The sequence below is a fragment of the Halomonas sp. KAO genome (assembly GCF_015595025.1).
Taxonomy (GTDB): domain Bacteria; phylum Pseudomonadota; class Gammaproteobacteria; order Pseudomonadales; family Halomonadaceae; genus Halomonas.
In genome coordinates this window covers 1-41,037 of the sequence record NZ_JADNRL010000006.1, presented here as the reverse complement: position 1 = coordinate 41,037, position 41,037 = coordinate 1, and the positions used below count along the sequence as shown (strand labels likewise).

39 protein-coding genes are annotated in these 41,037 nt (G+C 66.1%); 27 read left to right on the top strand and 12 right to left on the bottom strand.

The genetic code is table 11. The features are described 5' to 3' along the window. Window positions 1-411 precede the first annotated feature (411 nt). Together IOC61_RS02485 and IOC61_RS02480 are read left to right on the top strand one after the other, a co-directional pair. A complete protein-coding gene (locus tag IOC61_RS02485; protein ID WP_195687310.1) occupies window positions 412-1,587 on the top strand; it encodes an ATP phosphoribosyltransferase regulatory subunit in 1,176 nt (391 codons plus the stop codon). A gap of 61 nt (window positions 1,588-1,648) precedes the next feature. Next, window positions 1,649-2,944, top strand: coding sequence for an adenylosuccinate synthase (locus IOC61_RS02480; protein ID WP_195687309.1), 1,296 nt, complete (start codon window positions 1,649-1,651; stop codon window positions 2,942-2,944). Window positions 2,945-3,010: 66 nt separating this feature from the next. Here IOC61_RS02480 and cobO read toward each other — a convergent pair whose 3' ends face one another. Continuing rightward, window positions 3,011-3,610, bottom strand: coding sequence for a cob(I)yrinic acid a,c-diamide adenosyltransferase (gene cobO / locus IOC61_RS02475; RefSeq protein WP_195687308.1), 600 nt, complete (start codon window positions 3,608-3,610; stop codon window positions 3,011-3,013). A 162-nt stretch (window positions 3,611-3,772) separates the two neighbouring features. Between cobO and IOC61_RS02470 the strand changes: the two genes are divergently transcribed. The 3 genes from IOC61_RS02470 (at window position 3,773) to pepN (ending at window position 7,434) form a co-directional block, all read left to right on the top strand. After that, a complete protein-coding gene (locus tag IOC61_RS02470) occupies window positions 3,773-4,258 on the top strand; it encodes a YajQ family cyclic di-GMP-binding protein (protein ID WP_195687307.1) in 486 nt (161 codons plus the stop codon). 104 nt (window positions 4,259-4,362) lie between these two features. After that, complete coding sequence (locus tag IOC61_RS02465) at window positions 4,363-4,734, top strand: YbaN family protein (protein WP_195687306.1); 372 nt, start codon at window positions 4,363-4,365, stop codon at window positions 4,732-4,734. Between the two features lie 66 nt (window positions 4,735-4,800). Further along, on the top strand, window positions 4,801-7,434 hold the full coding sequence (pepN, locus tag IOC61_RS02460) for an aminopeptidase N (RefSeq protein WP_195687305.1): 2,634 nt from the start codon (window positions 4,801-4,803) through the stop codon (window positions 7,432-7,434). 65 nt (window positions 7,435-7,499) lie between these two features. On the opposite strand, the gene IOC61_RS02455 is transcribed toward pepN, so the two are convergent. After that, on the bottom strand, window positions 7,500-7,787 hold the full coding sequence (locus IOC61_RS02455) for a hypothetical protein (protein ID WP_195687304.1): 288 nt from the start codon (window positions 7,785-7,787) through the stop codon (window positions 7,500-7,502). Window positions 7,788-7,867: 80 nt separating this feature from the next. Next, window positions 7,868-9,466, bottom strand: coding sequence for a cation:proton antiporter family protein (locus IOC61_RS02450; protein WP_195687303.1), 1,599 nt, complete (start codon window positions 9,464-9,466; stop codon window positions 7,868-7,870). A gap of 215 nt (window positions 9,467-9,681) precedes the next feature. Here IOC61_RS02450 and IOC61_RS02445 point away from each other — a divergent pair, with 215 nt between their 5' ends. The 4 genes from IOC61_RS02445 (at window position 9,682) to IOC61_RS02435 (ending at window position 12,910) form a co-directional block, all read left to right on the top strand. Then, complete coding sequence (locus IOC61_RS02445) at window positions 9,682-10,278, top strand: LemA family protein (protein ID WP_195687302.1); 597 nt, start codon at window positions 9,682-9,684, stop codon at window positions 10,276-10,278. Between the two features lie 11 nt (window positions 10,279-10,289). Then, window positions 10,290-10,832, top strand: a complete 543-nt coding sequence (locus IOC61_RS17865; protein WP_324254672.1) for a hypothetical protein — start codon at window positions 10,290-10,292, stop codon at window positions 10,830-10,832. Continuing rightward, window positions 10,726-12,003 carry a M48 family metalloprotease gene (locus tag IOC61_RS02440; protein WP_324254673.1) on the top strand — a complete coding sequence of 426 codons (1,278 nt, stop codon included), beginning with the start codon at window positions 10,726-10,728 and terminating at the stop codon, window positions 12,001-12,003. The genes IOC61_RS17865 and IOC61_RS02440 overlap by 107 nt, the downstream gene beginning before the upstream one ends. A 151-nt stretch (window positions 12,004-12,154) precedes the next feature. Next, window positions 12,155-12,910 (top strand): hypothetical protein, encoded by a 756-nt coding sequence (locus tag IOC61_RS02435; protein ID WP_195687300.1) that lies wholly within the window; start codon window positions 12,155-12,157, stop codon window positions 12,908-12,910. A 114-nt stretch (window positions 12,911-13,024) separates the two neighbouring features. On the opposite strand, the gene IOC61_RS02430 is transcribed toward IOC61_RS02435, so the two are convergent. Beyond that, entirely contained in the window at window positions 13,025-13,231 is a 207-nt protein-coding gene (locus IOC61_RS02430; RefSeq protein ID WP_195687299.1) for a cold-shock protein, read from the bottom strand. A 252-nt stretch (window positions 13,232-13,483) separates the two neighbouring features. Between IOC61_RS02430 and IOC61_RS02425 the strand changes: the two genes are divergently transcribed. Both IOC61_RS02425 and IOC61_RS02420 read left to right on the top strand, forming a co-directional pair. After that, complete coding sequence (locus IOC61_RS02425) at window positions 13,484-13,900, top strand: NINE protein (protein WP_195687298.1); 417 nt, start codon at window positions 13,484-13,486, stop codon at window positions 13,898-13,900. Window positions 13,901-13,910: 10 nt separating this feature from the next. Further along, complete coding sequence (locus IOC61_RS02420) at window positions 13,911-14,555, top strand: LysE family translocator (protein ID WP_195687297.1); 645 nt, start codon at window positions 13,911-13,913, stop codon at window positions 14,553-14,555. 102 nt (window positions 14,556-14,657) lie between these two features. Here the strand turns inward: IOC61_RS02420 and IOC61_RS02415 are convergent, their stop codons facing one another. Next, window positions 14,658-16,604, bottom strand: coding sequence for a transglycosylase SLT domain-containing protein (locus IOC61_RS02415; RefSeq protein ID WP_195687296.1), 1,947 nt, complete (start codon window positions 16,602-16,604; stop codon window positions 14,658-14,660). A 230-nt stretch (window positions 16,605-16,834) separates the two neighbouring features. Between IOC61_RS02415 and IOC61_RS02410 the strand changes: the two genes are divergently transcribed. The 8 genes from IOC61_RS02410 (at window position 16,835) to sixA (ending at window position 25,166) form a co-directional block, all read left to right on the top strand. Further along, window positions 16,835-17,179 (top strand): YkvA family protein, encoded by a 345-nt coding sequence (locus tag IOC61_RS02410; protein ID WP_195687295.1) that lies wholly within the window; start codon window positions 16,835-16,837, stop codon window positions 17,177-17,179. 51 nt (window positions 17,180-17,230) lie between these two features. Then, the gene (locus tag IOC61_RS02405; protein ID WP_195687294.1) at window positions 17,231-17,728 is read left to right on the top strand and encodes a PaaI family thioesterase; all 498 of its coding nucleotides are present in this window, start codon (window positions 17,231-17,233) and stop codon (window positions 17,726-17,728) included. Continuing rightward, window positions 17,721-18,191, top strand: a complete 471-nt coding sequence (locus tag IOC61_RS02400) for a PaaI family thioesterase (RefSeq protein WP_195687293.1) — start codon at window positions 17,721-17,723, stop codon at window positions 18,189-18,191. Before IOC61_RS02405 ends, IOC61_RS02400 begins: the two co-directional genes overlap by 8 nt. A 106-nt stretch (window positions 18,192-18,297) precedes the next feature. Continuing rightward, window positions 18,298-20,205: a molecular chaperone HtpG gene (gene htpG / locus IOC61_RS02395; protein WP_195687292.1), complete on the top strand. Its 1,908-nt coding sequence runs from the start codon at window positions 18,298-18,300 to the stop codon at window positions 20,203-20,205. Window positions 20,206-20,451: 246 nt separating this feature from the next. Then, window positions 20,452-22,023, top strand: coding sequence for a Re/Si-specific NAD(P)(+) transhydrogenase subunit alpha (locus IOC61_RS02390; protein ID WP_195687291.1), 1,572 nt, complete (start codon window positions 20,452-20,454; stop codon window positions 22,021-22,023). 16 nt (window positions 22,024-22,039) lie between these two features. Next, window positions 22,040-23,482: an NAD(P)(+) transhydrogenase (Re/Si-specific) subunit beta gene (locus IOC61_RS02385; RefSeq protein WP_195687290.1), complete on the top strand. Its 1,443-nt coding sequence runs from the start codon at window positions 22,040-22,042 to the stop codon at window positions 23,480-23,482. 117 nt (window positions 23,483-23,599) lie between these two features. Then, the gene (locus IOC61_RS02380; RefSeq protein ID WP_195687289.1) at window positions 23,600-24,697 is read left to right on the top strand and encodes an NAD(P)H-dependent glycerol-3-phosphate dehydrogenase; all 1,098 of its coding nucleotides are present in this window, start codon (window positions 23,600-23,602) and stop codon (window positions 24,695-24,697) included. Then, window positions 24,678-25,166: a phosphohistidine phosphatase SixA gene (gene sixA / locus IOC61_RS02375; protein ID WP_420706322.1), complete on the top strand. Its 489-nt coding sequence runs from the start codon at window positions 24,678-24,680 to the stop codon at window positions 25,164-25,166. The genes IOC61_RS02380 and sixA overlap by 20 nt, the downstream gene beginning before the upstream one ends. A 95-nt stretch (window positions 25,167-25,261) precedes the next feature. Here sixA and IOC61_RS02370 read toward each other — a convergent pair whose 3' ends face one another. Then, a complete protein-coding gene (locus IOC61_RS02370; protein WP_195687311.1) occupies window positions 25,262-26,209 on the bottom strand; it encodes an AEC family transporter in 948 nt (315 codons plus the stop codon). A gap of 200 nt (window positions 26,210-26,409) precedes the next feature. Here IOC61_RS02370 and IOC61_RS02365 point away from each other — a divergent pair, with 200 nt between their 5' ends. Genes IOC61_RS02365 through IOC61_RS02355 form a run of 3 tightly spaced genes read left to right on the top strand, consistent with a single transcriptional unit; the run spans window position 26,410 to window position 29,185 of the window. After that, window positions 26,410-27,219, top strand: a complete 810-nt coding sequence (locus IOC61_RS02365; protein WP_195687288.1) for an alpha/beta fold hydrolase — start codon at window positions 26,410-26,412, stop codon at window positions 27,217-27,219. After that, window positions 27,216-28,085 carry an alpha/beta fold hydrolase gene (locus IOC61_RS02360; RefSeq protein WP_195687287.1) on the top strand — a complete coding sequence of 290 codons (870 nt, stop codon included), beginning with the start codon at window positions 27,216-27,218 and terminating at the stop codon, window positions 28,083-28,085. The genes IOC61_RS02365 and IOC61_RS02360 overlap by 4 nt, the downstream gene beginning before the upstream one ends. Before the next feature lie 23 nt (window positions 28,086-28,108). After that, the gene (locus tag IOC61_RS02355; protein ID WP_195687286.1) at window positions 28,109-29,185 is read left to right on the top strand and encodes a patatin-like phospholipase family protein; all 1,077 of its coding nucleotides are present in this window, start codon (window positions 28,109-28,111) and stop codon (window positions 29,183-29,185) included. Window positions 29,186-29,188: 3 nt separating this feature from the next. Here IOC61_RS02355 and IOC61_RS02350 read toward each other — a convergent pair whose 3' ends face one another. Next, entirely contained in the window at window positions 29,189-29,761 is a 573-nt protein-coding gene (locus IOC61_RS02350; protein ID WP_195687285.1) for a Smr/MutS family protein, read from the bottom strand. A gap of 143 nt (window positions 29,762-29,904) precedes the next feature. On the opposite strand from IOC61_RS02350, the gene prmB reads away from it, so the two are divergent. The 5 genes from prmB to phaC all read left to right on the top strand — a co-directional run bounded on the left by prmB (window position 29,905) and on the right by phaC (window position 35,133). Next, complete coding sequence (prmB, locus tag IOC61_RS02345; protein ID WP_195687284.1) at window positions 29,905-30,858, top strand: 50S ribosomal protein L3 N(5)-glutamine methyltransferase; 954 nt, start codon at window positions 29,905-29,907, stop codon at window positions 30,856-30,858. A gap of 32 nt (window positions 30,859-30,890) precedes the next feature. Beyond that, on the top strand, window positions 30,891-31,976 hold the full coding sequence (gene aroC, locus IOC61_RS02340; RefSeq protein ID WP_195687283.1) for a chorismate synthase: 1,086 nt from the start codon (window positions 30,891-30,893) through the stop codon (window positions 31,974-31,976). An 84-nt stretch (window positions 31,977-32,060) separates the two neighbouring features. Then, window positions 32,061-32,546, top strand: coding sequence for a hypothetical protein (locus IOC61_RS02335; RefSeq protein WP_195687282.1), 486 nt, complete (start codon window positions 32,061-32,063; stop codon window positions 32,544-32,546). Window positions 32,547-32,734: 188 nt separating this feature from the next. After that, entirely contained in the window at window positions 32,735-33,157 is a 423-nt protein-coding gene (locus tag IOC61_RS02330) for a phasin family protein (RefSeq protein WP_195687281.1), read from the top strand. A gap of 137 nt (window positions 33,158-33,294) precedes the next feature. Next, the gene (phaC, locus tag IOC61_RS02325) at window positions 33,295-35,133 is read left to right on the top strand and encodes a class I poly(R)-hydroxyalkanoic acid synthase (RefSeq protein ID WP_195687280.1); all 1,839 of its coding nucleotides are present in this window, start codon (window positions 33,295-33,297) and stop codon (window positions 35,131-35,133) included. 107 nt (window positions 35,134-35,240) lie between these two features. Here phaC and lnt read toward each other — a convergent pair whose 3' ends face one another. The 5 genes from lnt to miaB form a co-directional block, all read right to left on the bottom strand. Continuing rightward, on the bottom strand, window positions 35,241-36,710 hold the full coding sequence (gene lnt, locus IOC61_RS02320) for an apolipoprotein N-acyltransferase (protein ID WP_195687279.1): 1,470 nt from the start codon (window positions 36,708-36,710) through the stop codon (window positions 35,241-35,243). Window positions 36,711-36,733: 23 nt separating this feature from the next. After that, on the bottom strand, window positions 36,734-37,612 hold the full coding sequence (locus tag IOC61_RS02315; RefSeq protein WP_195687278.1) for an HlyC/CorC family transporter: 879 nt from the start codon (window positions 37,610-37,612) through the stop codon (window positions 36,734-36,736). Then, window positions 37,609-38,097: an rRNA maturation RNase YbeY gene (ybeY, locus tag IOC61_RS02310; RefSeq protein WP_195687277.1), complete on the bottom strand. Its 489-nt coding sequence runs from the start codon at window positions 38,095-38,097 to the stop codon at window positions 37,609-37,611. The genes IOC61_RS02315 and ybeY overlap by 4 nt, the downstream gene beginning before the upstream one ends. Further along, entirely contained in the window at window positions 38,094-39,179 is a 1,086-nt protein-coding gene (locus IOC61_RS02305) for a PhoH family protein (protein ID WP_195687276.1), read from the bottom strand. Before IOC61_RS02305 ends, ybeY begins: the two co-directional genes overlap by 4 nt. 92 nt (window positions 39,180-39,271) lie before the next feature. Then, on the bottom strand, window positions 39,272-40,615 hold the full coding sequence (gene miaB, locus IOC61_RS02300) for a tRNA (N6-isopentenyl adenosine(37)-C2)-methylthiotransferase MiaB (RefSeq protein ID WP_195687275.1): 1,344 nt from the start codon (window positions 40,613-40,615) through the stop codon (window positions 39,272-39,274). Between the last annotated feature and the right edge of the window lie 422 nt (window positions 40,616-41,037).

The following is a 41,037-nucleotide window of genomic DNA, read 5'->3' as shown; positions in this document are numbered from 1 at the left end:
ATGAAAGCCTGGGTGACCTATCTCCTCTACAGGCTCGTGGCCATTCGGTCCAAGTCGGGATACACCCAGGCTGTGAGCGGTGGTAGCTAATCACCCCTCACTGGAGAGACACAAGGTCCTACGCCAGGGAAGGCGTCGGTAGCGCCCAGGGAGGGGTTTACAGCGCCTCCTCACAGGCTTGCCGCCAGATCAGCCCCGAGCTGACAAGCTACTGAGATAGCTCTGCTGCGGGCCCGGTCGGGGTTCATCCCGGGCCCAAACGTGATAGACTCCTGTAACCGGGCGTGGCCCGGTTTTTTTGTGGCCGTCTATCGCAAGCCCTGACCGCAAGCCCTGACATCAGTCAGACGCTCGCCGAGCTCTCGGCAGTGTCTCCAACACGGCCATTCATTGCCTTGCAGGATGATTGACATGACCATCGCTGACCGCTGGCTGCTGCCCGACGGCATGGACGAAGTGCTGCCGCCCCAGGCAAGCCGCATGGAAGAGCTGCGCCGAGGGTTGCTCGACCTCTATCACCGCTGGGGCTACGACCAGGTGATGCCGCCTACCGCGGAGTTTCTCGACTCCCTGCTCACCGGTACCGGCTCCGATCTGGCCCTGCAGACCGTCAAGCTGACCGACCAGCTCACCGGCCGCATGATGGGCATCAGCGCCGACGTCACTCCCCAGGTGGCGCGTATGGATGCCCACTCCCTCAAGCGCCAGGGACCGGTGCGACTCTGCTACTGCACCAACGTGCTGCGCGCCACGCCCGACCAGCATCAGTGCGGTCGCAGTCCCGTGCAGGTCGGGGTGGAGCTGTTCGGCCACGCCGGTCGCGAGGCCGACCTGGAGATTCTCAACCTGGCCCTGGCCTCGCTGAGCGCCGCCGGCGCCCGCGAGATTCACCTGGCGCTGGGCCACATCGGCATCTACCGTAGTCTGGTGGAAGCGTCCGATCTCGAGGGGGATGCCGAGCGCGCGATGTTCGCGGCCCTGGAGCGGAAATCACCCGGTGAGCTGGCCGCCCGGGTCGAAGCGAGTGTCGGCGATCCTGGCCTGGCCGAGATGTTCATGGCGCTGGGCCGCCTGCATGGTGGCGTTGAGGTGCTCGATGAGGCCCAGGAGGCCTTCGCCGAGGCGCCTGCCGCCGTCACTGCCGCCCTGGAGCAGCTGCGTGCCCTGTTGAGCGGTGTACAGGCCGCCCACCCCGGGGTTTCGCTCTACCTCGACCTGGGGGAGCTGCGCGGCTATGCCTACCATACCGGCATGCTGTTTGCCGCCTATGTGCCCGGTTACGGGCAACCGCTGGCCAAGGGGGGGCGCTATGATGACACCGGGCGTGCCTTTGGCCGGGCTCGCCCCGCGACCGGCTTCTCCATGGACCTCAAGCAGCTGGCCACGCTGTCGCCCGCAGAACCGCCCCGTGATGGCATCTGGGCGCCGGCCGAGGGAGAGGGACTGGTAGACGCCGTGATGGCGCTGCGCGCGAGAGGCGAGCGTGTGGTGCAGGCGCTGCCGGGACAACGTACCGGGCCCACGGAACACCGCTGCGATCGTCAGCTGGTGCTCGATGATGGCCACTGGCAAGCCGTGACACTGTAGACTGGGTTACCACCTTGGCGCGACGGCCCGCCGCCGCGCGGCAACGAGAGACGAGAGAGCAATGGGCAAGAATGTAGTCGTATTGGGCACCCAGTGGGGTGATGAGGGCAAGGGCAAGGTCGTCGACCTGCTCACCGAGTCCGCTTCCACCGTGGTGCGTTTCCAGGGCGGTCACAACGCCGGCCACACGCTGGTGATCGATGGCGAGAAGACCGTTCTCCACCTGATCCCTTCCGGCATCCTGTGGCCCGGCAAGATGTGTGTCATCGGCAACGGCGTGGTGCTGTCGCCGGAGGCACTGATCACCGAGATCCGCAAGCTGGAAGAGAAGGGCGTGCCGGTACGCGATCGTCTGCGCCTGTCGCCGGCCTGCCCGCTGATCCTGCCCTATCATGTGCGCCTCGATCAGGCCCGCGAGAAGGCCCGTGGCATCGCCAAGATCGGCACCACCGGGCGTGGCATCGGTCCGGCCTATGAGGACAAGGTGGCGCGTCGTGGTCTGCGCCTGGGCGACATGCTCCACCGCGAGCGCTTTGCCGCCAAGCTCGGCGAGGTGCTGGATTACCATAACTTCGTGCTGACCCAGTATCACGGCGAGCCGGCGGTGGACTTCCAGGAAGTGCTCGACAGCGCCATGCAGATGGCCGAAGAGCTGCGTCCGATGGTGACCGATACCGTCAGTCTGGTGCATGGCGTGCGTCGCGAGCGCGAGAACATCCTCTTCGAGGGGGCTCAGGGCTCGCTGCTCGATATCGACCACGGCACCTACCCCTACGTGACCAGCTCCAACACCACCGCAGGGGGAACCGCCACCGGTTCCGGCGTCGGTCCGCTCTACCTGGACTACGTGCTGGGCATCACCAAGGCCTATACCACCCGTGTCGGCTCCGGCCCGTTCCCCACCGAGCTGTTCGACGACCATGGTCGCCATCTGGCCGAGAAGGGCCACGAGTTCGGCGCCACGACCGGACGCGCACGCCGCTGTGGCTGGTTCGACGCCGTGGCCCTGCGCCATGCCGTGCAGGTCAACTCCGTCTCGGGAATCTGTCTGACCAAGCTCGACGTCCTCGACGGCCTGGAGAACATCCGCGTCTGTGTCGGCTACCGCAGCAAGGATGGTGAGCTTTTGGATAACCCGGTGGACTCCGAGGGCTACGAGGCCGTGGAGCCCATCTACGAGGACCTGCCGGGCTGGAGCGAGTCGACCCTGGGCGTCAAGCGCGTGGAGGACCTGCCGGCCAACGCGCGTGCCTATATCAGCTACCTCGAGGAGAAGACCGGCGTCAGCATCGATATCATCTCCACCGGTCCCGACCGCAACGAGACCATCGTGCTGCGTAACCCGTTCGACGACTGAGCGACTCGCCGCGGTGATATGGCGCTATAGAGAAGGCCCCGCACAAGCGGGGCCTTCTGCTTTCCCTCAATAGTCGATGCCGCGGCGCGCCTGTACCCCAGAGTTGAAGGCGTGGCGCACCTCCTGCATCTCGGTGACGGTATCGGCCATGGCCAGCAGGTCGCGGTGGGCATTGCGACCGGTGATGATCACGCTCTGCTCGGCGGGGCGGTTCTCGATGGCACGCCTGACGGTCTCGATGTCCAGGTAGCCGAACTTGAGCATGTAGGTGATCTCGTCGAGCACGACCAGATAGACCTCAGGGTCGGCCAGCATGCGCTCCGCCTCGACCCATACCTCACGGCAGGCGGCGGTGTCCGTCTCGCGGTTCTGGGTCTCCCAGGTGAAGCCGGTGCCCATGATGGCGACCTCGAGGTTGGGGTCCTCGATCAGCCGTTCGCGCTCGCCGCACTCCCACTGGCCCTTGATGAACTGGATCACGCCGACCCGGTAGCCATAGCCCAGGGCACGGGTGACGGTGCCCCAGGCGGCGGTGGTCTTGCCCTTGCCGTTGCCGGTGAAGACCATCATCAGGCCGCGCTGCTCGGTGGCGGCGGCGACCTTGTCGTCGACGTGGCTCTTGAGTTTCTGCATCGACTGCTTGTGGCGGGTATCGCGATCGCTCATCGGGGCTCCAATTCTGTACAAGGCTTGTCAAGGTGCGTCATAGCATACGCGAGCCATGGCGAGGCGTCAGCCTCCTCGTCTGACGAAAGCCGGGAATCGGCGGCGCTGAAAGAAGAGGGCTGATAGAATCCCTGCTTCCATCCCCCCTTGCCAGGAGCCGCCATGCCCTCCTTCGATATCGTCTCCGAGTTTGACAAGCACGAGGCCAGCAATGCCGTCGACCAGGCCAATCGCGAGATTCAGACGCGCTTCGACTTCAAGGGCGTCGATGCCAGCTTCAGCCTCGAGGGTGACAGCGTGAGCCTCGAGGCCGAGGTCGACTTCCAGCTCAAGCAGATGCTCGACGTGCTGCGCAACAAGCTGATCGCCCGCGGCATCGATGCCCGCTGCCTCGACGTTGAGGAGCCGGTGCTTTCCGGGGTGCGTGCTCGCCAGGAGGCGCAGCTCAAGCAGGGCCTCGACCAGAAGGAGGCCAAGGATATCGTCAAGCGCATCAAGGACTCCAAGCTCAAGGTACAGGCTCAGATTCAGGGCGAGAAGGTGCGTGTCACCGGCAAGAAGCGCGATGATCTTCAGGCGGTGATGGCGCTGCTGCGCGGCGAGCAGGGCCCCGATCTGCCGCTGCAGTTCGATAACTTTCGCGACTGACGCCATCCGGCATCTGCTCGTCCAAGGTCACTATAGTCACCTCCGATTGGCGTGCCGGGGCAGGCTGCGCTTCAATACCAGTATCACTGGGAAAGGAGCTCGTGATGTCAGAGTTGAAGCGCCTTGTCTTGATCGCGATTGCCGGCATCAGCCTCGTGCTGGGTATTGTCGGCATGTTCCTCCCGCTGATGCCCACCACCTGCTTTCTGCTGTTGGCGGTATGGGCGGCATCGAGAAGCTCGCCACGCCTGGCCGGCTGGATACGTGAGCATCCCCGCTTCGGACCAGCCGTGGTGGCCTGGGAGGGCGAGCGGGCCATTCCGCGTCACGCCAAGTGGCTGGCCGGCGGCATGCTGGTCCTCTCCATGCTGGTGCTGGCGCTGACCGTCAGCCTGCTATGGCTAAAGCTTGCCCTGATCGCCGGGCTGACGCTGCTCGGCGCCTGGATCGTCACGCGTCCCGAGCCGGCGCTGTGAGGGTGCTTTGAGCTCGGTGGGCGAGGCGCCGTACAATGGTCGCAATTCTCGACAGGAGCATCACGCATGTCCGACCCCCAGGCGACCTACCTGAGCGACTACCGCCCCCCGGCCTACCGCGTCACCCATGCCGAACTCACCTTTGATCTCGACCCCGGCGCCACGCGGGTCAAGGCGCGCCTGCATCTGGAGCGCCACCCGGAGCGTAAGCCCGGCGAGCCGCTGGTGCTCGACGGCGAAGGCCTCGCCCTCAAGGCGATCGCCGTCGATGGCGAGCCGCTGGAGGCTGACGAATATGCGGTGGGCGACAGCAGCCTGACGGTGCACCGAGTGCCCGAGGCCTTTCTCCTGGATACCGAGGTGGAGATCGCCCCCGAGGCCAATACCGCCCTGGAGGGGCTCTATCTCTCCAATGGCATGTACTGCACCCAGTGCGAGGCCGAAGGCTTCCGGCGCATCACCTACTATCCGGATCGCCCGGATGTCATGGCGACCTTCTCCACCACCGTGATCGGTGATGACGAGCGTGAGCCGGTATTGCTCTCCAACGGCAATGCGGTGGAGCGGGGCAGCCTGCCGGGAGGCCGGCATTTCGTCACCTGGCAGGATCCCCATCCCAAGCCCAGCTACCTGTTCGCCCTAGTGGCCGGCGACCTGAAGAAGGTCGAGGATCGCTTCACCACCATGAGTGGCCGCGAGGTGGCCCTGCAGATCTGGGTCGAGGAGGAGAACCTCGACAAGACCGACCATGCCATGGCCTCGCTCAAGCGCGCCATGCGCTGGGACGAACGGGCCTACGGTCGCGAGTATGACCTCGACCTGTTCATGATCGTGGCGGTCAATGACTTCAATATGGGCGCCATGGAGAACAAGGGGCTCAATATCTTCAACTCCGCGGCGGTGCTGACCCATCCCCAGACCGCCACCGATACCGCCTTCCAGCGGGTCGAGAGCATCGTCGCCCACGAGTACTTCCATAACTGGTCGGGCAACCGGGTGACCTGCCGCGACTGGTTCCAGCTCTCCCTCAAGGAGGGTTTCACGGTATTCCGCGACCAGTGCTTCTCGGCCGATACCAACTCCCCGGCGGTCAAGCGCATCGAGGATGTTGCCTTCTTCCGTACCGCCCAGTTCGCCGAGGATGCCGGGCCCACCGCACACCCGGTACGCCCCGATCACTATATCGAGATCGGCAACTTCTACACCCTGACCATCTACGAGAAGGGCGCCGAGGTGGTGCGCATGCTGGCCAACCTGGTGGGCGAGGAGGCCTTCCGCCGGGGCAGTGATCGCTACTTCGAGCGGTTCGATGGCCAGGCGGTGACCATCGAGGACTTCGTGGAGTGCATGGCCGAAGCCTCGGGCCTGGATCTCTCCCAGTTCATGCGCTGGTATTCCCAGGCCGGCACGCCGGAGATCGACGCCTTCGGCGAGTATGACTACGCCAATTGCGAGTATCGGCTGATCCTGCGGCAGCGCACGCCAGCCACCCCCGGCCAGCCCGACAAGCTGCCGCTGCATATCCCGGTCCGTCTGGGGCTGGTGGGTACCAAGAGCGGCCGTGACCTGCCGCTGACACTGGATGGCGAAGCGCTTGGCAGTGACGCCGTCATCCATCTGTGCGAGGCGGAGCAGGAGCTCGTGTTCACCGATGTCTCAGAGGCCCCGGTGCCGTCGCTGCTGCGCGGCTTCTCGGCGCCGGTGAAGCTGCGCTTCCCCTATGGCCGCGAGGATCTGGCCTTTCTGCTGGCCAACGACTCGGACGGTTTCAACCGCTGGGAGGCCGGTCAACGCCTGGCCATGCTGGCCCTGGACGACCTGATCGCCGCCCACCGCAATGGGGTCGAGAAGGTGATGGATTCGCGGGTCGTCGAGGCCTTCCGCGGGCTGCTCGAGGGGGAGCCCGAGGATCGTGCGGTGCTGGCCGAGATGCTTGTCCTGCCCAGCGAGGCCTATATCGCCGAGCAGCAGCCGCTGGTGGATGTCGACGCCATCCATGCGGCACGGGAGTTCATGCGCCAGGGGCTGGCGGCTTCCCTGCGCGACGACTTCCTGCGCGTCTACCGCGAGAACCGGCTCGATGAGCCCTACGCGCCGACACCCGAGCAGATCGCCCGGCGCAGCCTGAAGAACGTGGCGCTTGCCTACCTGATGGCAATCGAGGACGAGGAGGGCGTGGTGCTGGCCCGTGAGCAGTTCGAGGCCGATCACAACATGACCGATGTGCGTCATGCCCTGACCCTGTTGACCCACAGCAGCCGCGATGAGCTCAGCGAGCCGGCCCTCAAGGCCTTCGGTGAGCGCTGGGCCCATGATCCACTGGTGATGGATCAATGGTTCGCCATCCAGGTCGGACGCCCGCAGCCTGACGTGCTCGAGCGCGTCAGGTTCCTGATGGAGCACCCCGCCTTCTCGCTGAAGAACCCCAACAAGGTGCGTGCCCTGATCGGCACCTTCGTCGGCCAGAATCGCATCAACTTCCACCGCCTGGACGGGGAGGGCTATCGCCTGCTGGCCGACACCGTGATCGAGCTCGATCGCCTGAACCCGGAGATCGCGGCTCGCCTGATCATTCCGCTGACACGCTGGGCGCGCTTCGACGAGCAGCGTCAGGCATTGATGAAGGGGGAGCTCGAGCGCATCCGTGCCGAGAAGCTCTCGCCCAACGTCTATGAGGTGGTGGAAAAGGCCCTGGCCTGATTATCCGCCCGCTTCATCAACGGAAAGCGCCGCCCCTTGGGGCGGCGCTTTCACGTTGATGGGAGTCAGTAGATCAGCCAGCTCAACACGGCGAAGCCCAGCAATAGCCAGATCAGGGTGGCGACGATGGCCCGGCGGGTCAGGGCACGGAAGGCCTTCCACAACATCCACAGGCCCACCACCAGGATCAGCAGGCTGACGATCGATGTGGAGATCCCCAGCGAGCCGGCCAGTTCCTGCAGGAAGCTTTTGGCGGAGGCGCCGAGGTTGGCGAAGAAACCGGTCAGCAGGTCGACGACGAAGCGGATGACTTCGCCGAGGGTGCGACCGATCCAGGCGAAGAACTCTTCCATGTTCAGGTTCCCTCGTGGTTCGGTAGGGTGCCAACGGTAGCATGCCGGAGACGGTTGTCATCATCGGCATGCATGGCGTCTCATCCAAGCTGGCTTGAAATCGGCTCGATCCCCGACTCTTCCGCGGCGCTGTCCGCCAGGGCCCGGCCGGCCTTGTCATAAACATGAAAGACGGCGCTGGCGCCCAGCTCACGAATGGGTTCGATCTCCTCGGGGAACTCGACCACGGCGGTGATCCTGCCATCGAACTGGCGTGAGCGCAGCTGCTTGAGGGCGAAGAGGTTACCGGCATGGTGAGGCATCGACAGCACCACCATGCGAACGTCGGGAGACATCAGCAGCTTGTCCCAGAAGTCGGAGTCCAGGGCATCGCCCTCAACGATATTGAACTCACGTTCGGCCAGCATCTTGACGCTGGCCGGGTTGCTGTCGATGCCGAGTACACGCAGCCCGTACTGCTTCTGCAGGCGGCGATAGACGCTGCGCCCGATGCGGCCCATGCCCAGCACTACCGCTTCGGCATCACCGACCTCGATGGGCCGGTCGCTGGGAGAGAGCTCGCTCGGGTCACGCTCGGGCAGGCGCGGCTCCAGCCAGCGATAGATGCCCTCGCTGACGGCGTTGAGCATCGAGGAGAGGCCAAAGCTCAGGGCGACCGCCAGCGAGATGACGACCAGCCAGTTTCCGTCGAGCAGGCCTCCGGCGACGGCAATGGCCCCGACGATCAACCCGAACTCGGAGTAGTTGGAGAGGCTCAGGGTGGCCAGGACCGCGGTGCGGTTACGCATCGGAAAGCGCATGAACACCAGCAGATAGAACAGGCTCTTGAGTGGCAGAAGAGCGACCAGCAGCAGCGCCATCTGGACGTGGCTGGCGTTCGGCATGGCGGTGAGGCCGATGCTCAGGAAGAAGCCGACCAGCAGCAGCTCCTTGATATTGAACATCGAGCGCGAAAGGGTCTGGGCGGCGGGGTGGGGAGCCAGCAGCAGGCCGATAATCAGCGCGCCGAGATCCCCCTTGACGCCGAGCGCCTCGAACAGCGCATAGCCCAGCACCAGGGCCAGCAGCATGCCGAACAGGATCTGCATCTCGCCGTGTCCCAGGCGGTCCAGCAACTGGCGCAGCAACGGGGCCAGCGGTATCAGCAGCACCAGGCCCAGCGCCCAGGGACTCGGCAGCTTGCCGGTTGAGGCGGTGATAAACAGCACGGCGAAGATGTCCTGCATGATCAGCACACCGATGGCCAGTCGGCCATAGGCGGTCTGGGTCTCGCTGCGCTTCTCCAGCACCTTGATCACGAAGACCGTACTCGAGAAGGAGAGGGCAAAGCCCAGCAGCAGCAGCGTTTGCCACTGGCTATCGGCCAGCAGCGTCAGGCCGAGCCCCTTGAGCCCGACCAGCAGCCCGCAGAACAGCAGCGACGAGCCGATCATATGCAGGCTGGTCCCGCCCCAGACCTCACGGCGCAGCAGGGTGCGAACATCGAGCTTCAGGCCAATGGTGAACAGCAGCAGGGTGACGCCAACCTCGGAGACCAGCGCGAGCAAGGGAGTCTCGTCGTAGCCTATGGCGTTGAGCACGAAACCGGCGGCAAGGAAGCCGACCAGCGGTGGCAGACGGATGGCCAGGGCGGCAACGCCGCCCAGGAAGGCGGCGAGAAGAAAGGCCGGTTCGATCATGCACGCTCCGTGTTCGTTCAATCACGCGTTGACGGTAGTCTACGGAAGACGGCCGAGGAATGGCACGATTTCGTGGCGGGGTCGAGTGACGCGACCTGTCCGCCGTCGAGGGGGAGGGCGAGAGAAATCGTCAATGGCCCCGGCAGCGGTTAAGGTAACAGCAGGGCGCCGGTAAGCGGTGTTACCCCACTTCCTGTTCGCCACTCGAGGATGCCATGGACCTCTCGATGATCCTGCCTGTCGTGCTGCTGGCTGCCCTGCTGATCTATGCCGTCAGCATCTACAATCGCCTGGTGGCGCTGAAGAACCGCTTCCAGAATGCCTTCGCCCAGATCGAGGTACAGCTCAAGCGGCGCCACGACCTGATCCCCAGCCTGGTGGAGACGGCCCGGGCCTATATGAGCCACGAGCGCGAGACGCTGGCTGCGGTGACCGAGGCCCGCAATGCCGCAGAGGCCGGCCTGAAGCACGCCGCTGCCGCCCCCGGCAACGCCGCCGCCATGGCCGAGCTGGCCGGAGCCGAGGGAGCGCTGGGAGCCGCCCTTGGCCGTCTCAATGTGGTGATGGAGGCCTATCCCGATCTCAAGGCCTCGGAGAACATGCAGCAGCTCTCCGAGACCCTGACCAGCACCGAGAACCGTGTCGCCTTTGCCCGCCAGGCCTTCAACGATGCCGTCATGCAGTACAACACCTACAAGCAGAGCTTCCCCCCGGTGGTCCTGGCGGCTTCCTTCGGCCACAAGCAGGATGCTGCACTGCTCGAGTTCGAGGACAGCGCCGAGATCCAGATCGCCCCGCGCATCAGCTTCTGAGCGGGGCGCGCATGGACTTCTTTACGGCCCAGGATCGCGCCCGGCGCCTCTCCGGACGACTTGTCCTGCTGCTGCTGCTCGCCGTCGTGGCGCTGGTGGCATTGACCTGTATGCTGGTGTCGCTGGCGGTGGTCATGCTGGATACGACGCGAATGCACACCGGCGACCCGCTGACGGCGGCGCTCGAACCGCGCCTTCTCGCCATGGTGGCCGGTGGGGTGATGACGGTGGTGATTCTCGGCGGCCTGGTGCGTCATCTGCAGCTGCGCGTGGGCGGCTATGCGGTGGCCGAGGCGCTGGGAGGGCGGCCACTGGCACTGGACACCCGCGACGCGGGTGATCGGCCTGGCAGGAAACTTTCTGCTGCGGAGCATGGCCGGGGGACGGCGGCGCGACTCGCGTCGAGGCGGCGGGCATGTGGCGCTACTGGGTTTGGGAGTGGCGCTGATGGTGGTGGGGTATGCCGGCACCCTGTGCGGCAATCTGATCAAGGCCGCGGTGAGTCGCCAGCGCGAGTTTCTGGCCGACGCCAGCGCCGTACAATACACCCGTAATCCGGAGGGCATCGGGGGTGCGCTCCAGGCCCTGGCCGCCTATCGGCTCGGCTCGCGCCTGCTGGCGGCCAATGCCGCCGAGTTCAGCCATCTCTACTTCGGCAGCGGCGTGCGCAGCCTGAGCCGATGGACCTCGACTCACCCGCCGCTTGAGACGCGCATTTGCCGCGTGCTGCCGCGCTGGGACGGTCGCTTGCCCGAACCCTTCGCGCCGACCCCACGGCAGTCCGCCCCGCAACGGAGACCATCTGCGGCGCCGCCCATAAGCGCCGTGAGTGAGGCAGTGAGCGGGGAGGCGAGCAAGGTGGTAAATGAGGAGATCACTACCGGAACCGGCGTTGCCGCCGCCGCCGTGGCCAGTGTCGGCCGTCCCGACGCCGAGGCTCTGGCCAGGGCTCGCCGTCGCCTGGCGGGCATCGACAAGCGGTTGATGAAGTCGGCCCATGAGCCCTTCGGGGCTCGTGCGCTGGTCTACGCCATCCTGATGGGGGTCGACCCGAAGAGTCGTGATGCCCAGCGTGAGGTGCTCCAGCGCCAGGCACTACCCGAGGTGCTGGCGGAGCTTGACGCCCTGGCCGAGCCCTTGACGAGCCTGTCGGCCGGCGATCGACTGCCGTTGATCGAGCTTTCGTTGCCCGCGCTGCGCGCCTTGAGCCCCGCCCAGGGGGCGCGTTTTCGTACCTGTCTGGACGGTCTGATGAGTGCCGAGCAGGCACCGGGGGCACTGCAGTGGGCACTGCACCGGCTGGTAAGGGCGGGTCTGGAGGGGGAGCGACGAGCCCTGCGGGATCGACGCCTTGCCGACCTGGCCGGACCGCTGTCGCGGCTACTGTCGGCGCTGGCCCTGGCTGGCCACCCCGAGCCCGGTGCGGCCCGGGCGGCGCTGGAACGAGTCGCTGCGGTGCTGGGTGTGGCGTTGGACCTGGTCACCGAGCCGGCCAATCCCCGGGAGCTGGACTGGGCGCTGGGCCGCCTGGCGCGACTGCGCAACCAGGAGCGTGGGCCTCTGCTTGCCGCGATGGTCTGCTGCGTGGAGCAGGATGGTCGGGTCGACCCGGAGGAAGCCGAGCTGCTGCGTGCGGTGGCCTGGACGCTTGGGGTTCCATTGCCACTGGGGAGCCTCGGGGATGGGGAGGAGAGGGTGACAGGAAAGGGGGTTGGAAGAGGGTGAAGAGAGCAACAGTCGCCGTTGCCTGGTGCTGGCGTCCCTGGCGCCACCTCGAGCCAACGGGTCAACTATTCGCCACGATTTTGGCTGCAGTTGCCTTGCGAGGAGTGGGGCGCTCTGCTGCAATGTGGCCTTTTCGTGATGGAGACGCTGGATGAACCCCACACTCTGGAAATCGACCCTGCTGGCCACACTGCTGGCGCTGGGCCTGGCCGGTTGCGGTGATGGTAATGAGCAGGCGCCCGATGCCGATGCGTCCCGGCCGGCACAGGATGTCGAGAGCGAAACGGCCCCGGCCGTCGACGAGCCAGCTGGCATGGAAGCCCGGGGAGAGACGGAGGAGACGCCAGGCGCGGATCGGGGGACCGAGGAGGGAGCTGCCGTGGAGGAGCCGGGCGAGGAGTCGGCAGCGCCGGGGGAGCCGGGCACAGCCGAGGTGGCGCCCGACGAGGCCGCGGTTTCCGCCGACGCCGAGACCCTCGCCGAGTCACCCGCCACCCCTCTGGAGGATGATGCCGCCCTGCCCGGAGAGGCGACGCGTGAGGATGTCGATGCCATCATCGAGGAGAACGAGCGGCGCTTTGAGGAGGCCCAGCGGCGCATCGACGAACAGTTCCAGCAAGCCGAGCAGGAAAGGGTGGCACCCGAGCCCATGGCGGATGGCGACATCGAGAGTGGTATCGATATCGACTCCTCCCTCGGTGAGGACCCGCTGACCGGCGAGGAAGCCGCCAGGTCGGACATCGATGCGATCATCGAGGAGCAGGAGCGCCGCTTCGAGGAGGCGCAGCGGGAACTGGAGCAGCAGTTCGAGGAGATAGAGCGGGAAGTGCCCGAGCTCGAGGGCTTCGATGGCGAGCCGGTGGGCAGCGAGGTGTCGGCACCCGCCGAAGAGGCCCGCGAGGAGTAGCGGGCGGTCCATTCGACATGCTGCTGCCCAGAAGGCAGCTTCACCAACAAGAAGGCCCACCGAACGGTGGGCCTTGCTCGTTGGTTCGGCGATGCCGTTCCGTCGAGTCGACGCTTAGTCAGCGGCGCGGATATTGGAGGCCTGAAGGCCCTTCTTGCCCTGAGTCACCTCGAAGGTAACCTTCTGGCCATCCTGCAGGGACTTGAAGCCATCAGCCTGAATCTCGGAGAAGTGCGCGAACAGGTCATCGCCACCGTCGTCCGGGGAGATGAAGCCGTAGCCCTTGGTGTCGTTGAACCACTTGACAGTGCCAGTTGCCATTTATCGATTTCCTTAACATACGGATAGTGTTGCCGGCGCAAGCGCGTGGATCGCCCTTTTGCCGCGGTGCCCGGCGGGAAAGGTCTTGGCGACCGTTCGCCTGCCAGTGCATCGATTGCGGTGCCCCGACAAGGCTTGCGCACGCTGTGTGACGCAGGGAGACTATGTCGAGCCCGCAAGATCACTCTAGTTGGAAACCCCCGAGGCGTCCAGCACGCCCGGAGCCACTCTCCCACCGGATTCGAGAGCGTCATGACCGCCCACCCCCTCACCTCCCGCGATACCCACAGCATGCTGCTCGGCTACCTGCTCTGGCTGTTCGGCTTCCTCGGTGCCCACCGCTTCTACTATGGCAAGCCGGTGACCGGTACCATCTGGTTCTTCACCCTTGGCCTGCTCGGCATCGGCTGGCTCATCGATCTCTTCCTGATTCCCGCCATGGACCGTCAGGCGGACCTGCGCTTCACTTCGGGGCCCATCAACTACTCGCTCGCCTGGTTGCTGCTCACCTTCCTCGGTGTCTTCGGCCTGCATCGTTTCTATCAGGGCAAGTGGCTGAGCGGCATCGTCTATCTGCTGACCTTCGGTCTGTTCGGGCTGGGGGTGCTCTACGACTTCTGGACCCTCAACGACCAGATCTCCATGCGCCACGCTCGCCGCGCGGAGTAGGCCAGCCATCATGTGGATCGATGCCCAGTTCTGGCCCTTCCTGGTGGCCATCACCCTGCTCTCGATCACCCCCGGAGTGGATACCCTGCTGGTGATCCGCAACACCGCGCGTGGTGGGGTGCGAGATGGGGTGCTGACCAGCCTGGCGATCTGCTGCGGCCTCTTCGTGCACGCCGCCGTCTCGGCCCTGGGGATATCGCTGATCCTGCTGCAGTCGGCCTGGGCCTTTGGTGTGCTCAAGCTGGCCGGGGCCATCTATCTGGTCTGGCTGGGGGCTCAGGCGCTTGTGGCGGCACGGCGCGGCCAGGGACTGCCGGTGGCCGGGGTGAGCGCCGAGCGGCGTGTGCTTCCGGCCTGGAAGCCCCTGCGCGAGGGGCTGCTCTCCAATGTGCTCAACCCCAAGACCGTGGTCTTCTATATGGCTTTTCTGCCACAGTTCATCGCCCCGGGCGACCCGGCACTGGCCAAGTCGCTGTTCCTGGCGGGCGTCCACTTCGTGATCGCCAACCTGTGGCAGGTCGGGGTGGCCTTGATGGTGGGCGGCGCAGGGCGGTGGCTGGCCAGTCCCCTCTTCGCACGTTGGCTCAACGGGCTGACCGGCTCGGTATTGATTCTCTTCGGCATCAGGCTGGCGCTGGAGCGCCAGCCCGGCTGAGGCCGGGCTTTAAACTGGAAGAACGCCCGCTTCGCGGGCTTAGGCTTGAAGCTGGAAGAAAAGCTTGGCGCGGGTACTGGAGGCCACATGCTGACTTCCAGCTTACTGCCGGGCCAGCAGCGAGCCGTCGTAGCGCACCCGCTTCTCGGCGGGGGTAAGCATCGAGACACCCTCGCTGCTGCCGCCGTTGGCCAGGCTTTCGAAGATCGCACGATAGGTCAGCACCGCCTGGACATAGTGGCGCGTCTCGCGAAACGGAATGCCTTCGACGAACAGGTCGAAGGCCTCTGTCTCGCCGCTCTGTAGCCAGCGGTCCACGCGGCCGGGGCCGGCGTTGTAGGCCGCCGTGGCGGCCAGACGATTGCCACGGTAGCGTTCGAGCATATCGCGAATATAGGTGCTGCCCAGGCGAATGTTGGTCTGGGGGTCGAGGATGCCATAGGCGCCCGGGTCGGCGATGCCCAGCTGGCGAGCCAGCTGGGTGGCGGTGGCGGGCATCACCTGCATCAGCCCGCGGGCCCCGGCGGGCGATACCGCCCCGGGATTGTAGGCGCTCTCGCGTCGCGCGATGCCCATCAGCAGATAGGGATCGACCCCGGTCCGGCGGCCCCATGTCAGGAAGTCGTCACGATAGGCCTCGGGAAAGCGCCACTCGAGGGCATCCCATAGCTGGCCGACGATGGTGGTCTGGACCAGCCTGGCATGCCAGCCGCGCCGGCGGGCGTAGTCGCCCAGCGCTCGGGCATCGCGTGGGGAGGCACGGCGCACCGCCGCGTACCATTCGCTGGCGGCCAGGCCGGGCTCGTTGATGCGTAGCAGGGCTTCGGTACGCCTTACGGCCGGCCAGCGGGCTACCCGGTCTCGGTAGGCGGCGTCGATCTGGTTGCGCTCCATATTGAGCGCGTAGGGGCGCCCCAGCCGGTCGGCGGCGGCAAAGCCATAGAAGCTACGCTCCTCGGCGGCGGCGGCATAGGCACGCTCGGCGGCGGCCCTGTCACCCAGCTGCTCCAGGGCGCGTGCCCGCCAATACTGCCAGCGTTCGTCCCCGCGGTTGTCCTCCGGCATGCGCTGGATCCAGTCGAGCACGCCGCGCCAGTCGCGATCGGCCAGGGCCGTGCGTACCCGAAGCTCGAGCAGGTCCGGTGAGGCGAGCTGGGGAAGGGTGGCATCCACCCAGGCGCGATTGGAGCGTACGTCCCGGACCAGGGAGTAGAAGATCAGGTCATGCTCGATCGTCTGACGATGCTCGGCCGCGATTCTCAAGCCTGGGGCAATCCTGCGCCACGCCTCAAGGGCTTCTGCGGTGTCGGCGCGCACATGGTCATGCATGGCGGCAGCGAAGAAAGGACCGCTGCCACGGCACTCGGGCCCCAGGCAGTCGGGCACCCGGGTGATCGCGACAGGGTCCGCCTGGACACGCGCCATGGCCTGCTGAGCGGCGTGCCAGCGACTGCCCAGCAGGCCCCCCAGATAGTTTGCAAGGCCGCTCTGCCCGGCCTGCCAGGCGAGCATCTGGCGCTCCCAGACCTGCTCCTCGCCGATCTCGCCGCGGCGCCGCAGGGTGTTGAAGAGAGTGTCGCAGGCCTCGGGCTGGGAGCGCCCCACTCGCCAGAGCCGGCGGCCTCCTGCGGCCGCCATGGCGGGGTCACGGTCGAGCAGGGCGGTGTAGTAATGACAGCGCCGAGCGGTGCCCTCGGGCTCCCCGGCGGCGACCTCGAGCAGGTCCGTGCGGCGCCCGGCCTGGCCGTAGCGATCGATTGCCTGGCCGCGCATCCACTCGGCGAGGGGCGAGTCGGCGTGACGCTCGATGAAGTCGAGTACCCTCCGGGGCGCCACATCGGGCAGACGGTCGCGCAGGCGGTGATAGGCCACGTAGCCGGCCAGTTCATGATCGGCAATGGCGGCTTCGTCGACCCGCTGCCAGTCACCGGCTCGGGCGGCCTGCAGGGCCTCGCGCATGCTGCGGTCGTCGGCCTGGCCCAGCAGCGGCAGGCAGCACAGGGTGGCGGCGGCCAGGGCACGCCAGGGTACGGAGAGGCGCAACGACATGGGGAACCCTCCAGCGTCGATTCGAGTGGAAACCACCATCGTCGCCGATGGGGTGGCTAGGGGATAGTGTCGCCCGACCACGACAGCGTCGTCGAGGCTGTCGTCGTCTCACCGAATCGCTTATCGTGGCGTTTTATTCTCGCGTACGACCTGGTCGCGCGCATGACCTTCTTCGCGCACATGACCTTTTTGCGCATATGATTTTTTTCGCAAATGGCAAGGAGAGGCCCATGGCAGGCAAGGGTGACAAGTTGAAGACCCGGCTACGCGGGCGCTCCCGTGTGATCGGCCAGATTACCCGGGCCCTGCGGCTGTTCGTGCCGATGCTCGGCGACGTGCTGCGTGGCCGCTATCGTCCGGTGCCCTGGATGGCCATCCTGTGGATGCTGGCGGCACTGATCTACCTGATCTCGCCTCTGGATCTGATTCCCGATTTTCTGGTGCTGGTGGGCGTGCTCGACGACGCGGTGATCGTCGGCTGGCTGCTGACCCGGGTGGATAGTGCCCTGGGTCCCTATCGTGCCTGGCGGGAGGAGAGCGTTGACAGGAGCAAGGATAACTCCAGTGGAGTTTGATACGCTCGTTTGACTGCCAGCTGTTCATCACCACGCCAAGCCGAGCCGCCCATGCACGCCGACTCCCGTCCCGACGCCGCCGACTGGCGGCGTGCCCTGACCCGTTTCGTCAACGTGATACCCCACACGCGTGAGCTGGGCCTCGAGGTGCTCGAGGCCTCGCCACGGCTCACTCGCATGCGCTTGCCCTGGCACGCGGAGCTGCTGGGCGACAGCAGCCGCGGGCTGGTCCACGGGGGAGTGCTGACCATGCTGCTGGACACCGCCTGTGGCTCGGCGGTCCTGCCGGCACTGCCGTCACCGGAGGTCTGCCCGACCCTCGACCTGCGCATCGATCACTTCCGTCCGGCGGTGGCCGGCCAGGACCTGCTGGTGGAGGCCCGGGTCGTGCGAGTCACCGCCTCGGTGGTATTCACCGAGGGGCGCGTCTGGCAGTCGGCCGAGGGGGAGGTGGCGCGTGCCGTCGGCAACTTCGTGCGGCTGGGGCCGCGCAACACCCCGCCGGCATTTGCCGAGGCGCTGTTTGCCGAGGAGGAGGACCATGCCTGAAGGCATTCATGGAGTGGAGTGGCTGACCAGGACCCGTGACGAGGGTGATCTGTCGGCTTGGCTCGAGCTGATGCCCTATGCGCGGCGCATCGGCGTCACGACGTCGCCGGACCCAAAGGGGGATGGCCTGCTGTTCCGTCTCGACCCCCGCGCGGGCAATGTCGGCAATGTGATGCTGCCGGCGTTGCATGGTGGTGTGGTGGCGGCCTTTATGGAGACCGCGGCGACCCTGGACCTGATGCTGGCCACCCGTGAGCCGCGCTTGCCGCGCATCGTCGATATCTCCATCGACTACCTGCGTACTGCCCGGCTGGTGCCGACCCATGCGCGCTGTTCGCTGCTGCGCGAGGGGCGACGCCTGGCCAATGTCACGGTCAGTGCCTGGCAGAAGGAGGAAGCCACACCGGTGGCCACCGCCAGGCTGCACTTTGTGCTGGATGACCCCGAAGGAGGGCAGGCGTGAGCCACCCAGGGGCTTGAAAACCCCCGCGGGAACCCCATATCGATTGCCAGTTCCGAGTCGGTGGTCCGTCCACCGTCGTCATGTCGAAAGAGGGGGTTCACGCCACATGACCACTGCCACGCAACACGAAGAGACCCTTGGCTTCCAGACCGAGGTGAAGCAGCTGCTGCACCTGATGATCCACTCGCTGTACTCCAACCGGGAGATCTTCCTGCGCGAGCTTATCTCCAATGCCGCCGACGCCTGCGACAAGTTGCGCTACGCGGCCCTGGACAACGACGCCCTCTACGAAGGCGACAGCGAGCTGCGCATCGAGATCGAGCATGATGCCGAGGCGGGCACCGTGACGGTACGCGACAACGGCATCGGCATGAGCCGCGATGAGGTGATCGCGAACCTCGGCACCATCGCGCGCAGCGGCACCGCCGAGTTTCTCAAGCAGCTCTCCGGCGAGCAGCAGAAGGACGCTCGCCTGATCGGCCAGTTCGGTGTCGGCTTCTACTCCGGCTTTATCGTCGCCGATGACATCACCGTGCGTACCCGCAAGGCGGGCACCGAGCAGGGAGAAGGCGTCGAGTGGCGCTCCAGGGGCGAGGGCGAGTTCACCGTCGCCGATGTCGAGCGCGAGGCCCACGGCACCGAGATCGTCCTGCACCTCAAGGAGGACGCCCGCGAGTTCGCCGATGACTTCCGCCTGCAGAGCCTGGTGCGCAAGTACTCCGATCACATCGAGGTGCCGGTGCGCATGCCCAGGGTCGAGACGGCCCGCGACGAGGATGGCAAGGAGATCGAGGGCAGCGAGACCGTCAGCTGGGAGACCGTCAACGAGGCCACCGCCCTGTGGGTGCGTCCCAAGAGCGAGCTCAGCGACGATGAGTACAAGGCCTTCTACAAGCATGTGGCCCACGACTTCTCGGACCCGCTGACCTGGAGCCACAACAAGGTCGAGGGCAAGCTCGAATACACCAGCCTGCTCTACGTGCCTGGCCGCGCGCCCTTCGACCTCTACGAGCGCGATGGCGCCCGCGGCGTGAAGCTCTATGTGCAGCGCGTCTTCATCATGGACGACGCCGAGCAGTTCCTGCCGCTCTATCTGCGCTTCATCAAGGGTGTGCTGGATACCCGCGACCTCTCGCTCAACGTCTCCCGGGAGCTGCTGCAGCAGGACCCCCAGGTCGACAAGATCAAGAGTGCGCTGACCAAGCGCTCCCTGGACATGCTCAAGAAGCTGGCCAAGGATCCCGAGGCCTACCAGACCTTCTGGAACACCTTCGGCAGCGTGCTCAAGGAGGGCCCGGCGGAGGACTTCGCCAACCGTGAGAAGATCGCTGGCCTGTTGCGCTTCTCCACCACCCATACCGACAGCGCCACCCAGGATCAGTCGCTGGCCGATGTGGTGTCGCGCATGAAGGAGGGCCAGGAGAAGATCTACTACATCGTCGCCGACGGCTTCAATGCGGCGAAGAACAGCCCGCATCTGGAGATCTTCCGCAAGAAGGGCATCGAGGTGCTGCTGCTCCACGACCGCATCGACGAGTGGCTGATGAGCCACCTCACCGAGTTCGAGGGCAAGGCCTTCGTCGATGTCGCCAAGGGCGAGCTCGACCTCGGCGAGATCGAGGACGAGGAGGAGAAGAAGGCGCAGGAGGAGACCGCCAAGGCCAAGGAGGATCTGGTCAAGCGCGTCAAGGAGGCGCTGGGCGATACCGTCCAGGAGGTCAAGGTGACCCATCGTCTGACCGATTCGCCGGCCTGTGTGGTGCTGCCCGAGCACGAGATGGGCTTCCAGATGCGTCGCATCATGGAGGCCGCTGGCCAGGCCCTGCCCGAGGTCAAGCCGATTCTCGAGCTCAATCCCGAGCACGCCCTGGTGGCGCGCCTCGAGGGTGTCGAGGGCGAGGGCTTCGACGATCTGGCCCATATCCTGCTCGACCAGGCGATCATCGCCGAGGGGGGGCATCTCGATGATCCCGCCGCCTACGTCAAGCGCCTCAACGCCCTGCTGAGCGCCTGACTCCTCTGCATTGACTGACCAATCTGCAGGCCGCCTCCGGGCGGCCTGCTTGCGTTGGGCACCGCTGTTGGGCACTTGCCTTTTCGTCTGTTTCCGGTCAGCGTTGCACCTCTCCAGCTGTCACTCCGATGATGCCTTATGCCTCGCCTTCGACGTTGAATCGACGGTTGTGCAATGCGGCATTGTACGGTATGAATAAAAAGCCTGACCTATGCACGAATTCAATAACCAACCGGGAGATCCAACGTGAAGATTGGTGCACCCAGGGAGCTCGCCAAGGGCGAGGCGCGCGTCGCGCTGACCCCTGACAGCGCGAAGTTCATCCAGAAGCTTGGACACGACTGCCTGATCGAGAGCGGCGCCGGCGTGGCCGCCGGCTTCGATGACGAGGCCTATCGCAACGCCGGCGTCACCGTGGTCGACGGGGCCGAGGCGCTGTGGAGCGAGGCCGAGGTGGTGATCAAGGTCCGTGAGCCCGAGGAGGCGGAGGCCGAGCGCCTGCGCGAGGGCCAGACCCTGATCAGCTTCTTCTGGCCGGCCCAGAACGAGGCGCTGCTCGAGAAGTGTCGCGCCCAGGGCGCCACCGTGGTGGCCATGGACATGGTGCCGCGTATCTCGCGGGCCCAGAAGATGGACGCCCTGTCGTCGATGGCGAACATCGCCGGCTATCGTGCGGTGATCGAGGCGGGCAACAACTTCGGGCGCTTCTTCACCGGGCAGGTGACGGCCGCCGGCAAGGTGCCGCCGGCCAAGGTGCTGGTGATCGGCGCCGGGGTGGCGGGGCTTTCCGCCATCGGTACGGCCACCAGCCTGGGGGCCGTGGTGCGCGCCTTCGACGTGCGCCCCGAGGTCTCGGAGCAGATCGAATCCATGGGCGCCGAGTTCCTGTTTCTCGACTTCGACGAGAGCCAGGATGGCTCCGAGACGGGCGGCTACGCGGCTCCCTCCAGCCCCGAGTTCCGCGAGAAGCAGCTCGAGTGCTTCCGCGAGCAGGCCCCCGACATCGATATCGTCATCACCACGGCACTGATCCCCGGGAGGCCGGCGCCCAAGCTGTGGCTGGAGGATATGGTCCAGGCCATGAAGCCGGGCTCGGTGGTCATCGACCTGGCCGCGGAGAAGGGCGGCAACTGTGATCTGACCGTCGCCGACGAGCGCGTGGTGAGCGATAACGGCGTGGTGGTGGTCGGCTATACCGACTTCCCGTCACGCATGGCGACCCAGTCGTCGCTGCTCTATGCCACCAATATCCGCCATATGCTGACCGATCTGACCCCCGAGAAGGATGGCCAGATCCACCATGACATGGAGGATGATGTCATCCGTGGCGCCACGGTGGTTCACGCCAGTGAAGTCACCTTCCCGCCTCCGCCGCCCAAGGTGAAGGCGATCGCCGCGGCCAAGCCCAAGCCCAAGGAGAAGGAGCCGACGCCGGAGGAGAAGAAGGCCGCCGAACTGGCCACCTTCAAGGCCCAGACCAAGCGTCAGGTAACCCTGCTGGGCGTCGGTGGTGCGCTGATGCTGCTGCTCGGCCAGGTGGCACCGGCCTCGTTCATGCAGCATTTCATCGTCTTCGCGCTGGCCTGCTTCGTGGGCTTCCAGGTGATCTGGGGCGTCAGCCACTCGCTGCATACACCGCTGATGGCGGTGACCAATGCCATCTCCGGGATCATCATCCTGGGGGCACTGCTGCAGATCGGTTCGGGCAGCGGGCTGGTAACGCTGATGGCGGCCATCTCGGTGCTGGTGGCGACCATCAATATTGTGGGCGGCTTCCTGGTGACACGCCGGATGCTGGCCATGTTCCAGAAATCGTGATCCGCGGAGACAACCCATGCTGAGTCAAGGATTCGTGTCTGCCGCGGCGATCGCGGCGAGTGTACTGTTCATCCTCTCCCTGGGGGGATTGAGCAATCAGGAGAAGGCCAAGCGGGCGGTGTGGTACGGCATCGTCGGCATGGCCGTGGCGGTGTTCTTTACCGCCTTGGGGCCGGGAATCGGCGCCTATGGCTGGATGATTCCGATGATGGTCATCGGCGCCGGTATCGGTGTCTATGTGGCCAAGAAGGTCGACATGACCGAGATGCCGCAGCTGGTGGCGGCGCTGCATAGCTTCGTCGGCCTGGCCGCGGTGTTCGTCGGCTGGAGCGCCGACCTGGAGCGTCGCCGCGTGCTGGCGGCTCGCGCCATCGAGGCGAGCACCGATCAGTTCTCGGCCTTTGCCGGCCTGGTGGCCACCAAGGCGCCGGACGAGCTGATGTTCCTGCAGATCGAAGTGGTGCTGGGCGTGTTTATCGGTGCGGTGACCTTCACCGGCTCGATCATCGCCTTCGGCAAGCTGGCCGGCAAGATCGACGGCAAGCCGCGGCAGCTGCCCGGCGGTCATATGCTCAATGCCGGTGCCGCGGCACTCTCGCTGCTGCTCGCCATCCTCTACCTCAACGGTGCCGGCTTCTGGACCCTGCTGCTGATCGCCGCCCTGGCGTTCTTCATCGGCTATCACCTGATCATGGGCATCGGCGGTGCCGACATGCCGGTGGTGGTGTCGATGCTCAACAGCTACTCCGGCTGGGCCGCGGCGGCCATCGGCTTCACGCTCTCCAACGACCTGCTGATCGTCACCGGTGCCCTGGTGGGCTCCTCCGGTGCCATCCTGTCGTACATCATGTGCAAGGCGATGAACCGCAACTTCCTCAATGTCATCCTCGGCGGCTTCGGTGGTACCCAGGGGCCGGCGGCGGAGATCGAGGGCGAGCAGGTCGCCATCGACGCGGGCGGCGTGGCCAGTGCGCTCAACGATGCCGACAGCGTGATCATCGTGCCGGGCTACGGCATGGCGGTGGCCCAGGCCCAGAATGCGGTGAGCGAGCTGACCCGCAAGCTGCGCGCCGCGGGCAAGAACGTTCGCTTCGGTATCCATCCGGTGGCAGGCCGCCTGCCCGGGCACATGAACGTGCTGCTGGCCGAGGCCAAGGTGCCCTATGACATCGTGCTGGAGATGGACGAGATCAACGATGACTTCGCCTCCACCGATGTGGTGATCGTCATCGGCTCCAACGATATCGTCAACCCGGCCGCCGAAGAGGATCCCAACAGCCCCATCGCCGGCATGCCGGTGCTCAAGGTGTGGGAGGCCAAGCAGGTGTTCGTCAGCAAGCGTGGCCAGGGTACCGGCTATTCCGGTATCGAGAACCCGCTGTTCTTCAAGGAGAACACCCGGATGTTCTACGGCGATGCGCGTGAGAGCATCGACTCGCTGCTGCATCTGGTCGACTGACACGCCCTCCCTCCGCGGCCCGTCTCGGGCCGCATCTCGAGACGCCCGGACCGGTCACGGTCCGGGCGTCTTTTTCGCTACAATCCCCCCATTCAATCAACTCCTGCGGAGTGCATCATGGCAGAAGAACGCATGCGGGTGGCGGTGCTCGGGGGGGGCAGCTTCGGCACCGCCCTGGCCAGCATCGCCGCCGACAACGGGGCCGAGGTGCGTCAGTGGCTGCGCGACCCGGCGCTGGCCGAGCAGATCAACCGCGAGCATGTCAACGGACGCTACCTGCCCGGTTACGCGATCAATCCGGCGGTGGTGGCCTCCACCGAGATGGCCGAGGTGCTGCCGGGCGCCGGCCTGGTGCTGGTGGCGATCCCCTCCAAGGCGTTCGGCGAGGTGGTGCGCCAGGCACGCGCGCATCTTAGCCCCGATCAGATCCTGGTCAGCACCACCAAGGGGATCCAGGAGGCGGGCTTCAAGCTGATGAGCCAGATTCTCGAGGAGGAGACCGGCTTCCCCCATATCGGGGTGATCTCGGGGCCCAACCTCGCCTCCGAGGTGGCCGACAAGCAGCTCACCGCCACGGTGATCGCCAGCGACGACCCCGAGACCCGTACCCGGGTACAGGCGGCGCTTGGCTGTGACTACTTCCGGGTCTATGCCAGCAACGACCGCTATGGCGTTGAGCTGGGTGGGGCACTGAAGAACCTCTACGCCATCGCCGCCGGCATGGCCGCGGCCCTGGGCATGGGCGAGAACACCCGCAGTATGCTGATGACCCGGGCGCTGGCCGAGATGAGCCGCTTCGCCGTCTCCCTGGGGGCCAATCCCATGACCTTCCTGGGACTGGCCGGGGTGGGGGATCTGATCGTCACCTGTTCATCGCGGCTGTCGCGTAACTATCGGGTCGGCTACGCCCTGGGCGAGGGACACAGCCTGGACGAGGCGGTCGAGGCCCTGGGGCAGGTGGCCGAGGGTGTCAACAGCGTACGCCTGGTGCGCGACAAGGCCAGGGATGAAGGGATCTACATGCCGCTGGCCGAGGGGCTCTACCAGGTGCTGTTCAAGGGAGTGCCGGCCCAGGAGATGGCGCGACTGTTGATGCTGGGTGAGCAGAGCAGTGACGTGGAGTTCGTGCTGGCCCGGGAGGATGTACAGCGCGCCCACCGCGAGCAGAGTGGACAGAGGCGGAGTGGAGGGGGTGATGAACATGAGCATGAGTGAGCGGCTGCTGATCATGCGCCACGGCGAGGCGGGGCCAGGGAGTCCCGACGCCGAGCGAGAACTGACCCCTCGGGGGCTGCAGCAGGTGCGGCGCGTGGCGGAGTGGCTAAGCCGCCGCGACGACCTGGCGGGCCTGCGCCTGCTGGCCAGCCCCTATCGACGCGCCCGCCAGAGCGCCGCGGTGTTGGGCGAGGCGCTGGGTGTCGAGGTCGAGACCCTGTCGATCATCACGCCGGATGACTCGCCCCACGCGGTGGCCGACTGGCTGCTCGAGCTGCCCCAGGGGCGACCGTTGATGCTGGTCAGCCATATGCCGCTGGTAGGGGCGCTGGCGGGCGTGCTCGTGGAGGGGCGCGAGGATGGCGGCCTGGGCTTCCCCACCGCCGCCGTGGCCGAGCTCGAGGCCGATGCCTGGGCGGCGGGCTGTGCGCGGCTGGCAAGGTTTGTGACGCCGGCCGAGCTGGACTGAGTTGGGGCCAGGGGCTAGGCAGAACGCGAGGGGAGCTGAGGCTTTCCGAGAAGCCGGCTCCCAGCGATGGAGCTCTTGGCGCTCCGGGGCTAAGGCTATATCAGCCCGGCCATCTGTAGGCCGAACACGCCCAGGGTGATGGTGACGCTGGCCATCAGGGTGGTCAGGGCGATGATATTGGCGGTAAGCACGGCGTTGCCGCCCATGGCCTTGGCCATCACGAAGGCCGCCGCCGCGGTGGGGCTTGCGAAGAACAGGAACATCACCCCCAGCTCGCGTCCCTCGAAGCCGGCGAGCCAGGCCGTCGTGGTGGCAAGCACGGGGATCGTCACCATCTTCAGCATGCTGGCACCGGCCGCCAGGCCCCCCGAGCGGCGAATGGCTTCCAGCGAGAGGGTGGCACCGACACAGATCAGCGCCAGCGGCAGGGTCAGGGAGGCGAAGTACTCCCCCGAGGTGATCACCCAGCCGGGCAGACCCAGCCCCGACAGTGCCACCGGCATGGCCAGTACGACCGCCAGGATCAGCGGGTTGCGCACGATCTGCATCAGCATCTGACGCCAGTCGGTCGTGACCTCCTCCTGATGGGTGGCCAGGGCGATCACCGAGAAGGCGTTGTAGGTCAGGATCACCACACCCAGCAGCAGGCCGCCGGCGGAGAGACCGTAGTCGCCGTACATCCCCGCCGCCAGGGCCAGGCCGACGATGCCGCAGTTGCCGCGAAAGGCGCCCTGGATATAGCTGCCGCGGTCGGCCAGGGGGACGCGAAGCCGGGCCCAGCCCCAGGCGAGGAGGAAGCTGCCCAGGGTGGCCAGGGCAAACACCCCGAGCATCCGCGGGTTGAGGGTCGCCTCGAGGTCGGCGCGGATGATGCTCAGGAAGATCAGCGTGGGCAGGGTTGCCTTGAACACCAGCTGTGAGGCGGTGGTGACGAAGGCCGAATCGATCCAGCGGGCGCGCTTGAGTCCCAGGCCGATAAACACCATGGCGAAGACCGGCAGGGTGATCTCCAGGGTGGCCTGGAAGGTCGCCAGGGCCTCCATCACCGTAGCAGCCAGAAGCCGACCAGCATGGCGGCAAGCACGGTAGCGAAGAAGAGTCGATTGCGAAGGCGGGTATCACGGGGCTTGCGGGCGGTCACGGGAGCTCCTGGTAGATGGATGTCGACTTGGCGAAACATGGTAATCCCGTTAGCCTGCTACCGCCATCCGTGCCTGAACTGCCCCGTCACAGGAAAGAGACCATGTCCACCAACACCGACCGACCCACGTTGCTGTTCGCCCATGCCAATGGCTTCCCCGGGGCCTGCTACCACAGCTTCCTGGCGCCGTTGGGGGAGCGTTTCGACCTCCATCCCGTGGATCGCCTCGGCCACCATCCCGACTTTCCGGTGGGGCATAACTGGCAGGCACTGCGTGATGAGCTGCTGAACGTCGTGGCCCGGTTCGACGCCCCGGTGATCGGGGTGGGCCACTCCATGGGCGGCGTGCTGATGGCCATGGCCGCCGAGACGGCGCCGGAACGCTTTCGCAGTGTGGTGATGCTCGACCCGCCGCTGATGCTGGGTATCGACGCCTGGGGAATGAAGGCGGCCAAGTGGCTGGGACTGGTGGACCGGGTGACGCCGGCTGGCAAGAGCCTGGGCCGCCGCACCACCTGGCCGGACCGGGAGGCGATGCGCCACTACCTGCGCCGACGAGGCCTGTTTCGGCGGTTCACCGAGCAGGCCCTGGATGACTACGTCGAGGGTGGAACCCGACTGCTCGATGACGGCCGGGCTCTACTGACCTACGACCCCGATATCGAGGTGGAGATCTTCCGCCACCTGCCGGACCACCTGGGCGACCTGCCTCGGCGACTGCGGGTGCCCCACGCCATCCTGGCCGGCGAGGACTCCGACCTGCTGACGCCGCGCCGTCGACGCCGGCTGATCCGCCATGGGGTCAAGGTGCGGCTGGTGCCTGGCACCCATATGTTTCCCATGGAGCATCCTGTCGAGGTGCGCCATGGACTGCTTGCCGCGCTGGACGAGCTGCTGGGGGAGGCGTCATGACCTCGCCACGGATCCTGAGCCTGGCCGAAGGGCGCCTGGCAGGGCTGGCCTGGGGCGAGCCGGAGGCCCCGCCGTGGCTGGCCCTGCACGGCTGGCTGGACAATGCCGCCAGCTTCTCGCGCCTGGCTCCCGTGCTTGCCAGCCAGCTGGGCGTGCGCATCGTCGCCATCGACTTCGCCGGCCACGGTCACTCATGGCATACGCCCGGTGACTATGCCATCTGGGACTACTGCGACGATGTGCTCGATGCGGCAGATGCCCTGGGCGCCACGCGCCCGACCCTGTTGGCTCACTCCATGGGGGCCGGGGTGGCCTGTCTGCTGGCCGCCGCCCTGCCGGAACGGGTGGCGCGGCTGGCGCTGATCGATGGGCTCGGAGCGGTGACCACTGCGGCCGAGGAGGCCCCGCGGCAGCTGCGTCGAGGCCTGTTGGGACACCGTCGCTCGCCCTCGCGTCCGGCGCGCTATGCTGACGAAGAGGAGGCCGTGAACGCACGCGTCAAGGGGGGAGCCACACCGGTGAGTGCCGAGGCCATCCGTCCCGTGGTGCGCCGTAACCTAAAGGAGTGGGCGGACGGGCGGCTGGGGTGGCGAACCGACCCCCGCCTGGTGCGCCCCTCGCTGGTGCGGCTGACCCCCGATCAGGTGGTGGCCTGCCTGGCCGAGATCGCCTGCTCGACGCTGCTGATCGAAGGAGAGGAGGGCATCCTGGGCGAGACAGAGCGGGCGCGTTCGGCTCGTACGGCGCTGCCTGGGCTCGAGCGTCGAGTGTTGGCGGGTGGACACCACTTGCACCTGGAGCCCGAGGCGGTATCGGCGGTGGCCGAGACCATCGCTAGATGGGCGGTGAGCGGCAGGGAGCCGTAAGACAGATGAGGAGTCGCAGGGGTATGAACGACAGGTCGGCAGCCTCCGGTGAGACGAAACGCGTGGCACTGGTGCTGGGCAGTGGCGGGGCGCGCGGCTATGCCCATATCGGCGTGATCGAGGAGGTCGAGCGCCGCGGCTACGAAGTCGTGGCGGTCTCCGGCTGCTCCATGGGAGCGCTGGTCGGGGGGGTCTATGCCGCGGGGCAGTTGGCCGCCTATCGCGATTGGGTCTGTCGCCTCGACTACTTCGATGTGCTGCGGCTGGTGGATGTCTCCTGGAGTGCCATGGGCGCCATGAAGGCCAACAAGGTGATGAGCAAGCTGGAGAGCCTGGTGGGGGATACCCGCATCGAGGATCTGGCGATCCCGGTGACGACAGTGGCCACCGACTTGACCCATCAGCGCGAGGTGTGGTTTCAGAGTGGCCCGCTGCTCGAGGCGATCCGTGCCTCCATTGCCGTCCCCGGGGTGATCACGCCGGTGCATCGTGGCCAGCAGGTGCTGGTCGACGGGGGACTGCTCAACCCGCTGCCGATCACCCCCTCCGTCTCGGCGGCGGCGGACCTGGTACTGGCGGTGAACGTGACGGCCCACAGTCCGCGGCCGGTGACCCTGGAGGAGCTGCTTCCCCCCGAGGCCGCACGCCTGGAGCGCGAGGCCGCTGAAACGGCGTCGGGGAAGGAGTTCGGCGCCTGGATCGAGGAGGTGAAGCGTGCCGCCGGGCGCTGGATCGACGGTCGGCGGGGGGGCGCCAATGGCGCCGAGGGCGAGGAGGACGAGCAGAGCGATCAGAGTGAGGAGAGCAGCCGTCGCCGCCAGTGGGGGCGCCTGGACATGGCGCTGGCGTCCTTCGATATCACCCAGGCGGCGCTGGCCAAGTACAAGGTCGCGGGCTATCCACCGGATGTACTGATCGAGGTGCCCAAGACGGTATGTGGCGCCTATGAGTTTCATCGTGCCGAGGCGCTGATCACCCTGGGGCGCCAGCTGGCGGTGGAGGCCCTGGATCGCTACGAAGGCCGTAGCCATCCGAGCTGGGGGGGGCGTGGCATCATCGTCGGGCCACGTCTGCCGGGCGACACGCGGTCGTCCGAATAACCCTCAGCGTTCCCCCCGCCGGCGCAGCAGCACATAGACGGCGCCGGTGCCGCCTTCGGCCTCCACGGCCGAGCAGAACGCCAGCACCCCGGGCCATTCGCGCAGCCACGCATTGACGTGGCTCTTGAGCACCGGGTAGTTGCCGTCCGTGCCCCACGCCTTGCCATGCACCACCAGCAGGCAGCGGCGTCGCTCCACGGCAGCATCACGCAGGAACCCCTCCAGCTGCTCGCGGGCTTCTTCCAGGGTGTAGCCGTGCAGGTCGAGCCCCGCTTCCCAGGCCATCTCGCCGCGCTTGAGGCGGCTACGGGTACGCCATGGCAGGTCGGGAAGGGCGAAGTCGAGATATTCCGAGGGGCGCACCGCCTCCACGCGGCCATCCGAGGTTCGCCCGCTGGCGCTGTCGTCACCCGCCGACTGGGCGGCGGCTCGCCGCGCGGCGGCGGTGGCCTCTTCGCGGCGCGGGCGACCCGGGTCGGCGCGATTGCGCTTGATCGGCTTGACACCGGCCTGCTGCAGGGCCTGGCGGAAGGCGCTGATCTCGTCATCGTCCGGGCGGTGGCGGTTTTGGCTCATGGGGCAGGGCTCATGGGGCAGGGCTTATGGACAGTATCGGCTGGTTGGCGAGGGGGACCAGTATACCCGGCGTGGCGTGGCTGTGAACCGGCGGGCCGGGTTACAATCATTGACCCATTATTTCACGACGTTCAGGTGCCCCCTTGGCCGATCAGCACGCCCCGCGCGCGACCTCCACTCTGACGCTTACCGATGACCGGCTCGCCGCCGAGCTCCTGACCCTGCGCGACTGCCTGCGCTGGGCGGCCAGCGAGTTTCATCTGGCCGGGCTGTTTCATGGTCATGGCAGTGACTCGCCCTGGGACGAGGCGGTGGCCCTGACCCTGGGCGCGCTGCATCTGCCCTGGAGTGTCGACCCGGCGGTGCTCGACGCTCGCCTGCTGCCCATGGAGCGCAGTCGTATCGTCGCCCTGGTACGCGAACGCATCGTTCACCGGCGACCGCTGCCCTATCTGCTGGGTGAGGCGTGGTTCGCCGGCCTGCCCTTCGATGTCGACGAGCGGGTGCTGATCCCGCGCTCGCCCATCGCCGAACTGGTGGAGTCGGGCTTCGACGCCTGGTTCCCCGAGGAGCCGCCACACCGGGTGCTCGACCTGTGCGCCGGCTCCGGCTGTATCGGCATCGCCACGGCGCTGCATCTGCCCACCAGTGAGGTGGACCTCGCCGATATCAGCCAGGAGGCGCTGGCGGTGGCCCGGCAGAACATCAGCCGTCATGATGTCGGCGCCCGGGTGAGGGCAGTGGCATCGGATCTGTTCGATGCGCTTCCCGGTCGCTATGACCTGATCGTCTCCAATCCGCCCTATGTGGATGCCCGCGATCTGGCCATCATGCCCGCCGAGTTCCGCCACGAGCCTGCGCTGGCACTGGGGTCCGGTGCGGACGGCCTGGATATCACCAGGCGTATCCTGCGCGAGGCCCGCGACCATCTGACCGAGCACGGCGTGCTGATCGTCGAGGTGGGCAACTCCGATCACCATCTGGAGGAGGCCTTCCCCGAGGTGCCCTTCCTGTGGCTCGACTTCGAGCGCGGTGGCCAGGGGGTATTCGCCCTGACCGCCGATGAACTCGACGCCCATGCGGCGTCCTTCGCCTGATTCACCGACTTCCGATCACTCGAGGAACGCCCATGTCCGGCAATACCTTCGGCAAGCTGTTTACCGTCACCACCTTCGGCGAGAGCCATGGCCCGGCGCTGGGCGCCATCGTCGACGGTTGCCCGCCTGGCCTGCCGCTCAGCGAGGAGGACCTTCAGCGCGACCTGGATCGTCGCCGCCCCGGCACCTCGCGCCATACTACCCAGCGTCGCGAGCCCGATCGGGTGCGTATCCTCTCGGGAGTCTTCGAGGGGCAGACCACCGGTACCGCCATTGGCCTGCTGATCGAGAATACCGATCAGCGCTCCAAGGACTATTCGAAGATCAAGGACCAGTTCCGCCCGGCCCACGCCGACTACAGCTATCACCACAAGTACGGTATCCGTGACTACCGCGGAGGGGGGCGCTCCAGCGCCCGTGAGACCGCGATGCGTGTGGCCGCCGGGGCCATCGCCAAGAAGTACCTCGCGTCTCGGGGCATCACCGTGCGCGGCTACATGAGCCAGCTTGGTCCCATCGAGATCGCCTTCAGGAGCTGGGAGGCGGTCGAGGCCAACCCCTTCTTCTGTCCCGATGCCAGTCGTGTGGAGGAGCTCGAGGCCTACATGGACCAGCTGCGTCGCGACCAGGACTCGATAGGGGCGAAGATCACGGTGGTGGCCGAGGGGGTACCGCCGGGGCTCGGCGAGCCGGTGTTCGACCGGCTCGACGCCGAGCTGGCGCATGGCCTGATGAGCATCAATGCGGTGAAGGGAGTGGAGATCGGTGACGGCTTCGCCGCCGTGGCCAGTCGTGGCAGTGAGCACCGCGACGAGATGACCCCCGAAGGCTTTCTCTCCAACCATGCCGGCGGTGTGCTGGGCGGTATCTCCAGCGGACAGGCGATCATCGCGCACCTGGCGCTCAAACCGACCTCCAGCATCACCACCCCGGGGCGCAGCATCGATATACAGGGCAACCCGGTGGAGGTGATTACCAAGGGGCGCCATGACCCCTGTGTGGGCATTCGGGCCACGCCGATCGCCGAGGCGATGATGGCGCTTACCCTGATGGATCACCTGCTGCGTCAGCGTGGCCAGAACGCCGATGTCAGCGTCGAGACCCCGACACTGCGATGAGGGCGCGTTGACGGCCATCTCGTTGAGGGCAGGCCAGGGGAGGCTGCTACACTGCGAGGCAGACCAACGGACAGGGCTGACACCATGAAGATCAACGTCGAGTTTGACCTTACCCCCGATGAGTTCCGCCAGGCACTGGGGCTGCCGGATGTGGCGGCCTTCCAGAAGGATCTGCTGGATCGAATCCAGAAGCAGATGGAGTCCGGGGTGGAGGGCTATGACCCGATGAGCCTGATGCAGCCGTTCCTGCAGCAGACCGGCATGGGGCAGGGCATGACCCAGGGGCTGTCGCAGGGCTTGTCCCAGGGGCTCTCCCAGGGGCTATCCAGCTTCGGTACCTATCAGCAGATGATGCTCGACATGCTCAAGCAGGCCGGTCAGTCCGCCGCTCAGTCCGAGCCCGAGGAGGGGACGGACAGTCGTGCGACCAAGACCGGCAGCAAGAGCGAAGAGGCCGATGCGGGGTCCAGAAGTGCTTCCGCCAAGGCGAGCAGCGGCAACTCCTCAAGCCATGCCAAGTCCACCAAGGGGGCCGCGAGTGCCCGTTCACGAACCAAGCGCGACAGCTGATGCAAGCCGCCATGCCGATATAAGCCCCAGGTCTTGCTGCATCCCGACGTCATGGCCTTGCAACTTGGCCTTGTAACTTGGTCTTGCAACATGGTCTTGCAACACCGCTGGAGGCAGACTAGTCTTTGTGCAGTGCAGCATGGCCGGGCGAGCCACTCGCCTAGCACCACCCTTCGGGAGGATGTGTCATGCAGGACAAGATGATCGAGAACTTCAACGAGCAGACCCGCCAGCTCTTCGAGCCGATGCGCAAGCTCAACTCCCTGATGCTGAACAACATGGAGAAGCTCTCCCAGTATCAGATGGAATCATTGAAGCGCTACAGCCAGATGGGCACCGAGCGGATGCGGGATGCCAGCGAGGTTCAGGATGCCGACAGCCTGCGTGATTTCGGCACCCGCCAGGCCGAGATGATGAACGAGCTCTCTCAGCAGATGATGGCGGATGCCAAGGCGCTCTCCGAGATGAGCCTGGAGTTCAAGGCCGAGATGGAGGCGCTCTTTACCGAGCAGGCCAAGGCCATGGGCGAAGCTGCCAAGCAGACGTCCGCGGCGGACAGTGACGAGCCGGCCAAGGCGAAGTCCTCACGGGGTGGCTCCAGCAAGAGCTGAGACAGTGTTCAGGCGCTGTCACCCGGCGCAATTCGGCTCCTTGCGGGGTCGCTGACCAATCCGCCGCCCCTTTGCGAGGATGGCGGAGCATCTTATCTGATGTCGGCATGACATGGTCGACGGACCAGGAGGGTTCAATGCAGCCAGGGGTTCAAGCACCGACACAGGCCGAGCTGGAGGCGTGGAATGCCCAGCTTCAGCAGATCGGCGAGGAGTATCGGCATTTGATGGGCGATCTGCTGGAGCGCATGGTGCCCAGCGATGCCGCCGATTCGGTCTATGGGGATATGCGGGAGAGCTTCCAGGCGGCGGCCGAGTCGCTGATGAGCAATCCGCCCCAGCTCTGGCAGACCCAGGCGCGACTGATGCAGGATCAGGTCCAGTTGTGGCAGAACGGGCTGCGGGCCATGACAGGTGAGCAGGTCGAGCCGCTGGTAACGCCGAGCAAGGGCGATCGTCGGTTCAAGGATGAGGCCTGGACCAGCGACCCCTACTATCTGGCGATCATGCAGCAGTATCTGCTCTTCTCGCGCCTGGTCGAGGAGCTGATCGATGGCCTGGAGCTGCCCGCCGAGCAGAAGAGCCGGCTGGGGTTCTATGCCCGCCAGATGGTCAATGCCATGTCGCCCACCAACTTCGTTGCCACCAATCCCGAGGTGATGCGCAAGACATTGGAGACCCGGGGCCAGAATCTGGTCGATGGCCTGGCTCGCCTGCGCCAGGACCTGAGCAACTCCGCCGAGGGGCTCAATGTCTCCATGACCGATCGCAGCGCCTTCGAGGTGGGCAGGAATATCGCCGTGACGCCCGGTTCGGTGGTCTATGAGAACGAGCTGATCCAGCTGATCCAGTACGCCCCCACCACCGAGCAGGTCTACAAGACGCCGCTGCTGGTCGTTCCGCCCTGGATCAACAAGTACTACATCCTCGATCTGCGCGAGGACAACTCCCTCGTCAAGTGGCTGGTCGGTCAGGGGCACAGTGTCTTCCTGATCTCCTGGCGCAACCCGGGCCCGGCCCAGCGCGACCTGACCTGGGCCGACTACATGCAGCTGGGCCCCATCGCCGCCATCGAGGCGATCGAGCAGGCCACCGGCGAGAAGTCGGTCAACCTGCTCAGCTACTGTGTCGGCGGCACCCTGGCGGCCTCCACCGTGGCCTATCTCACCAGCACTCGCCGTGGGCGTCGGGTCAAGTCGGCTACCTACATGACGACGCTGCAGGACTTCCGTGACCCGGGCGAGATCGGCACCTTCCTCAGCGAGCCGGTGCTTGAGGGCATCGAGGCGAAGATGGAGCGTGACGGCTATCTGGATGGTCGTGTGATGGCCTTCAGCTTCAACCTGCTGCGCGAGAACGACCTGTTCTGGTCCTTCTACATCAGCAACTACCTGAAGGGCGATGTGCCGGCCCCCTTCGACCTGCTCTACTGGAACACCGACGGCACCAATCTGCCGGCGGCAACCCATGGCTGGTACCTGCGCCATATGTATATGGAGAACAAGCTGGTCGAGCCCGGTGGCATCGAACTCGACGGGGTCAAGATCGACCTGCGCAAGATCTCCACGCCCAGCTACTTCCTCTCGACCCGGGAGGACCATATCGCCAAGTGGAACAGTACCTACTATGGGGCGCTGCTGCCCAAGGGACCGGTGACCTTTGTGCTGGGTGGGTCGGGGCATATCGCCGGGGTGGTCAACCCGCCGCACAAGAACAAGTACGGCTACTGGACCAACGATTCGTTGCCCGAGACCCACGAGGAGTGGCTGGCCGGGGCCCAGCAGCACGAGGGCTCCTGGTGGCCCCACTGGCAGGCGTGGATGACCGACAATGGCTATGTCGATGCCGAGAAGATGGTGGCGGCACGCCAGCCCGGTGATGGCGAGCTCTCCATCATCGAGCCGGCGCCGGGGCGCTATGTCAAAATGACCATTCCCGAGGTGCTGGGCGAAATCCCGACTCCGTCGGAAGCCTGAAGCCGTAAGCTATAAGTAGAAGGCTATAACTAAAAGTAGAAGCGCCCAGTCGATGAATCGGCTGGGCGCTTCTTGGTTTTTGCTGCCGTTTTTGTGCAGCGTCCGGTTTATCGCTTGCGGCGCAGCCGAAGCCCCGGCAGCACCATCAGGGCGGCGAGCAGCCAGGTGGGCCAGCTGCCGGTGCGGGTGAAGGGGGTAAGCCCCTGCATGGGGATCGCCTCGCCGCCAAGGCTGGTCATCTCGAACTGGGGAGCCCGGGTGGTGATGCGCCCTTGGGCGTCAATGATGGCGGTGACGCCATTGCTGGTGGCACGAATCACGTAGCGGCCGTTCTCCAGGGCGCGTAGCCGGGCCATCTGCAGATGCTGCAGGGGGCCGATGGAGCGGCCGAACCAGGTGTCATTGGAGACCGTCAGCAGCAGCGCCGCCTGGCGCGCCTGGGCGGCGACACGATCCGGGTAGATGATCTCGTAGCAGATGGCGTTGCCGATGGTGGTGCCGGCGGCTCTGAGCGGCGCCTGGCCTTCCGGCCCGGGCGTCATGGCCGGCATCGGCAGATTGAAGAAGGCGATGGTATCGGCAAGCAGGCTCTCCAGGGGGAGGTATTCGCCGAAGGGCACCAGATGCGTCTTGCGGTACTCCCCCTCGACATCACCCAGGCCGATCACGCTGTTGTAGTAGAGTCCGGCGTCGTCACGCTGCAGGATGCCGGTGAGCAGGGCGGTGCCGGGGGCGAGATTGGACTGCACCCGCTCGAGGATGGGTCGCGCTTCGCGTTCGAACATCGGCAGGGCCGCCTCGGGCCAGATGATCAGGTCTGGGGCGTCGTCGCTGTGTGCTCGGGTCAGCGCGCTGTAGCGATTGGCGGCCTCGCGCTGGCCGGCTGGGGTCCACTTGATGGCCTGGTCGAGGTTGCCCTGCAGCAGCGCCACGCGTAGCGGTTCACCGGCGGGGTTCGTCCACTGGGCGGGCAGCGCCATGGGGGCGAGCCACAGGGCGGCGACAGGGAGCGCGGCCCACCATCGCCGCCGGAGCAACTCGACGCCGAGGCTGCCGGTCAGCGCGGTGATCAGGGAGAGCAGGTAGACCCCGCCTACCGGGGCCCAGGGGGCGAGGGGCGAGTCCACCTGCGAGGTCCCCAGCAGCAGCCAGGGAAAGCCGGTGAACAGCCAGGTGCGCAGCCACTCGCCCAGGACCCAGGCGCCGGCAAAGCTGAGCCAGGCCAGGCGTGGGCCGGTAAGGCGGCGATAGAGCCACAGGGTCACGGCGGGGAAGAGCGCCAGCCCCGCGACGAACAGCACGGTGAGGAGCAGGGCCAGCGGGATGCCGGTATAGCCATAGTCGTGGATCGATACATAGACCCAGGAGGCGCCGGAGCCGAACAGCCCGAGACCATAGCACCAGCCGCGCAGGGCGGCCTGGCCGGGTGTCAGGGCGTGGATACCCAGGTAGATAAGCCCCGCGGCTACCGGGCCCAGCCACCACAGTTCGAAGGGTGAGGCAGTAAGCGTGGTAAGAACACCGGCCGCGGCTGCCAGCAGGCAGCCGAGGGGTGCGGGCAGGCGAAACACAGACATCTTGGCCCTCCGTGGCAGGCGCGTCAGTCGTCGTCGAGAACGTCGTCGGAGTTGCTGGGTTCGACTTCCAGTAGTCGGATGCGGCGGTTGTCGGCATTCAGCACCGTGAAGCGCCAGCCGCGGATGACGGTATGCTCGCCGCGTGCCGGCAGGTGGCCGAAACGCTGCATTACCAGGCCGCCGAGGGTGTCGAACTCCTCGTCGGAGAAGTGTGTCTCGAAGCGCTCGTTGAAGTCCTCGATGGGAGTCAGGGCGCGGATGGCGTAGCGCCCCTCGCCCAGGTCGCGAATATCCTCGTCGTCGTCGGCGTCATGCTCGTCCTCGATCTCCCCGACGATCTCCTCGAGGATATCCTCGATGGTGACGATGCCGGCGGTGCCGCCGTACTCATCGACCACGATCGCCATATGGTTGTGCGTGTTCTGGAACTCCTTGAGCAGGCTATTGAGACGCTTGGACTCCGGCACGAACAGCGTGGGTCGCACCACCTCCTCGAGACGGAGGGGCCTGCCGTTCTCCTGGCCGTTGCGCAGCAGCGGCAGCAGGTCCTTGGCCAGCAGGATCCCCTTGACCTCATCGAGGTTCTCGCCGATGACCGGGTAGCGGGAGTGGCCGGTCTCGAGGATTACCGGCAGGTACTCATCCAGCGGCTGGTCGATGGCGATGGCCGTGACCTGGGAGCGCGGGATAAGCACCTCGCGAACCTGCTGGTCGCTGATCTTCAGCGCCCCCTCGATGATCATCATGGCGTCCTGCTCGAGTTTCAGGCGGCCTGCCGCCTGGCGCAGGAACTCCAGTAGCTCGTCCCGCGAGCTGGGTTCGTCACTGTCGCTGGAGAGCGCCCCCAGCAGTTTCTCGATCCAGGAACGGTTGCCCTGGCCACTCGATCGATCTTCGCTCATGAATCGGCTCTCTCATCCTCGGGTGCGGTCCGATAAGGGTCGGTGATGCCAAGCTCGGCCAGGATCTCGCGCTCCAGGGCCTCCATGGCCTCGGCCTCGTCATCCTCCAGATGATCGTAGCCGAGCAGGTGTAGCGTACCGTGAACCACCATATGAGCGTAGTGATCGTGTAGTGCCTTGTCCTGCTCGGCGGCCTCGGCCACCACCACGGGATGGCAGACCACCAGGTCGCCGAGCAGCGGCAGGGTCACGCCGGGCGGGTTCTCGAAGGGGAAGGAGAGCACATTGGTGGGCTTGTCGCGGCCGCGGTAGTCGCGGTTCAGCGTCTGGCTCTCCGTCGCGTCCACCAGGCGCACGCTGAGCTCGCTGTCGTCCTCCACCACATGGCGCGACAGTACCGCCCCCACCCAGGCCTCCAGCTCGGCCTGGCTCGGCAGGCCCTCGGCCTCGAGGGCGACCTGGCGATCGACCCGGGGAGACGTCATGACTCGCCTCGCTCGCGGCCGAGGCGCTCCTGACGCTCCTGACGCAGGGTCTCGCGCTCCTGTTCCCGAGCCTCCTTGCGGGCCCGCTCGGCGGCCTCCTGCTCGGCCTCGAAGCTATCGTAGGCCTCGATGATGCGCTGCACCAGGGGGTGGCGAACCACATCCTTGGCGGCGAAGTGGGTCACGCCGATGCCGGATGTTCCCTTGAGCACCTCGAGGACCTGAATCAGCCCCGAGCTCTGGCCGCGGGGCAGGTCGACCTGGGTGACATCGCCGGTAATCACCGCGGTGGAGCCGAAGCCGATACGGGTCAGGAACATCTTCATCTGTTCGCGGGTGGTGTTCTGGCTCTCGTCGAGGATGATGAAGGCGTTGTTGAGGGTGCGCCCGCGCATATAGGCCAGCGGGGCGATCTCGATCACCTGGCGCTCGATCAGCTTGGCCACCTGCTCGAAGCCGATCATCTCGTAGAGGGCGTCGTAGAGCGGGCGCAGGTAGGGGTCGATCTTCTGGGCCAGGTCGCCGGGGAGGAAGCCGAGCTTCTCGCCGGCTTCCACCGCCGGGCGTACCAGCAGGATGCGGCGCACCTCCTGCTGGTTCAGGGCCTCCACCGCTGCGGCGACCGCCAGGTAGGTCTTGCCGGTACCCGCCGGGCCGATGCCGAAGTTGATGTCGTGGGAGCGGATGCTCTGCACATAGCCCTGCTGATTGAGGCCGCGTGGCTTGATCAGGGTGCGCGGCGTGCGGATCAGCACCTCGGCGCCATCGGCATCGCCCTCCTCCTCCTCGAGCGCCTGCTGACCGGACTCCTGCAGGAAGAGGTGCACGGTATCCGGCTCCAGGTCACTGGCCTCGGTCTCGCGGTAGAGGTGTTCGAGCACGTTGGCGGCGGCCTTGACCCGGTGGATGGGCCCGGCCAGCTGGAAGATGTTGCCGCGGTTGCGCAGGGTGATGCCCAGACGGGACTCCACCAGCTTGAGGTTCTCGTCGCGCTGGCCACAGAGATTGGCCAGGCGGCGCGGGTCGTTGGGTTCGAGGGTCAGAGTGATGATGCGGTTGGCCTGGGAGGCTGTCTGGCTCAAGGCGGGCGGATCCCCTGGAAGATGAGTGTGGCGTCAGCATACTGCCGCGGCGGCCGCCGCGGCAATCATTGGTCGAGCAGAGGCGTCGATTCTCAGTAGATCGCCGGGGAGACGAGCTCGCCACGCAGCGAGTTGGGCAATGCCTCGCTGATCTCGACGTCGACGAAGTAGCCGATCAGCTCGGTGGGATTGGGGGCACGGAAGTTGACCACCCGGTTGTTCTCGGTCCGGCCGGAGAGCTGTCCCGGGTCGCGTGGCGCGAAGCCGGTGACCAGGATGCGCTGGGTGGTGCCCACCATGCGCCGGCTGATCTGCATGGCCTGCTGGTTGATGCGCTCCTGAAGGATCGCCAGGCGCTGCTTCTTGACGCTCTCGGGGGTGTCATCCTCGAGGCTGGCCGCCGGCGTGCCGGGGCGTGCCGAGTAGACGAAGCTGAAGGAGTGGTCGAAGCCGATGCGATGAATCAGGTTCATGGTGGCCTCGAAGTCTGCCTCCGTCTCGCCCGGGAAGCCGATGATGAAGTCCGAGGAGAAGCTGATGTCGGGGCGTAGCGCGCGAATGCGCTCCAGTTTCTCGACATACTCCTCGACGCCATGGCCGCGCTTCATGGCGGCGAGCACGCGGTCGGAGCCGGCCTGTACCGGCAGGTGCAGATGGCTGACCAGCTCCGGAATCTCGCCATAGGCCTCGATCAGGCTGTCGGAGAACTCCACCGGATGGGAGGTGGTGAAGCGAATGCGATCGATGCCTTCAACGGCCGCCACGCAACCGATCAGCTCGGCCAGGTCGATCTCGTCACCCAGCTGGTTCAGGCCACGGTAGGCGTTGACGTTCTGTCCCAGCAGGTTGATCTCGCGCACGCCCTGGTCGGCCAGGTGAATGACCTCGTCCATCACCGCCTCGAAGGGCCGCGAGACCTCCTCGCCCCGGGTGTAGGGCACCACGCAGAAGGTGCAGTACTTGGAGCAGCCCTCCATGACCGAGACGAAGGCGGTGGCGCCGTCGGAGCTGGGCTTGGGCAGGTGATCGAACTTCTCGATCTCCGGGAAGGTCACGTCGACGACCGAGATCTGGTCCTGCTGGCGCGAGTCGAGCATGGAGGGGACCCGGTGCAGGGTCTGGGGCCCGAACACCATATCGACATGGGGCGCGCGCTTGCGCAGCGCCTCGCCTTCCTGACTCGCCACGCAGCCGCCCACGCCGATCACTAGGTCGGGGTTGTTCTCCTTGAGCTTCTTCCAGCGTCCCAGCTGATGGAACACCTTCTCCTGGGCCTTTTCGCGGATCGAGCAGGTGTTGAGCAGGATGACATCCGCCTCCTGCTCGTCGTCGGTGAGTTCGAGACGGTGAGATTCGCCGAGCAGATCCGCCATGCGGGCGGAATCGTACTCGTTCATCTGGCAGCCGTGTGTCTTGATGAAGAGTTTCTTCGCCATAAGAGTAGGGGTCGTGGCGCCAGGCGCCCGACGTCTGTCACCGGTGGGTTCTGGGGTGCGCGGCGCTCACGGCTCAAGTTCGCCGGAGGCACGGCAATGGATGGCGGTGGCCGCCTGGGCCATCGTTTAAAACAGCCCTATATTATACGTGCCGTGATCGCCTGGAGCCAGCCCGATGCCAGGTGGCACAGGGCTGTTGCAGATAGCTCGACAGCTCGGTAGCCCGGGGCTGATCTGGCGACAAGCCTGCGAGGAGGCGCTGTGAACCCTTCCCTGGGCGCTACCGACGCCATCCCTGGCGTAGGACCTTGTGTCTCTCCAGTGAGGGGTGATTAGCTACCACCGCTCACAGCCTGGGTGTATCCCGACTTGGACCGAATGGCCACGAGCCTGTAGAGGAGATAGGTCACCCAGGCTTTCAT

Coding starts and splice junctions, on each gene's coding strand:
- IOC61_RS02485 (WP_195687310.1), top strand. CDS start 412: ATGACCATCGCTGACCGCTGGCTGCTGCCCGACGGCATGGACGAAGTG.
- IOC61_RS02480 (WP_195687309.1), top strand. CDS start 1,649: ATGGGCAAGAATGTAGTCGTATTGGGCACCCAGTGGGGTGATGAGGGC.
- cobO (WP_195687308.1), bottom strand. CDS start 3,610: ATGAGCGATCGCGATACCCGCCACAAGCAGTCGATGCAGAAACTCAAG.
- IOC61_RS02470 (WP_195687307.1), top strand. CDS start 3,773: ATGCCCTCCTTCGATATCGTCTCCGAGTTTGACAAGCACGAGGCCAGC.
- IOC61_RS02465 (WP_195687306.1), top strand. CDS start 4,363: ATGTCAGAGTTGAAGCGCCTTGTCTTGATCGCGATTGCCGGCATCAGC.
- pepN (WP_195687305.1), top strand. CDS start 4,801: ATGTCCGACCCCCAGGCGACCTACCTGAGCGACTACCGCCCCCCGGCC.
- IOC61_RS02455 (WP_195687304.1), bottom strand. CDS start 7,787: ATGGAAGAGTTCTTCGCCTGGATCGGTCGCACCCTCGGCGAAGTCATC.
- IOC61_RS02450 (WP_195687303.1), bottom strand. CDS start 9,466: ATGATCGAACCGGCCTTTCTTCTCGCCGCCTTCCTGGGCGGCGTTGCC.
- IOC61_RS02445 (WP_195687302.1), top strand. CDS start 9,682: ATGGACCTCTCGATGATCCTGCCTGTCGTGCTGCTGGCTGCCCTGCTG.
- IOC61_RS17865 (WP_324254672.1), top strand. CDS start 10,290: ATGGACTTCTTTACGGCCCAGGATCGCGCCCGGCGCCTCTCCGGACGA.
- IOC61_RS02440 (WP_324254673.1), top strand. CDS start 10,726: ATGGTGGTGGGGTATGCCGGCACCCTGTGCGGCAATCTGATCAAGGCC.
- IOC61_RS02435 (WP_195687300.1), top strand. CDS start 12,155: ATGAACCCCACACTCTGGAAATCGACCCTGCTGGCCACACTGCTGGCG.
- IOC61_RS02430 (WP_195687299.1), bottom strand. CDS start 13,231: ATGGCAACTGGCACTGTCAAGTGGTTCAACGACACCAAGGGCTACGGC.
- IOC61_RS02425 (WP_195687298.1), top strand. CDS start 13,484: ATGACCGCCCACCCCCTCACCTCCCGCGATACCCACAGCATGCTGCTC.
- IOC61_RS02420 (WP_195687297.1), top strand. CDS start 13,911: ATGTGGATCGATGCCCAGTTCTGGCCCTTCCTGGTGGCCATCACCCTG.
- IOC61_RS02415 (WP_195687296.1), bottom strand. CDS start 16,604: ATGTCGTTGCGCCTCTCCGTACCCTGGCGTGCCCTGGCCGCCGCCACC.
- IOC61_RS02410 (WP_195687295.1), top strand. CDS start 16,835: ATGGCAGGCAAGGGTGACAAGTTGAAGACCCGGCTACGCGGGCGCTCC.
- IOC61_RS02405 (WP_195687294.1), top strand. CDS start 17,231: ATGCACGCCGACTCCCGTCCCGACGCCGCCGACTGGCGGCGTGCCCTG.
- IOC61_RS02400 (WP_195687293.1), top strand. CDS start 17,721: ATGCCTGAAGGCATTCATGGAGTGGAGTGGCTGACCAGGACCCGTGAC.
- htpG (WP_195687292.1), top strand. CDS start 18,298: ATGACCACTGCCACGCAACACGAAGAGACCCTTGGCTTCCAGACCGAG.
- IOC61_RS02385 (WP_195687290.1), top strand. CDS start 22,040: ATGCTGAGTCAAGGATTCGTGTCTGCCGCGGCGATCGCGGCGAGTGTA.
- IOC61_RS02380 (WP_195687289.1), top strand. CDS start 23,600: ATGGCAGAAGAACGCATGCGGGTGGCGGTGCTCGGGGGGGGCAGCTTC.
- sixA (WP_420706322.1), top strand. CDS start 24,678: ATGAACATGAGCATGAGTGAGCGGCTGCTGATCATGCGCCACGGCGAG.
- IOC61_RS02370 (WP_195687311.1), bottom strand. CDS start 26,209: ATGGAGGCCCTGGCGACCTTCCAGGCCACCCTGGAGATCACCCTGCCG.
- IOC61_RS02365 (WP_195687288.1), top strand. CDS start 26,410: ATGTCCACCAACACCGACCGACCCACGTTGCTGTTCGCCCATGCCAAT.
- IOC61_RS02360 (WP_195687287.1), top strand. CDS start 27,216: ATGACCTCGCCACGGATCCTGAGCCTGGCCGAAGGGCGCCTGGCAGGG.
- IOC61_RS02355 (WP_195687286.1), top strand. CDS start 28,109: ATGAACGACAGGTCGGCAGCCTCCGGTGAGACGAAACGCGTGGCACTG.
- IOC61_RS02350 (WP_195687285.1), bottom strand. CDS start 29,761: ATGAGCCAAAACCGCCACCGCCCGGACGATGACGAGATCAGCGCCTTC.
- aroC (WP_195687283.1), top strand. CDS start 30,891: ATGTCCGGCAATACCTTCGGCAAGCTGTTTACCGTCACCACCTTCGGC.
- IOC61_RS02335 (WP_195687282.1), top strand. CDS start 32,061: ATGAAGATCAACGTCGAGTTTGACCTTACCCCCGATGAGTTCCGCCAG.
- IOC61_RS02330 (WP_195687281.1), top strand. CDS start 32,735: ATGCAGGACAAGATGATCGAGAACTTCAACGAGCAGACCCGCCAGCTC.
- phaC (WP_195687280.1), top strand. CDS start 33,295: ATGCAGCCAGGGGTTCAAGCACCGACACAGGCCGAGCTGGAGGCGTGG.
- lnt (WP_195687279.1), bottom strand. CDS start 36,710: ATGTCTGTGTTTCGCCTGCCCGCACCCCTCGGCTGCCTGCTGGCAGCC.
- IOC61_RS02315 (WP_195687278.1), bottom strand. CDS start 37,612: ATGAGCGAAGATCGATCGAGTGGCCAGGGCAACCGTTCCTGGATCGAG.
- ybeY (WP_195687277.1), bottom strand. CDS start 38,097: ATGACGTCTCCCCGGGTCGATCGCCAGGTCGCCCTCGAGGCCGAGGGC.
- miaB (WP_195687275.1), bottom strand. CDS start 40,615: ATGGCGAAGAAACTCTTCATCAAGACACACGGCTGCCAGATGAACGAG.